Annotated in this window: 52 protein-coding genes and 1 tRNA gene (2 of these 53 cut by a window edge); 19 read left to right on the top strand and 34 right to left on the bottom strand. The window is 50.6% G+C overall.

Annotation, left to right across the window (positions count from 1 at the left end; translation table 11 throughout):
* The 3 genes in view from AC23NW_RS18750 to AC23NW_RS18760 are tightly spaced (at most 1 nt apart) and all read right to left on the bottom strand, a layout consistent with a single transcriptional unit that may run on beyond the window.
* Positions 1-639, bottom strand: partial view of a cystathionine beta-synthase gene (locus tag AC23NW_RS18750; protein WP_487451212.1) — the 5' portion only. The gene continues 753 nt to the left of window position 1, outside the view; the window shows 639 of its 1392 coding nt (coding positions 1-639); its start codon is at positions 637-639; its stop codon lies off the left edge, out of view.
* Positions 636-1262, bottom strand: coding sequence for a hypothetical protein (locus AC23NW_RS18755; RefSeq protein ID WP_487451213.1), 627 nt, complete (start codon positions 1260-1262; stop codon positions 636-638). Before AC23NW_RS18755 ends, AC23NW_RS18750 begins: the two co-directional genes overlap by 4 nt.
* A 1-nt stretch (position 1263) precedes the next feature.
* Positions 1264-2352, bottom strand: coding sequence for an AAA family ATPase (locus AC23NW_RS18760; protein WP_487451215.1), 1089 nt, complete (start codon positions 2350-2352; stop codon positions 1264-1266).
* A gap of 230 nt (positions 2353-2582) precedes the next feature.
* Here AC23NW_RS18760 and AC23NW_RS18765 point away from each other — a divergent pair, with 230 nt between their 5' ends.
* Complete coding sequence (locus AC23NW_RS18765; RefSeq protein WP_487451217.1) at positions 2583-5372, top strand: 2-oxoglutarate dehydrogenase E1 component; 2790 nt, start codon at positions 2583-2585, stop codon at positions 5370-5372.
* A 70-nt stretch (positions 5373-5442) separates the two neighbouring features.
* Positions 5443-7017: a 2-oxoglutarate dehydrogenase complex dihydrolipoyllysine-residue succinyltransferase gene (gene odhB, locus AC23NW_RS18770; RefSeq protein ID WP_487451218.1), complete on the top strand. Its 1575-nt coding sequence runs from the start codon at positions 5443-5445 to the stop codon at positions 7015-7017.
* A gap of 33 nt (positions 7018-7050) precedes the next feature.
* Here odhB and AC23NW_RS18775 read toward each other — a convergent pair whose 3' ends face one another.
* From AC23NW_RS18775 to AC23NW_RS18790, 4 genes are all read right to left on the bottom strand, one after another.
* A complete protein-coding gene (locus AC23NW_RS18775) occupies positions 7051-8295 on the bottom strand; it encodes a serine hydrolase domain-containing protein (protein WP_487451220.1) in 1245 nt (414 codons plus the stop codon).
* A gap of 109 nt (positions 8296-8404) precedes the next feature.
* On the bottom strand, positions 8405-9784 hold the full coding sequence (locus AC23NW_RS18780) for a sugar transferase (RefSeq protein WP_487451222.1): 1380 nt from the start codon (positions 9782-9784) through the stop codon (positions 8405-8407).
* Between the two features lie 227 nt (positions 9785-10011).
* On the bottom strand, positions 10012-11508 hold the full coding sequence (locus tag AC23NW_RS18785) for a capsule assembly Wzi family protein (RefSeq protein WP_487451223.1): 1497 nt from the start codon (positions 11506-11508) through the stop codon (positions 10012-10014).
* Positions 11509-11660: 152 nt separating this feature from the next.
* On the bottom strand, positions 11661-12215 hold the full coding sequence (locus tag AC23NW_RS18790; protein WP_487451228.1) for a T9SS type A sorting domain-containing protein: 555 nt from the start codon (positions 12213-12215) through the stop codon (positions 11661-11663).
* A gap of 288 nt (positions 12216-12503) precedes the next feature.
* Here AC23NW_RS18790 and accD point away from each other — a divergent pair, with 288 nt between their 5' ends.
* Positions 12504-13346: an acetyl-CoA carboxylase, carboxyltransferase subunit beta gene (gene accD / locus AC23NW_RS18795; protein ID WP_487451229.1), complete on the top strand. Its 843-nt coding sequence runs from the start codon at positions 12504-12506 to the stop codon at positions 13344-13346.
* 32 nt (positions 13347-13378) lie between these two features.
* Here accD and AC23NW_RS18800 read toward each other — a convergent pair whose 3' ends face one another.
* Positions 13379-14491 carry a T9SS type A sorting domain-containing protein gene (locus AC23NW_RS18800; RefSeq protein ID WP_487451231.1) on the bottom strand — a complete coding sequence of 371 codons (1113 nt, stop codon included), beginning with the start codon at positions 14489-14491 and terminating at the stop codon, positions 13379-13381.
* Positions 14492-14601: 110 nt separating this feature from the next.
* Between AC23NW_RS18800 and AC23NW_RS18805 the strand changes: the two genes are divergently transcribed.
* Positions 14602-15420 carry an enoyl-CoA hydratase-related protein gene (locus AC23NW_RS18805; protein ID WP_487451233.1) on the top strand — a complete coding sequence of 273 codons (819 nt, stop codon included), beginning with the start codon at positions 14602-14604 and terminating at the stop codon, positions 15418-15420.
* A gap of 3 nt (positions 15421-15423) precedes the next feature.
* Here the strand turns inward: AC23NW_RS18805 and AC23NW_RS18810 are convergent, their stop codons facing one another.
* The 3 genes from AC23NW_RS18810 to AC23NW_RS18820 all read right to left on the bottom strand — a co-directional run bounded on the left by AC23NW_RS18810 (position 15424) and on the right by AC23NW_RS18820 (position 18209).
* The gene (locus AC23NW_RS18810; protein WP_487451235.1) at positions 15424-15873 is read right to left on the bottom strand and encodes a nuclear transport factor 2 family protein; all 450 of its coding nucleotides are present in this window, start codon (positions 15871-15873) and stop codon (positions 15424-15426) included.
* A gap of 70 nt (positions 15874-15943) precedes the next feature.
* Complete coding sequence (locus tag AC23NW_RS18815; RefSeq protein ID WP_487451236.1) at positions 15944-17209, bottom strand: hypothetical protein; 1266 nt, start codon at positions 17207-17209, stop codon at positions 15944-15946.
* 43 nt (positions 17210-17252) lie between these two features.
* Positions 17253-18209 (bottom strand): DUF2157 domain-containing protein, encoded by a 957-nt coding sequence (locus tag AC23NW_RS18820; protein ID WP_487451237.1) that lies wholly within the window; start codon positions 18207-18209, stop codon positions 17253-17255.
* A 107-nt stretch (positions 18210-18316) separates the two neighbouring features.
* Between AC23NW_RS18820 and AC23NW_RS18825 the strand changes: the two genes are divergently transcribed.
* Positions 18317-20005, top strand: coding sequence for a VRR-NUC domain-containing protein (locus tag AC23NW_RS18825; RefSeq protein ID WP_487451238.1), 1689 nt, complete (start codon positions 18317-18319; stop codon positions 20003-20005).
* Here AC23NW_RS18825 and AC23NW_RS18830 read toward each other — a convergent pair.
* From AC23NW_RS18830 to AC23NW_RS18860, 7 genes are all read right to left on the bottom strand, one after another.
* Positions 20002-20931 (bottom strand): DUF4249 domain-containing protein, encoded by a 930-nt coding sequence (locus AC23NW_RS18830; RefSeq protein WP_487451239.1) that lies wholly within the window; start codon positions 20929-20931, stop codon positions 20002-20004. The genes AC23NW_RS18825 and AC23NW_RS18830 overlap by 4 nt on opposite strands.
* A complete protein-coding gene (locus AC23NW_RS18835; RefSeq protein ID WP_487451241.1) occupies positions 20921-21955 on the bottom strand; it encodes a TonB-dependent receptor plug domain-containing protein in 1035 nt (344 codons plus the stop codon). Before AC23NW_RS18835 ends, AC23NW_RS18830 begins: the two co-directional genes overlap by 11 nt.
* Positions 21956-22426: 471 nt before the next feature.
* A complete protein-coding gene (locus AC23NW_RS18840; RefSeq protein ID WP_487451242.1) occupies positions 22427-23224 on the bottom strand; it encodes a TonB-dependent receptor plug domain-containing protein in 798 nt (265 codons plus the stop codon).
* Positions 23225-23437: 213 nt separating this feature from the next.
* A complete protein-coding gene (locus tag AC23NW_RS18845; protein WP_487451244.1) occupies positions 23438-24112 on the bottom strand; it encodes a LytR/AlgR family response regulator transcription factor in 675 nt (224 codons plus the stop codon).
* Positions 24113-25921 (bottom strand): sensor histidine kinase, encoded by a 1809-nt coding sequence (locus AC23NW_RS18850; protein ID WP_487451246.1) that lies wholly within the window; start codon positions 25919-25921, stop codon positions 24113-24115.
* A 257-nt stretch (positions 25922-26178) separates the two neighbouring features.
* Positions 26179-26718, bottom strand: coding sequence for an RICIN domain-containing protein (locus tag AC23NW_RS18855; RefSeq protein ID WP_487451248.1), 540 nt, complete (start codon positions 26716-26718; stop codon positions 26179-26181).
* Positions 26719-26790: 72 nt separating this feature from the next.
* A complete protein-coding gene (locus AC23NW_RS18860) occupies positions 26791-27315 on the bottom strand; it encodes a collagen-like protein (protein ID WP_487451250.1) in 525 nt (174 codons plus the stop codon).
* Positions 27316-27591: 276 nt separating this feature from the next.
* Between AC23NW_RS18860 and AC23NW_RS18865 the strand changes: the two genes are divergently transcribed.
* Positions 27592-28434, top strand: a complete 843-nt coding sequence (locus tag AC23NW_RS18865; RefSeq protein WP_487451251.1) for a bifunctional transcriptional activator/DNA repair enzyme AdaA — start codon at positions 27592-27594, stop codon at positions 28432-28434.
* A gap of 146 nt (positions 28435-28580) precedes the next feature.
* On the opposite strand, the gene AC23NW_RS18870 is transcribed toward AC23NW_RS18865, so the two are convergent.
* Together AC23NW_RS18870 and AC23NW_RS18875 are read right to left on the bottom strand one after the other, a co-directional pair.
* Positions 28581-29327, bottom strand: coding sequence for a class I SAM-dependent methyltransferase (locus tag AC23NW_RS18870; RefSeq protein WP_487451253.1), 747 nt, complete (start codon positions 29325-29327; stop codon positions 28581-28583).
* Positions 29328-29387: 60 nt separating this feature from the next.
* On the bottom strand, positions 29388-30818 hold the full coding sequence (locus AC23NW_RS18875; protein ID WP_487451255.1) for a glucoamylase family protein: 1431 nt from the start codon (positions 30816-30818) through the stop codon (positions 29388-29390).
* 400 nt (positions 30819-31218) lie between these two features.
* Between AC23NW_RS18875 and AC23NW_RS18880 the strand changes: the two genes are divergently transcribed.
* Complete coding sequence (locus AC23NW_RS18880; protein WP_487451256.1) at positions 31219-31560, top strand: c-type cytochrome; 342 nt, start codon at positions 31219-31221, stop codon at positions 31558-31560.
* 83 nt (positions 31561-31643) lie between these two features.
* Here the strand turns inward: AC23NW_RS18880 and rlmB are convergent, their stop codons facing one another.
* Both rlmB and AC23NW_RS18890 read right to left on the bottom strand, forming a co-directional pair.
* On the bottom strand, positions 31644-32477 hold the full coding sequence (gene rlmB, locus AC23NW_RS18885) for a 23S rRNA (guanosine(2251)-2'-O)-methyltransferase RlmB (protein ID WP_293833014.1): 834 nt from the start codon (positions 32475-32477) through the stop codon (positions 31644-31646).
* On the bottom strand, positions 32450-33829 hold the full coding sequence (locus AC23NW_RS18890; RefSeq protein ID WP_487451258.1) for a GWxTD domain-containing protein: 1380 nt from the start codon (positions 33827-33829) through the stop codon (positions 32450-32452). Before AC23NW_RS18890 ends, rlmB begins: the two co-directional genes overlap by 28 nt.
* 220 nt (positions 33830-34049) lie before the next feature.
* Here AC23NW_RS18890 and AC23NW_RS18895 point away from each other — a divergent pair, with 220 nt between their 5' ends.
* Complete coding sequence (locus tag AC23NW_RS18895; protein ID WP_293833010.1) at positions 34050-34817, top strand: class I SAM-dependent methyltransferase; 768 nt, start codon at positions 34050-34052, stop codon at positions 34815-34817.
* 59 nt (positions 34818-34876) lie between these two features.
* On the opposite strand, the gene AC23NW_RS18900 is transcribed toward AC23NW_RS18895, so the two are convergent.
* Complete coding sequence (locus AC23NW_RS18900; RefSeq protein WP_293833008.1) at positions 34877-35764, bottom strand: SDR family oxidoreductase; 888 nt, start codon at positions 35762-35764, stop codon at positions 34877-34879.
* 80 nt (positions 35765-35844) lie between these two features.
* The gene (locus AC23NW_RS18905) at positions 35845-36666 is read right to left on the bottom strand and encodes a crotonase/enoyl-CoA hydratase family protein (RefSeq protein WP_487451260.1); all 822 of its coding nucleotides are present in this window, start codon (positions 36664-36666) and stop codon (positions 35845-35847) included.
* Positions 36667-36915: 249 nt separating this feature from the next.
* On the opposite strand from AC23NW_RS18905, the gene AC23NW_RS18910 reads away from it, so the two are divergent.
* Complete coding sequence (locus AC23NW_RS18910) at positions 36916-38043, top strand: trans-sulfuration enzyme family protein (RefSeq protein ID WP_487451261.1); 1128 nt, start codon at positions 36916-36918, stop codon at positions 38041-38043.
* Positions 38044-38046: 3 nt separating this feature from the next.
* On the opposite strand, the gene AC23NW_RS18915 is transcribed toward AC23NW_RS18910, so the two are convergent.
* Positions 38047-38346 carry a hypothetical protein gene (locus AC23NW_RS18915; RefSeq protein WP_487451262.1) on the bottom strand — a complete coding sequence of 100 codons (300 nt, stop codon included), beginning with the start codon at positions 38344-38346 and terminating at the stop codon, positions 38047-38049.
* A 142-nt stretch (positions 38347-38488) separates the two neighbouring features.
* On the opposite strand from AC23NW_RS18915, the gene AC23NW_RS18920 reads away from it, so the two are divergent.
* Positions 38489-39067 carry an NAD(P)H-dependent oxidoreductase gene (locus tag AC23NW_RS18920; RefSeq protein ID WP_487451264.1) on the top strand — a complete coding sequence of 193 codons (579 nt, stop codon included), beginning with the start codon at positions 38489-38491 and terminating at the stop codon, positions 39065-39067.
* 59 nt (positions 39068-39126) lie between these two features.
* Here the strand turns inward: AC23NW_RS18920 and AC23NW_RS18925 are convergent, their stop codons facing one another.
* From AC23NW_RS18925 to mnmC2, 3 genes are all read right to left on the bottom strand, one after another.
* The gene (locus tag AC23NW_RS18925) at positions 39127-40299 is read right to left on the bottom strand and encodes a cysteine desulfurase family protein (RefSeq protein ID WP_487451265.1); all 1173 of its coding nucleotides are present in this window, start codon (positions 40297-40299) and stop codon (positions 39127-39129) included.
* Between the two features lie 122 nt (positions 40300-40421).
* On the bottom strand, positions 40422-41906 hold the full coding sequence (locus AC23NW_RS18930; RefSeq protein ID WP_487451266.1) for a xylulokinase: 1485 nt from the start codon (positions 41904-41906) through the stop codon (positions 40422-40424).
* 89 nt (positions 41907-41995) lie between these two features.
* A complete protein-coding gene (gene mnmC2, locus AC23NW_RS18935; RefSeq protein WP_487451267.1) occupies positions 41996-42664 on the bottom strand; it encodes a tRNA (5-methylaminomethyl-2-thiouridine)(34)-methyltransferase MnmC2 in 669 nt (222 codons plus the stop codon).
* A gap of 119 nt (positions 42665-42783) precedes the next feature.
* On the opposite strand from mnmC2, the gene AC23NW_RS18940 reads away from it, so the two are divergent.
* Together AC23NW_RS18940 and AC23NW_RS18945 are read left to right on the top strand one after the other, a co-directional pair.
* Positions 42784-43932 carry an RNA-guided endonuclease InsQ/TnpB family protein gene (locus tag AC23NW_RS18940; protein ID WP_487451269.1) on the top strand — a complete coding sequence of 383 codons (1149 nt, stop codon included), beginning with the start codon at positions 42784-42786 and terminating at the stop codon, positions 43930-43932.
* A gap of 180 nt (positions 43933-44112) precedes the next feature.
* Positions 44113-44601: a DUF4293 domain-containing protein gene (locus tag AC23NW_RS18945; protein ID WP_293832990.1), complete on the top strand. Its 489-nt coding sequence runs from the start codon at positions 44113-44115 to the stop codon at positions 44599-44601.
* A gap of 78 nt (positions 44602-44679) precedes the next feature.
* Here AC23NW_RS18945 and AC23NW_RS18950 read toward each other — a convergent pair whose 3' ends face one another.
* From AC23NW_RS18950 to AC23NW_RS18970, 5 genes are all read right to left on the bottom strand, one after another.
* Entirely contained in the window at positions 44680-45333 is a 654-nt protein-coding gene (locus AC23NW_RS18950; protein WP_487451271.1) for a phosphatase PAP2 family protein, read from the bottom strand.
* Positions 45334-45456: 123 nt separating this feature from the next.
* Positions 45457-46281, bottom strand: coding sequence for a tetratricopeptide repeat protein (locus AC23NW_RS18955; RefSeq protein WP_487451273.1), 825 nt, complete (start codon positions 46279-46281; stop codon positions 45457-45459).
* Positions 46282-46534: 253 nt separating this feature from the next.
* Entirely contained in the window at positions 46535-47911 is a 1377-nt protein-coding gene (locus AC23NW_RS18960) for a DEAD/DEAH box helicase (protein WP_487451274.1), read from the bottom strand.
* A gap of 9 nt (positions 47912-47920) precedes the next feature.
* Positions 47921-48913 carry a class 1 fructose-bisphosphatase gene (gene fbp / locus AC23NW_RS18965; RefSeq protein WP_487451276.1) on the bottom strand — a complete coding sequence of 331 codons (993 nt, stop codon included), beginning with the start codon at positions 48911-48913 and terminating at the stop codon, positions 47921-47923.
* Positions 48914-49665: 752 nt separating this feature from the next.
* Positions 49666-49741: transfer RNA gene (locus AC23NW_RS18970), tRNA-Phe, on the bottom strand.
* Positions 49742-49886: 145 nt separating this feature from the next.
* Here AC23NW_RS18970 and AC23NW_RS18975 point away from each other — a divergent pair.
* The 6 genes from AC23NW_RS18975 to AC23NW_RS19000 all read left to right on the top strand — a co-directional run bounded on the left by AC23NW_RS18975 (position 49887) and on the right by AC23NW_RS19000 (position 56538).
* A complete protein-coding gene (locus AC23NW_RS18975) occupies positions 49887-51248 on the top strand; it encodes a 4Fe-4S dicluster domain-containing protein (RefSeq protein ID WP_487451277.1) in 1362 nt (453 codons plus the stop codon).
* A 63-nt stretch (positions 51249-51311) separates the two neighbouring features.
* On the top strand, positions 51312-52112 hold the full coding sequence (locus AC23NW_RS18980) for a (Fe-S)-binding protein (RefSeq protein WP_071506541.1): 801 nt from the start codon (positions 51312-51314) through the stop codon (positions 52110-52112).
* A gap of 49 nt (positions 52113-52161) precedes the next feature.
* Positions 52162-52680, top strand: a complete 519-nt coding sequence (locus tag AC23NW_RS18985) for a hypothetical protein (protein ID WP_487451279.1) — start codon at positions 52162-52164, stop codon at positions 52678-52680.
* A 153-nt stretch (positions 52681-52833) separates the two neighbouring features.
* Positions 52834-53727, top strand: coding sequence for a sugar phosphate isomerase/epimerase family protein (locus AC23NW_RS18990; RefSeq protein ID WP_487451281.1), 894 nt, complete (start codon positions 52834-52836; stop codon positions 53725-53727).
* A gap of 126 nt (positions 53728-53853) precedes the next feature.
* A complete protein-coding gene (locus tag AC23NW_RS18995) occupies positions 53854-54825 on the top strand; it encodes a polyprenyl synthetase family protein (protein ID WP_293832974.1) in 972 nt (323 codons plus the stop codon).
* A 72-nt stretch (positions 54826-54897) separates the two neighbouring features.
* Positions 54898-56538 (top strand): OmpA family protein, encoded by a 1641-nt coding sequence (locus AC23NW_RS19000; RefSeq protein ID WP_487451282.1) that lies wholly within the window; start codon positions 54898-54900, stop codon positions 56536-56538.
* A 62-nt stretch (positions 56539-56600) separates the two neighbouring features.
* On the opposite strand, the gene AC23NW_RS19005 is transcribed toward AC23NW_RS19000, so the two are convergent.
* A complete protein-coding gene (locus tag AC23NW_RS19005) occupies positions 56601-57380 on the bottom strand; it encodes a hypothetical protein (protein ID WP_487451283.1) in 780 nt (259 codons plus the stop codon).
* A gap of 190 nt (positions 57381-57570) precedes the next feature.
* Between AC23NW_RS19005 and AC23NW_RS19010 the strand changes: the two genes are divergently transcribed.
* A protein-coding gene (locus tag AC23NW_RS19010; RefSeq protein WP_487451284.1) for a CotH kinase family protein crosses the window boundary here: on the top strand, positions 57571-57671 show its beginning. It continues 1543 nt past the right edge of the window; 101 of the gene's 1644 nt are visible here — the first part of the coding sequence; it begins with the start codon at positions 57571-57573; the stop codon falls past the right edge of the window.

A 57671-nucleotide genomic window follows, 5' to 3' on the forward strand; every position in this document is an offset into this window, starting at 1 on the left:
TTTGAACACCGACCCGTAGGTATCTATCCCGACCGAAACGACATGCGGGTTCTTCTCTTTCAGGAGCCTTGTCGTACCGCAGAGTGTCCCGCCCGTACCGACGCCGGCGGCCAGGTGCGTAATGCGGCCATCGGTATCGCGCCAGATTTCGGGACCGGTCGTATCATAGTGCGCGGCAGCATTCGACAGGTTATCGTATTGGTTCGGGTAAAGCGAGTTGGGAATTTCGCGGTTCAGGCGTTTGGCCACGGAGTAGTACGAACGGGGATCGTCGGGGGCGACATTGGTCGGGCAGACAATGACTTCTGCGCCGACAGCCCGCAGGATGTCGATTTTTTCCTTCGACTGCTTATCGGCCATGGTAAAGATGCACTTATAGCCCTTTCCGATGGCAGCGAGGGCAAGCCCCATGCCCGTATTACCGCTTGTCCCTTCGATGATGGTACCGCCCGGCTTAATGATACCGCGTGCTTCGGCGTCCTCAATCATCCGGATGGCGATGCGGTCTTTGACCGAGTTGCCCGGATTAAAGTATTCGACCTTGGCCAGAATTGTGCCCTGAATGCCTCGGGTGACTTTATTTAGCTTAACCAGCGGCGTATTGCCGATGGTATCAATGATTGACGCATGGTAATTCATGGTTCCTGCTGGTTTTGTTGAATGAAGTGTATTAAGAAAGCCTCCACCTGTCTATGAAAATGGTTAAAGCTTCTGGATTGTTTGGCAAGGCGCTTAAAATCTGCATTAGCGGCAATAACACGCACTGTTTTTTCAATACGTTGGCGATCAGGATTTTTATCTCCGTAGACTTTCTTTTTTATCTCATCTTTACTGAATGATTCAAGACTATTGGGGGTAGCATTATATTGAACATAGCCTATCCAATAATCAATTGCCTGAATAGGGACATATAGGATAATTTTTTCTGCATAATGTGTATGAACTTTTCCCATTTTCCCTTTCAGCTCTTCCAGACGTTTGGTATGTAGAGGAAGATCATCGTCAAAATCAGGCTTATCCAAATCGATACCGGCGATGAATAAATGACATGGATTCCGCTTATCGGCAAATGTTTGTGCACACAAAGTACCGGCCTCCTGCAATACTTTAGAAACACTGGGGTTCCTGGTAATAGCAATCTGAATTTTTGTCCGGACGACCTGAAGCTGTCCGGATTGTCTGGCCATCCATTCAAGGTAAGCCGGCAGGAACTGGTATTCGGCAAACCCTTCACTTATGAGGGTATAAACAAGTTTATTCATATTACAGAATGTCAGGGACTCCTCCTAACAGCCCGTAAAGCCAATTCTCGCTAAGGTTAGTTGTTAAGTCTATCTCGTCTAATCCGTGCTCCCTGTTATGCTGATTAATTGGCTCAATAATGTCTTTTTGCAGGTTGCGCACGTAAGTAGCACCGTCTACGTCCTTATCAAACACAAAAACCGATTCAGGGCGTGTGGAAAAGTCGTCAAGCACATGTTCATTATGGGTGGTCAGAATGATCTGTATATCATTCTCGTCTGCTAAGCGGAAAATAAAATCCATAACTTCCCGTATCCGCCGCGGATGGATGCCACGTTCCGGTTCTTCAAGCAGCAGTAGTTTAGGTGGGTTAGGCTGATGGATGATGCAGAGTAGAGCGAGGAAGTAAAGAGTCCCTTCTGAAAGTTCGTCAGCCCAATAAGTAATGCCTTGCCGGCTGTTTCCTAAACCCAGACGTTTGAATGATTTATCGCCGAATAGTCTCTTTAATTCTTCGGTCGGTTGTGCGTCGTCGAGATTAATTTCGTCAAATTCAGGAATGCAGGTTTGTATGTCCGTTTCGATCTGACTGAATACAGCTTTTCGATACTTGCTTAACATCAAATCAAGAAACCCAACTAAATTAGATGCATCAGTGCTTACGACCTCTTCTTTTAAACCTACAGGGCCAGGCTGTGTTAGTTTATTGGGGTCAGGTTTATAGATAACTACGCTTTTGAGTAAACTCTCTAACTCCTTTTCGCCTTCAATAAAAGGCACCACTCCATTTCCGGCAAACTGAACTTTGCTGTTATACACAAGAGATGCTTTTTCTCCTCCGGACTTTAATATGTACTTTTTCTCTATATGAACAGGATCCTGGTTGTCGCTTACAATTAAGAAGTTTATATCCTGCCCGTTTCGGTTAAACGTCAGCGATTGATCACCTGCTTTTGGGAAGTCATTATACCTTTCCTTAACAAACTCCAGCGCCTTCAGGAAATTCGTTTTACCTGAGTTGTTAGGCCCAATCAGGAGGTTCACCTTCTGAAGATCGAGGGAGACGTTCTTAAGGCTTTTGAAGTTTTGAATGGAAACGCGCTTCAGCATATGGGTAACGGAGTCTGTATGGTGCAAGTGTACGGATTTTTGCCTTAACTCCTGACAGCCGCCGGCAGGAGCTTACTTTATGTAAAACAACTTATCCGCCAAAACTTTTGTTGTGCCTGAGAAGCAATGAATTCGTCTATAGTTTATTTGCATAAAAAGGCAAAATTTTTGCGAACTACTTCGGACGTATACCGTAACTTTGCGAGTTGAATACTGACGCGTTGTTTTTTATGGATAAATTTTCGTATATAGCTAACTCAGAAGCTGCTTACGTCGATCAGTTGTATCAGGCGTATAAGCAGAACCCGGCCTCGGTCGATGAAAGCTGGCAGAAATTTTTTGAAGGATTTGAATTTTCGCTTACCTACGGGGAAAACGCTCCGTCAGGGCTCACAAACGGGAATGGCAACGGCAAGGCTGCGGTAACCGCTAACGGCGCTGCAACTGCCTCTGGTACAGTTGATAAAGCACACGTAGAGAAAGAGCTGAAGGTTCGTAACATGATCCTGGCATACCGCTCTCGTGGTCACCTCCTTTCGAAAACAAACCCGATCCGCGAACGGAAAGATCGTCAGCCGCTGCTTGATTTAAGCGATTTTGGTTTGACAGAAGCCGATCTGGACACCACATTTGAAGCCGCAGGGCAATTGCGGACCGGTATCGGCCCGTCGACGCTGCGGGTAATCCTTGACACCTTAAAGACTGTTTATACCGGCCCCATCGGCTTCGAATACATGTATATTCGGGAACCGGCCGTATTGGAGTGGTTTAAAAATAAGATCGAGAAGGAATGGCCTACGTATAAGCCATCGATCAATGAGAAAACACGGATTCTGACGAAACTGAACGAAGCCGTTGTGTTCGAAAACTTCCTGCACACAAAATACCTCGGTCAGAAGCGCTTCTCACTGGAAGGTGGTGAAACGACCATCGCAGCCCTTGACGCGATGATTACGCAGGCAGCTGATATGGGCGTGGAGGAAATCATGATCGGTATGGCCCACCGCGGCCGTCTGAACGTGCTGGCTAACACACTTGGTAAAACCTACGACGCGATCTTCAACGAGTTTGAAGGAAACCTGCCGGAAGAAGTATACGGTGATGGTGACGTGAAGTACCACATCGGTTATTCCAGCCAGCAGACAACGCCGAACGGCAAAACCATTAACCTGAAGCTGGCCCCGAACCCGTCGCACCTCGAAGCCGTAAATCCGGTGGTTGAAGGATTCGTACGGGCCCGCGCCGACGGACACTTCGGCAGCGATTACGACAAGGTCATGCCGGTGCTGATCCACGGTGATGCGGCCTTTGCCGGTCAGGGTATCGTGTACGAAGTAACCCAGATGTCGAAGCTGAACGGTTATCACACCGGTGGTACATTCCACTTTGTGATCAACAACCAGGTTGGTTTTACAACGGACTGGGAAGATGCCCGTTCATCGATCTATTGCTCAGACGTTGCCAAGATCATTGATGCGCCGGTATTGCACGTCAACGGTGACGATCCGGAGGCGGTTGTGTTCTGTATGAAACTGGCCGTTGAGTTCCGTGAGCAGTTTAACCGCGATATTTTCGTTGATATGGTGTGCTACCGTCGCCACGGACATAACGAATCGGACGAACCTAAATTTACGCAGCCGACGCTCTATAACCTGATTGGCAAGCACCAGAATCCACGCGAACTGTACAACAAACAGTTGATCGAGCGCGGTGAGGTAGATGCCGAACTGGCCGGTAAAATGGACTCGGAGTTTAAGGCGATGCTCCAGGATCGCCTGGATCTGGTGAAGCAGAAAGCACTGCCTTACAAGTATCCGAAAATGGAGCAGGAATGGCGGAGTCTGCAACGGGCTACCCCTGCCGACTTTGATCAGTCGCCGGAAACAGGCGTTTCGCTTGAGCAGCTGGAAAAAATCGGTCAGGCGCTGGTGAAGGTGCCGGAAGGCTTCAAACCGCTGAAGCAGATTGAAAAACTGCTGAAAGACCGCCAGACCATGCTGTTTGATACTAAACAGGTTAACTGGGGTACAGCCGAGTTGCTGGCTTACGGATCGATCCTGACAGAAGGCAAGGTTGTCCGGTTAAGTGGTCAGGACGTTCAGCGGGGTACATTCTCGCACCGTCATGCCGTCCTGCACGATGTTGATACCAACGAATCCTATAACAGCCTGAACTACATCCAGCAGGATCAGGAGAGCTTCAGCGTCTACAACTCGCTCTTGTCTGAGTATGGCGTATTGGGCTTTGAATTCGGTTATGCACTGGCTAACCCGAATGCACTGGTAATCTGGGAAGCCCAGTTCGGTGATTTCTCAAACGGTGCGCAGGTGATGATCGACCAGTTTATTTCGTGCTGCGAAACGAAGTGGAACCGCATGAATGGTCTGGTCCTGTTATTGCCGCACGGTTACGAAGGTCAGGGACCTGAGCACTCAAATGCCCGTCCTGAGCGTTACCTGCAGCTATGTGCCGAAAACAACATGATCGTCGCCAACGTAACAACCCCGGCTAACCTGTTCCACATGATGCGTCGTCAGCTGACGTGGACATTCCGGAAGCCGCTGGTGGTTATGTCGCCAAAGTCACTGCTGCGTCATCCGCAGGTAATTTCACCGCTGGAAGATCTGACAAAAGGCTGTTTCCAGGAAGTTATCGGCGATACAACGGCTGATCCGAAAAAAGTAAAACGGGTGTTACTGTGTACCGGTAAGATCTATTACGAACTGAACGAAAAACGTCAGGCCGATAAGCGTGATGACATCGCTATTGTCCGGCTGGAACAGATCGCTCCGCTGCCGAAAAAGCAACTGGAAGCGGTATTAGGTCAGTACAAGAAAGCTGATCTGGTATGGGTTCAGGAAGAGCCGGAAAACATGGGCTACTGGACGTATCTGCTGCGTGTGGCCTCAGATCTGAAGCTGCGCGTGGTTTCGCGTCATGCGGCTGCGTCACCAGCGACGGGATACTCGAAAATGCACGCCAAAGAACAAGCTGAATTAGTTAACAAAGCGTTTGAATAAATGTAAGTGAGTAATGACCTGGCGCTGTCAGCCGACAGCGTCAGGTCTGGACCACGAACCACTAAACAATATGGCCGTTGAAATAAAAGTCCCCTCGGTAGGGGAGTCAATTACGGAAGTTACTGTCGGCGCCTGGCGTAAAAAAGAAGGCGATTATGTAAAAGTGGACGAGGTTGTTTGCGACCTCGAATCCGATAAGGCCACCTTTGAACTACCCGCCGAAGCAGAAGGGACTTTACACATTCTGGCTCAGGAAGGCGATGTATTGCCAATCGGTGCTGTTGTTTGTACCATCGAACCAAGTGGTTCAACACCGTCAGCGGCTCCGGCAACACCGGCTCCTGCTGCCGAACCAGCTCCCGCACCGGCAGCGGCTCCTGCCCCTGCTCCGGCAGCAGCGGCTCAGGTTATCGACATGAAGGTGCCTGCGGTTGGTGAGTCAATCACAGAAGTTACAATCGCGTCATGGAATAAAAAGGATGGCGATCAGGTAGCGCTTGACGAAGTTCTGTGCGAACTGGAGTCAGATAAAGCTACTTTTGAACTGCCTGCAGAAGCGGCCGGTACCCTGCGTATCGTTGCAGAAGCGGGTGCCACCCTGCCAATTGGTGCAGTGATTGCGCGGATTGAAGTCGGCGCTGCTGCATCACAGCCTGCCGCAGCCCCTGCTCCGGCAACATCAGCTGCTGCTCCTGCCCCAACAAATGGTCAGGCGGGTTATGCGGCCAACCACCCGTCTCCGGCAGCTGCCAAGATTTTGTCTGAAAAAGGCATTGATCCGCAGCAGGTGCAGGGTTCAGGTGTTGGCGGACGGATTACGAAAGAAGATGCGACCAACGCGCAGCCTGCAGCGGCTCCGGCACCACAGCCAGCGGCTGCCCCGGCACCAGCTAAACCGGCTGCTGCTCCGGCGCCGGCTCCTGCTGTTGCTCCGGTTGCCGGTGCGCGCGGTCAGCGTCGTGAAAAAATGACGTCGCTGCGGAAAACAATCGCCCGTCGTCTGGTAGCGGTGAAAAACGAAACGGCAATGCTGACTACCTTCAACGAGGTAGATATGAAGCCGGTTATGGATCTCCGCAACAAGTTCAAAGACAAGTTTAAGGAGAAGCATGGTGTAGGCCTGGGCTTTATGTCGTTCTTCACCAAGGCTGTCTGCATTGCATTGCGCGATTTCCCTGCGGTTAACGCTATGATCGACGGAGATCAGATTGTGTTCAACGACTACTGTGATATCTCAATTGCGGTATCTACAGAGCGTGGTCTGGTTGTGCCGGTTGTCCGGAACGCCGAGCAGATGAGCTTCGCACAGATTGAAAAAGAAATCATCCGTCTGGCAGGTCTGGCGCGTGACAATAAGCTGACTATTGATCAGATGCAGGGTGGTACGTTTACAATTACTAATGGTGGTATCTTCGGCTCAATGCTGTCGACACCAATCATTAATGCGCCTCAGTCGGCGATCTTAGGTATGCACAATATCGTAGAGCGCCCGGTTGTTGTGAACGGTGAGATCGTAGTCCGCCCGATCATGTACGTAGCCTTGTCATACGATCACCGCATTATCGACGGTAAAGAATCGGTAGGCTTCCTGGTGCGTGTAAAACAAATCCTTGAAGATCCTTCACGGTTATTATTCGATATGTAATTTATACGAAAAAGGCCCTGAAAGGGGCCTTTTTTATAACTCTACTTCGCCGTCTTCCTCATTTACACTGTGCGGGCTTCCGTGCAGCACATCAACCAGTTCCTTCACACGGTAGACGCTTTTATTGTACTTGTTGCCCAGCATGATGATAACATACTCGTCTTTGGGGCTAAACCAGAACATGGTGTTGTACCCTTTCCACCAGCCGGTATGGTAGATATATTCCGGCTGATTGAGGTCATTTAACTGCATCCGGAAACCATATCCGTAATTCTTGGCACCTTTTTTTTCAAAACTACGCGGAATAAAGGCCTCAGCGAGCGTTTTATGGTTGAGTACACAATCCCCGTTTAACGCCCGATACCAGCGGAAAAGGTCGCTAATGGTCGAATAAACCCCCTTGTCGCCTACTACGTCGTCGTAATAGTCTTTCGGAAGGCGCCGGTTCCATTGATAGCCTGCGGTCCGGTATTGGTTAATGGAGTCATTTTTTGTGGTTGCCACAAATGTGTTTCGCATGCCAAGCGGTTCAAATATATTTTTCCGGATAAACGCTTCAAAAGCCTGGCCGGTCGCTTTCTCAACAATCGACGCCAGTACCATGTAGTTGGTGTTCGAGTAACTGAAGGTACGGCCGGGAATATTATAGGGCCTTGGCGTTGGTTGTACGGTAGCAAACCAGTGCATGATGGTTGCGTTAGTCGGATAAGGCTTTTCTTTTTTATAAAAGTTCACCTTCATGCTGTCGTCAAACGCGTAGGCATAGTTAGGCAGGCCGCTCCGGTGGCTCAGCAAATCGCGGATCGTAATGCCATGATAGGGAAAATCGGGGTAGAACTTCTGAATGGTATCTTCCAGTGACAGTTTTTTTGCTTCAATCAGCTTTAAAACACCAACTGCCGTAAAGGTTTTCGATAAGGAAGCCAGCTGAAACTTTGAGTCAGGGATCAGTGAGTCGCGGCAGCTTTTTTCAAAGTGTCCGAAGCCAAAGCATTGCTGATACAGCACTACGCCCTTCTGCGCAATCAATACATTCCCGTTAAAGCCGCCCCTGACTTTTTGCCGGATGATTTCGTCTATTTTCTGAATTTTGTCATCCGCCTGAATGGATTGACGGATGGCGGCTTCCTCATCTGCACTTAACTTCTGGCCATCTGCACAATTGTTCATGGCTTTGGCCGAGCGGTTTAACTGATTTTGCCCGCTTTGGTTGCAGGCAAGGCTGGTAATAATAATACCCGTAATGATAACCCAACGGTAAATAAGCTGTCTCGACACAATCCGTCCCTTCACTATTAATTAAATAGACTAAACCTAACTATTTACAAAAATATTGATTTAGGGTACGAACGCAATAGGAAAATGGGTATGAAGGCAGAAAAAGCGCTTAGCGGCCCCGGCCCTGCATCATTACCCGGATTGTTTGAAGAATAATCCAGGCATCGAACCAGAATGAGCGGCGTTCGGGATAAAGCACATCATAGCGCAAACGTTTTACCATTTCCTGCACATTGCCGGCATAACCGAATTTGATCTGACCAATGGAAGTAATACCCGGTTTTACTTTAAGCAGGTTTTTGTACTCCGGCGCGATTTCGACAATCTGATCGATAAAATATTGCCGCTCCGGACGAGGGCCTACAACAGACATATCGCCCTTCAATACGTTAAAAAACTGGGGCAGTTCGTCCAGACGCGACCGGCGCATAAAGCGGCCCCAAGGGGTAATACGCGAGTCACCAAGCCCTTGCGAAAGCGATGGCCCGCCTGCTTCTGCATCAACATACATGCTGCGGAACTTGTAAATCCGGAAAGGAACGCCTCCCCTGCCAATGCGCTCTTGGGCATACAAAACAGGGCCCCGTGAAGTAAGTCTGGTAATCAGGCCCACAAGAAGAAAAGCCGGGAATCCTAAGAAAATAACGCTCAGCGAGAAGGTAATGTCGAAAGCGCGTTTTAGCGTATTCACGCGGAAATCGGCAAGCATCTGCGAAGACAGATTAAGGACCGGCAGAATATCATGATACTCTACAGATGCTCCCTTCGCCAGAAAGCCACGAAAGTCAACAAGCAACTTGACTTGATAATCAGCTATTTCTGCATCTTCTACAATCCCGTGCAGACGCGTATTGTCAATATGGGGCAGGCAGCAATAAACGCAGTCGATACGATTTCTGCGGATAAAATCAGGTAATTGTTCATAATTACCGGTGATGATATCGCGGTTTTCGTCGGAAAAATGATCAAAGTATCCGGCAAAACGAAAACCCATTTCGGGGTGAATGTCATAAAACCGGGTAATTGTTTTCGACAGATTACCATAACCGACAACGATAAAGCGGCGGTTGTTATAACCGCGTGCCCTGAATTCCCGTAAAAACAATAAGCCACCGACCCGATAGGCCGAGCCAAGGATAAAGAACAACGTATAAGTAATCAGTAAGTGCTCCCTCGAATAGAATGACTCCTGAAAAAACACCAGATAAAGCGAAATTACGGCAATATGTAAAGTAGTAAGAAGACCTAGTTTTGGTATTAAATGCCTGATTTTAAATAGCTGACGTGGGAAAGTGTAGGGTTTAAGGAGGATAACGAGAATAGCCCATACTAAATTAAAGACGTACCATAATGTCAGATGTGGTGGCTGCAGCGCACCGTCGATTTCCTTAAAGTGAAGCCAGTAAGCGCTTGCGTAAGACACATTGAGGCACAGGAAATCAAACAGGACATGTAATGGTAAAAACAATATTGAGTATCGGTGTCTCATCCTACATTAAAAACAGCATTCAAATGCTCTTACAACCATTGTAAGGCTTCATTAGGAGACAGTTACGGTCAAAGGCGTATAAAGTACGGCAATAAACCGGTCCCATACACGCTATATTTAGCTAACGGTGTGGTTAACTATCGAAATGCAAAGTAAGCTATTCTTGCTGAAAAAAGGCAACTGCGAAATTGTACTATTTCGTGTTTAAACACGTTCTGTCAAGGACATTATTTGCTTCGCCATACTTTCTGCAAACCGATATAGGCACCAACACTATTAGGATATAAATCACCTGCATCAATTGCTACAGAACCTCTGATAGTCAAACCGCCAAGCCAGTCTGTCGGGGCAATCAGTGATACGATACCCGAAAACTGGTTTTTGGGCCGGGCAAACGGGAAATTATAGGTTCCCAGGTTATTACTTATTGACAGTTTTGCCTGGTAAGTAATTGGTCCTTCCAGAAATGAAGCCTTAAGTGGTGACAATGCTCCTGAAATACCCAAATGCCAGACTGTAATCCGGTTATTTAACGTAAATGGATCTTTGGGATTAGCATCGTTTGGCCCCATATTCGGCGGAATAAACGGAGTACCGATGCCACGACCATAATATCCCCAGCCATCCCGGAACTGCGAATGATTAAAATAATCATCTTTCCCCCGCTTTAATGGATCTTCCAGAATAAACTCAGGTCCACCCTGGCTCTTTGTATTCAGCAACTCAAACACAACTTCCCGGAAGAAGGCATTAGTATCATTGTTTCGTAGCCGGATACCGTTCAGACCGTCAGCAATGTTTATTAAATAAAAAAGCGAGCCATCCTCATAAAGATTCTGCCGGTATAAAAAGAGCGAATATCGTACCAGATCAATCTCTGCTCCAAGGTCAATTGTACCTAGATGATTACCTACCCGATTAGTAATATCGAAATTGGTCAGTTTTGTTGTGTCTTTTTTATTAAGTAGTCCTGAAACTACATAAATATAGTCCCTGAAAGATGAGGGCAGTGTAGGCCCTACGGTTAGTCCGAGCTTCTGAAGTTCTTTGCTTTCCCCGCCCCATACAGCCTGATGATTAAATCCGGCATATAGACGAACGACATCATGAGGGCGTCCTAGCCTGAAATAGAGCGTTTTCTGATGTAAAAGGGAGTGATTAACGTAGCCTTGTGGTTGCATCCATCCATGCGCAAATGAACCCATTACCGACAGCCAGCCTTTTGTAAAGCCGATAGGCGTAAACTGAGGGATGCTGATCTGAATTTTTGGGATCGGCAAGGCATTCCCTGACCAGGCGTAGGAGCCGGAGGTTAGCAGCGTATCGGACAAGCCGAAATGCTCACGGCGGCGGCCAGCATAAATTTCAAAAATATTGAATCTAACTTTTGCGTATAGCTCAGGTAACAGAATGTTACCATCGGGTCCCATGTTGCCCACAAGATTTATGCCATACCCGTAGTCCGTTTTCCGATTGATGACTTTTGCAGAATCATAATCACTGTATAGACCCAAACGCGCAGTGGCGGCGGGAGACTTCAGCGGAACGATGCCGTATTCATTACTCCGGAGCCAGAAAGGGGTTCTGGTTGACGATGAAAAATAGCTGCCAAGCTCTCCGCTGTACTGAGTCGGCGCTTTCACCGTTTGAATTTGTGCCTTAGCGAATGGTGTGAATAAGCCCGATGCACAGAGCCATAAAGCTACCTTTGACAATTTAGACATTTAAAAATGAGCGCGCTTTATCAATGAACGGCGCAAACTTACGCCTTTTTTACCATGCTTTAGTTGTATCAATGAGGCAATAAAAAAGCCACCTTCGGGAGGTGGCTTTACTTGCTGGCATTCGCATCAGCCTTTCTCAAAAAACTGAACGCTTACTGTTTCATCAGTCGTACTGACTTGGTACCCTTGTCAGTCTGAATCTGATAAATGTAAATACCGGTTGGAAGGTTGCCTCCTCGTACGTTTACCTTATACTGACCAGCTGCCTGAACATCTTCAGTACTGGTCTGTTCGATAATATTTCCTCTTAAGTCAGTTAGTGTACGGCTTACACGGGATGATTCCGGCAGGCGGTACTCAACGATTGTCTGATCGGCAAACGGGTTGGGTGCTGCAGCTACTGTCATAACCGCATTCGCTTCCGGACTGGCCGGACGCGAAACAACATTGGCAATTGTTGCCTCGAAAACCGCACCCGGCTGAGCCGTAAACCCTGGTTGCAGTACAATTGAACGTCCGGCTTCGTAGCTGACAGAAGCACCTGATTGTACTTCATTGCGGGCTACAATATATTCAACCGCCTTCTCCTGGATAGCGGCTCCAGACTTCATTGAACGAGCAATCTCCTGACTAACAGGATATTCTTGTGCAAAGGCCGCACTAATGCCCATCAATAGGGCGGCGGAAAACAGTAAACTTTTTTTCATAGTGTTTTGTCAGAAGACGGTTGCGGACTGAATTCTTACTCAATCTTAACACTTTTTTCGAAAACCTGGGTAATTTATCTGAGGGAAAACGGACTTTTTTTATGCAACGCAATCATACAGGCATACCCGAACGCTTATCAACACTGAGACTAAATCAGTCTTTATCAGGCCGATTTGCGTAGCTGCATCATAAGCATGTGCTGTGGGATACATTTTGTCGTATCTTTACGCGCTATTTTGATTCCACCCTAGTTGATTGACGACAAACGAAAACAAGAAAACTAAGATATGTCTTGGTTCATCCGCAAAGATAAGGGTATTCAAACGCCGACCGAAATGAAACGGGAGGCCCCTGACGGGTTATGGTACCAATGCCCGAATTGCAAAAAAGTGATGCACACACGGGAGCATAAGCTCAACGCCTATACCTGTGTACATTGCAACTATCACGAAAAAATTGGCTCAGACGCGTACTTCGCCGTTTTATTTGATAACAACATTTTTACGGAACTGGATCCGGATATGATCTCCGGTGACCCGCTGACATTCAGGGACACTAAGGCCTATACTGACCGGATCAAAACAACTATTGCCAAAACCGGCTTGAAAGACGCTGTCCGGACGGGTTATGGTAAAATGAATGACCTCGATATCACCATCGCCTGTATGGACTTTGGCTTTATCGGCGGATCTATGGGGTCGGTTGTCGGTGAGAAGATTGCGCGCGCAATCGATTATTCACTGAAACACAAGCAGCCATTCCTGATGATTTCACGGTCAGGTGGGGCGCGGATGATGGAGGCTGGTTTCTCGCTGATGCAGATGGCCAAAACATCGGCTAAGCTGGCGCTGCTGGCCCAGGCTAAGATTCCGTATGTGTCGCTCCTGACAGACCCGACAACCGGTGGCGTTACGGCTTCCTTTGCCATGCTGGGCGATTTTAATATTGCCGAGCCGGGTGCGCTGATTGGCTTTGCCGGTCCGCGGGTTATCCGCGAAACCATCGGGAAGGATTTGCCGAAAGGCTTCCAGAGCGCCGAGTTTGTGCTTGATCACGGCTTCCTCGACTTCATTGTCGATCGTAAAGATTTGAAAGACAAGCTGACAAGCTTACTGAAAATGCTTCAATAAAGCAGAAGGGGCTCCGAAAGCCCCTTTTGCTTTTATTGCCGGATTAGTTTCTGCCGCACAAACCGGCCGTCGCTTTCGACCTGAATAAAATACAAACCGGCGGGCAGATGCTTAATATCAAACCGCTGATCGTGCTCGTTGCGGGGCGTCTCAATACGTACATCATCTAACAACTGTCCGTTCTGATTTATCAGCTGGAAACGGGGTTTCGATGGTTTTTGTGAGTTGAGACGAACCGTTACCTGATCCTGTGCGGGATTGGGATATACCTGAAGCGTCAGGGGCGTTTCCGGACTCAGTTCCGATATACCGAGCACAAGCGCCTGTTCAACAACCGGTTCATAGGGTGGCAATGGTTGCGGGGTCAGCTGTTTATCCGTCACCTGCATGATCATTTCAAACCGCGTCTCACTCTGAAAAACACCTCGCCGGAACTCCCGCACCAGCATAGCAAAGGTATAACTCCCTTGTGCAGTAGGGGCATCCCAGATCAGTTGTCCCGTCCGGCTGTTGAGTTTAAACGTCCCTTGACGTGAAAATTCATTCGGATATAAATAACTGGAAACCGTCTGCATAGCCTGTTCACAGTTATTTTTGCTGGCAGCCGGCCGGATTAAAACGTAGGCCAGACTATCGCCTTCCGTATCGGTAACGGGGAAGTTAAAAATGGTCCGTTGATTGACCGCTGCCTGAAAGATGTTGTCAGGTAATGCGATTTGGGGAGTCGTATTGGTTTGGTTATCAATACGTAATGTGGTGTTAAGTCCTAACGGTACCATCTCTCCGTCGCGGAAGTTCATTGTTACGGTCCTGTTTTGTTCCGAAATAGTCAGGTAATAACTACCGGTTCCCGGAAAAGTGTGTATTGTCCGGTAAACATTGACTTTTATCGCCGGGTCATTTCTAAAATCGGTGACCGAAATTCTGGGAACCGTTCCGGTTGTTCCGTCCCCAAAACATACCCTCGTTTCAGAAGACGCGCGTATGGCTTCCGCGCCTCTGATCCCGTCCATAAACAGGGTAACCGTTACTTCATACTGTAATCCATTGACGGGCTTTGCCTGGATATAACCCCCGAGCAGGTGTGTAGCTGAGGCGTGGTAAGCAAGACATAGAAAAAGAAAGGTAGTGGTAAGAAATTTCATGGCATGCGGTGTTTATTACGTGGAAGTTTCTGATTCTTTAACTGAAAAATGTTAATTATATTATCTGAAACGTTACATAAATAGTTTGGTAACTATATTGCCTAAAACCCATGCTTTATTCAGAGAATCAGATAGATACCGGCCGGCTGACACAACTGCGGTTTGTCCGGACAACGCTTGCCGGACATGTGTTTACCATTACGCTGAACCGGCCGGAAAAAAAGAATGCATTGCACCCGCCCATGCTGCATGAACTGGCCTATGCCGTGGCCTGCGCGCATTACCTGACTGACGTATGGCTGGTTGTTGTGGCGGCTGAGGGCGATACGTTTTGTGCGGGGATGGATTTGAAAAGTCTGGTGAGCGGTAATATGGAGGAGTCAAGTGTGCCGGAGCCGTCGGGGCCGGTCAGGCTTGGGGAGTTGATGGCCGGGTTGCATAAACCCTGTATTGCGCGGGTGCAGGGGCCGGTTTATGCCGGTGGTTTTTTGCTGGTGGCGGGGAGTACCTATGTTGTGGCCGCAGAAAACGCTGCGTTTAGCCTGCCGGAGGTAAAGCGGGGCCTTTTCCCGTTTCAGGTGATGGCTAGTCTGATGGAGATCATGCCCGCCCGTGCGGTGCTGGACCTTTGCCTGCGTGCCCGGACACTATCGGCACAGGATGCTGCCGGGTTAGGTTTAGTAACGCAGGTTGTTCGTTTTCCGGAACTGGATGTTGCCGTTGCGGATTTGGTAACGGAATTAAAGCAGTATTCGCCTGCTGCCATACAGTTTGGTTTACGCGCCTATCAGCAACTGAAAAGCCTGCCACCGGATCAGCAGCAGGCTTTTTTACACCAGCAGTTTCAGTTAATTCAGCAGACGGCCGATGCGAAAGAAGGGATGAATGCGTTTCTGGAAAAGCGCCCGCCGGCCTGGACTGGTCAGTAAATGCTAGCACCCGTCGCGGCGGCGGGTGTCGATAATCGACTGAATTTTCCAGCTACCGTTGATTTTTACCAGCGTAAAGACGTTTACGCCGCAGTGACTTTTCTGACCTTTGTAGTAAAATGTATACGGCGTCCAGGCAATGGCCAGTTCGGCGTCAACTTTGATCTCATAGCCCGTCAGCCGTTCGTCAAGGTCACCGGCGGTTTGTTTGCCGATAGAGGTGATAAAGCCGGGGATGGATTCCTGCCGTACACTGACCGCTCCTTCTTTATTTTTGGCTACCGACTGTAAGGAGGCAGCCGGCGCGAACACAGATTTAACCAGCGTGGTATCGGATTTACGCATGCCGGTAAACATCTGATCGATGGCGGCGCGAACGGCCGTTTCGTCCGTTGACTGGGCAAAAACCGGCGCCGTAAGCAGTAACGAAAAGAGTAAAAGAAGTTTGTTCATCGGATTCGTCGTTGGTTAATGATGAGGCTGCAAGGTACATGAACATCAGTCTATTTGCCAACTTTGCCGGTCAGTATTTGCCACCGCTCCCGCCGCCGCCGAAATCACCGCCGCCATAGCGCAGCGGGTCCGGATGGTGGACCGACGCCGAGGCCTGAATCGTGGCCAGTACTTCGGCATTCAGGAAGAATTCACGGGGTGAATCCTCGTCGGGAACGTCGGTGAACCCGTGTGGTTTGGTCTCATGGCCAGGCCGTCGCAGAAACCAGATCAGGAAACCGGCAAACCCGATGGTGAACACACCGCATAACGTCAGGTGAACCGACAGCGGCAGGAACCCGTGATAATGCCGGAACGTGGCTAGGGCACCGGCAATGCCGATTGCCGCCAGAATCAGAAAAACGCGGTTGCGGTAGTGAAGTCCGATATAGGCGTAACCAAGGGGAATCAGAAAGGTAAAGAGCCAGAACAACCAGGGAAGGCTGATATCCGGCGAAACGGCGGGTACCGGCCGCAGCAACTGCGCATTGAGCTCCCGCACCATGAAATAATTGCTGCTGATCAGCAGCATCGACAGCGCAATCCATTGCGTGATCGTGATCGCGTCGTCGTAATAGACCAGATTCTGCATGATGGCTTCCGTTGCGGGTTTTCCGGCGCTCCGGCCTGCTGTCCGGCTGAACACACCTGCCCGTCTGCCGGGACCTCTCGTCGGAACGATAAACGCAAAATGGCACAGAAAATAAATGCACAGGGACAGCGCCATGAACAAAAAGGGTAAAACCGCTTTGCCCCAATCCTGCTTCAGCAACCCGTCGAAAACGGCCCAGTATACCGTTAGCCAGGCCACAAACGTGATGATGGTATCGCCGTAGTACCAGATGGCCAGTATCATGGCCGGCAGGCACCACAGGCATCGGGCCCACAGGCTGGTCTGGTCGGGCAGGGCGATATTGATGCCGAGGCATATAAGCGCCACGGATGACACTACCAGCGCATTATCGATACCACTGCGGTACAGGCTTTGCCGGTTGATGAGAAACTGATTCAGAAAAACGAGTCCTATGCCAAACAGGCAGCTGAAGATGGCATTACCGGTGGCATTAGCCGGGCTCATGACGAGCGCCAGTAAGGCGTAACCACCTGCCACGGCAATGTTAGTAAACAAAAACGCCCCGATTTCGACGAAGGCATTTGATTGCCGGAACCCAATCGGGTACGCCTTGTAAATAGTCTGGCATTGCTCCGGTGTCAGCAGTCCTTGCGCCTGCCAGCGTTCGGTCTGAAACCGGATTACCTTGTTATATATCCATTGTATGTTGTAAGCCTTTTGCATAGAAAGTGAAAGAGAGAAAGAGCGATCCGGGTTTAGCCGGCGATCAGCTAACGGCCTTGCGGTTGTAGAGCAGGTAGATAACCAGCCCGATGCCGCTGACCAGGAAATAGAACGTGGCCAGGTAATTGCCTGGTTTCCCAAAATGAAAAACGAGGTAGGTGAGGCCGATATAGCCGTAAACCGCACTCATCAGTAAAAACAAAAATGACCGCTGGTTGCGGGCGTACCGGTCAAAGGCCACGCAGGTACCAAACAGGGCGATGATGTAAACAAACCGCCAGGTATCAAAATTGAACATGCCGGCTACCAGGGCTACCAGCAACAGGTTACCGGCCATGAGCAGATAGGTGAATGTAAAATGGGCTTTGATCCGACGGCGTTCAAGCAGAAAGGCAGCCGCAATCAGGAGCAGACTCAGGCCAATGCCTGACAGCGTAATGCGCTCGTCAAAGAAATTGGTCTTAAAGAAAAAATCCAGCGGGCGAACCGTCAGGCCAACCCACGAAATCAGGGCGGTCAATGCCATACTCAGTACGCCCCGATGATCGAACAGATAGGCGAGTGCCAGAAACAGCATCGCCGGAATGAAGGTGACCAACCCGTAGCGGGTGCCGAACACATTGTATTCATACTGCGCATAGCCTTCGAGCGACAGAAAGAGCAGGCAGCCCAGCAACAAGGCGTAATCGCCGAAGGGCGACCGGCTGCGGGTCTGCTCGGGCGACCACGGCGCGCGGTAATACGCTGCAAAACCAAAACACGCCAGACACAGTATAGCCATGGCGCCGAGCAGGAAGCCATGGCCGATCCGGTCGTAGTTTTCGTAAATCAGCAGGCCAAGGCCGGAGCTCAGTAAAACGACACCGGCATACAGTACCGCCCGTAATTCCCAATGCACCGAAAAGGGTTTTTTATCCTCAATATCGCGGATAATATCCGCCTGATTGCCGGCAATCAGACCCTGCTGAGAAAGGGCCTGTAGAATGTCGTGTGGGGACATATATGCGTATTTTTTTGTTATTTACCTGTACAACGGAACGGTATTCGTTCCATGACGACTATACCCGAACGTAACCGGAAACAGGTCCGGTTTACAGGCTGTCCGCGATGAAAATAATCTTGCCACCCCGATATTACCTCAACAACTTTCAGTACGTCGTTGATTTTGTCAAACGACTGTACGGCGGGTTGTTAAACGAGGCCGAAAAAGACTTTATCCTCCGGTTGGGTGCCTTATCCGAAGACGCTCAGTGCCTTTTCGTGCGGTTCAGCAATCGCAAAGGACTGTTTTTCCGGATAAATAAACTACACTATGCCGAAATCCCTGATTTAACGGCAGCCGGTGCAGAGTTATTGGCGAACGGCTTTGCAGAGTACGTATCGGTCGCACACGAGTCCATGGCAGGAGACATCCTGACCATTTTCACAAAAGCTGAGCTACTGGAACGACTGCCGCTTTCGGCCGAAGAAGTAAAACTGCTGGCAAAGCTCAAAAAGGAAGATATTGTCCGGTATGTGCTGCATGAACTGTCGTTTGCGGAGGTGGTCCGGAGTCTGACGGCGGCAGAGCCGGTCGTAAAGGTTAATTTTGAGGTGGAGGTCATGATGATCAAATACCTGTTTTTTGGTCATCGCGGAGCCGATATGACGGAGTTTGTGATCCGTGATCTGGGCATGGTCAATTTTGAACGCTATGACGAAAGTAAGCTGACGGCCCGTTTCCAGACCCGTAAGGAGGTAGAAGATAAACTCATGGTATCGCTGACGAATGAGGCGTTTTATGAGCTGCGGGACAGCGAGACGCCGCCTGAGGATATTTACAACTGGTTCCTGAACTGGAATGAGAACAAGCCCGATCTGGCCGACATCGCGCTGCAGAGTTATCAGAAGCTGGTTTGCCGGGTCGGCGCGTATCTGGAACGGCAGAAACTACCCGATCAGGCGCTGACGGTCTACGAGCTGTCGGACCTTGTGCCGGCTCGTGAGCGGCGGGTGCGGTTGCTGTTCAAAAATGGCCTGGTCGACGAAGCGCTGGCTCTGTGCGATGAAATCGCCGAGACGCCGCAGAATGCCGAAGAACGCTACTTTGCCAGTGATTTTAAAGAAAAGATACTGAATACCGGTCTGAAGAAACGCAGCCGGAAAGCAACAACCCGGTTTTTGTCGGATGCGGAATCGGTGCAGATTCCGGCGGGTTTCCGGCACCATGTCGAGGCCGGCGTTATTGCCCACTACATGGCTGCGGGTTATCAGGCGGCGTTTACGGAAAACTATCCCTGGCGCGGGCTGTTCGGGCTTGTCTTCTGGGACATTATCTACGATGCCAGCGTGCAGGCGATTCATAACCCGTTGCAACGAGCCCCGTCGGACATGTACCTGCCCGATTTTTACCTGAAGCGGGAAGAACTGATCAAAAAGCGGCTGGCCGAACTGGCAACAAAAGAAGACTGGCGGGTGCATGTCGGCCGGATGTTCAACGCTAAATTCGGGATGGCCAACGTGCTGGTCGACTGGAGTGATAGCCTGCTGGCGCTGGTCAATCAGCTGATTGCGGTGCTGGATGTGGCGCAGCTGCGGTTGATTCTGCTGGAAATGGCCCGCAACGTACGCGAGCATACACGCGGTTTCCCCGACCTGCTGGTTTGGCGCGACTCCGGGGAATACGCGTTTGTCGAGGTCAAATCCCCGACCGATCACCTCGGCGCGCAGCAGCTGCACTGGCTGGAGTTTTTCCAGACCATCGGCGTAACAGGCATGGTCATGCGGGTGATCTGGAGCGGGGGGGCGTTAAACTAATTCACTTCCTTCAACACCACTACCTGTGTGGCATAGGCCGCAAAGACGCCCTGGCCTCCCGAGACATTGCCGGCCACCGGCGACGGCTGAGCAAATGGGTTATCGCCGATGCCACCCCCATCGCTGATGCGGTTTTGGTAGGCCGTAATCACCGAGCGCAGATACCGGTCAAATGCCGGGCTTCCTGTCCAGATCGTTAGCTGGTAGCGGTCGCCGGGCTTTTTGAGGTTTGCCACCTGATTGCCGGTATTGAACGTAATGGCCGGATGGGTCAGGCCGTCTGCCACGATGGACTTAATCCGGGCGTAGGGCCAGTAAGAGCGTTTGTAATTGAAGCCCGACAGGTTACTGTTAAACTCGTCCAGCAACAGGCTGTTGCTCTGAATGCCTTCGATGGTTGTGGTCAGCTGTCGGGTACTGAACGCCTCCGTCCGCAAATAGACCGAAAGCCATTGCACCGCCTCGTTGGCGGGCAGCGGCTGTGTTTGCAGAATAATGTCAGGGTTGTTGTTCACATTGCCGGCATTCGGGCCGGTTAGCGTGACCGATAACACCGGAGCAACCGGCATCCGGTCCTGCGCCGTGAGTGTTTTGCCTTCCGGTGTAATGGCCGTTAAGGCATAGACATGCCCCGGCTGGGGGTGGTAATTCAGCCGGTAGACACCCGGCCGCTGCTCCGCCAATGGTGCAAGGCGTTGCCCGTTGTCGGCGATGAATACCCGCGCGTTTTGAATGGGCGTTGGCGTAACGTCAGTCGCTGTGGTTGGGTAACTGTAGGTGAGCGTTACCTGAAGCGTACTGTCGGGCGACAATAAGGCGGCTACTACCGGCTCCCGGACGAAGGCAGGGGGCGTCAGCGTAATTGTTTTGGTACAGCCCCACAAACCAAGGCTGACTAAACCAACAAAGAATAGCTTAAAACGCATAACTGTACGTAGCTGAGGGAAGAATGGTGAAGAGACTAAACTGTTTCAGCTGACCGTCCTGTGGGTAGACAATAAACGGATTGTTCCGGTTATACACGTTGTAACAGGCCAGAATCCAGCTGCGGGTGCCCCGCTTCTTTACCTTATCGAACCGGTAACTGACATCTAACCGATGGTAGGCGGGTAGACGGAAATTATTGCGGTTGTTCAGTACGTCTATCTGCGAAAAGTACTGCTGAAAGCTGCCCTGATAGATGGGACTGATGCCCGCATCGGGCTGCGGCAGGCTGACACGGCTGGTTGGCAGCGTGGCGGTTGCGCCGGTATTGAACTGAAAATTGGCTGTCAGCTGCTGCTTGGGTCGGGTCGTTTTCGTGACCACAGCGCTGACCACGTGTCGCCGGTCATAGGTGTACGGAAACCATTGTCCCCCGTTAAGGCCGGCGAATAACCGCTGATGCCATGACAGGGTATAGCTAACCCAGCCGGTCCAGGCACCGGTTGTTTTTTTTAGGTAGGTTTCGAGGCCATATGACCGGCCCGCACCGACCAGTACCCGGTCCGTCCACTCACTGGCCCAGGTCAGAAACAGGTTACTGCCCGTTTTGTATTCCAGCACGTTGTCAAGCCATTTGTAGTAGCCTTCAACCGAACCCGAAAACCCTTTTCGGGCGCCCTGATAAATGCCTAAAGAAAACTGCTGACTCGTTTGTGGCTTAATGGCGGCATTGGTAGGCACCCACAGATCGGTGGGCAGGCCCAGCGAAGAGTTGGTCAGCAGATGCAGGTACTGTACCTGGGTGTTGTAGGCCGCTTTGAGCGAAAGATGATCCGACAGACCATACTGTATACTCAGCCGGGGTTGCAGGTTGGCGTAGGTTCGGTCAGGAACCAGATTGACCGATTGCACCAGACCCACGTTGGCCGACATGTGTTCGGAGAAGGTCAGCGTAGCGTCGACATAGGCCGACGCTTCATGGCTGTAGGCGGGTTGCGCGGGTGCGGTGCTTTCGTCAACCGGCACATTACCCTGCTCGGTACGGATTTCGGGCGTAAACCGCCGTAACGAAAGCTGCGTACCAAACTGAAGCTGTACCGACGAAGCCGCCGACAGGTCAAAATCAGTTTTCAGTAGTACGTCCCGGATGGCCGAGCGGGTATCGAAACGAATCGTACCTTCGGCGGTTTCTGAACGGGTATTGAGGGTATAGTGATACTTGACGAGCCCGAGCTGAAACCGGCCAAAGAGTTTCTCAGAAAACAGCTGCGTATACCGTGCCGAGAGGGTGCTGTTGGCCCAGTCATAGCCATAGACCGACTTATAGCGCGAATCGGTAAAAACGTTCCGGAACCGGTCCTTGCTCCGGTACCAGCTTACGTACAGATGCCGTTTGGGCGATAGTTCCGCATTGATTTTTGCATTAATGTCGTCGAAATGATAGCCAAGCCGGTTGCGGTTATTGATCAGGCTAAGCAGATTGGTAAACGCATCGAGCTAGGTTCGCCGCCCCGAGATCATGTAGGATAGTTTGTTTTTGGCCAAAGGACCTTCGAGCAGCAGGTTACCGGCAACGGGGCTCAGGGCAAAGCGCCCGTGCGTTTTTTGCCGGTTGCCTTCTTTCATGCTCAGATCGAGTACCGACGACAGACGGCCGCTGTATCGGGCGGGAATGGCTCCTTTGTAAAAATCAGCCGTAGCAATAGCCTCCGGATTAAAGACCGAAAAGAACCCGAACAGATGCGAGGCATTGTAGACGGGCATGCCGTCGAGCAGGATGAGATTCTGGTCGGGGCTGCCTCCGCGTACGTACATACCGGCAGTACCTTCGGTGCCTCCCTGAACGCCGGGGAGCGTCTGTACAAATTTGGGCAGGTCGGCTTCGCCCAGCAAGGCCGGAGCTTGCCGGAGCAGGGTCAGCGGAAGCCGGTAGGTGCCGGGTGCGACATCGCGTTGTAGTAAATCACTCTGCACCGTAACTACCTCCAGCTGTTTGGCCTGCGCTGTCAGCCAGATGGTTAGGGTGGTGTCGTTGGCAGATGCCAGCGTCTGACGATAGGGCTGGTATCCCAAAAAGCGGACAGACAGTGCCCGGGTTGCGGTGCTTTTGGTGACGCGTAGGCTAAAGAACCCATAGCCGTTTGTTTGCCGGGTACTATTGCCGATCTGCACAACCGCCCCCGACAGGTTTTCGCCGGAAAGGCTGTCGCGCACAAACCCGCTGATGGTAATGGTTTGGGCAAGGGTAAAACAGGGAATAAACGTACCGGATAGTAGTAGTAGCCAAAGGCGCATAAGGATAAAAAATGGTGTGGCAGAATTGTTCCCTGATGTATAATCAGGCAGTTCCCGAAAAAGTAACGCGTCGGGCGGGGAAAAATTTTGGAGCAACTACAGGAAAGGCCGCACAGATGTACTTAAAACCGCAATTTCCGGATTGATGACCGGCAGCAGGAACTGTATTTTTACCAAAAAAACAACAGGCTATGACGATTACATCTTAATCGGCTACTCAAATATATTTTTCTTTGAAAGAGGGATTTTTGTATTACCTACAATCACACTTTTAGAACAATATTTCTGAATTTTATCCTTATTGACGATATAGGCCCGATGCGTTTGAATAAATTTTGTAGCAGGTAATGATTCGATGATACAGGAGATCGTCGAACGGGATTTGTAAACTTTTATATCGGTGTGAAATAGCAGATAATTTCCCTCCGATTCGATATAATTAATTGCTTCCAACGGCAAGTCAACCTGGTAAACGCCATCCTTTACTAAAATGGCTGGTTTGATTCGGTCTTCTTTGGCCGATTTTATAATTGCCAATTTAACGGAAGCGATTAAGTCGCTGTTTTTAAATGGTTTGGTCAGATACGAATAGGGTGAAGTAGCAACCGCCTCGCTGATCACCCTGGCGTTTTCGTAAGCCGTAAGATATATAAACGGGACTTGTTGTTTGGCATGAATCAGTTTTCCCAAGTGAATGCCATCCATTTCGCCGTCGCCAAGGTTAATGTCGAGAATGGCAAGATCAACCAATTCTTTCTGGAGAATCTTCATCGCTTCATCGGCATTTTTAGCTTCTAAAACCTGGTAGCCATGTTCCAGTAAAATTTTTTTCGTTAATCTTCGGTTCAGAAAATCATCTTCAACCACCAAAATCACTTCTGAATTCATTTAAAAATATAGGTTTAGTTCAAATCCCTTTTTGCACCTGGTCTCAATCTTACCGTTGAGCTGGTCAATCAATCCTTTTATTATTTCTATACCCAACCCTTTAGTTTGCTTCTGATTAAAGTCAAAGCCTGTACCGTTATCAATGTAACCCAGGTAGTTCATTTTTGCATTGTTTTGGTGCCGGATTTCAATATTGATGATGCCGTTTGATTGGTTTTTAAAGGCGTGTTTCATGCTGTTGCTGATCAGTTCAACAATGATCAGTCCCAATGGCAGTGCTTTTGAGATGGCCAGCGTGTCGATTTCGCAAGTGGTGAACAGGGTTACATGGGTCTCCCTGGTATCATACGAATCTTTAACAAGCTCAGAAAGCTCAGTGACATACCGTTTCAAATCAACATCCTTAACGCCTTCGTCAACATTCAACTTCTTATGAAGCAACGCAATCGAATGAATCCGATTCTGGTTGTTACGAATCAGATCATCGATTGTGCTGAAACTGATGGACTCTTTCTGAATCTCTAACAGACTAATGACATATTGTAAATTATTTTTTACCCGATGTTGTAACTCCGAAAGAAGAATCTGTTTTTGTTCAACAGTTTTTGCAATCTCATCTTTCTGACGGTTTATTTCCCGGTTTTTAGCTAACAAAACAGCATTCCCCTTTTTCTTTTGACGGTTGTTTTTATACAGGATTACTGAAATCAATCCTAAAAAGACAAGCAGGATAGTGAGTGTTTTCTGCCTGATTGAATGATCATACTCTTTTTTAGCGTCAGCTAAATCCCGTTCGCGTTCTTGTTCGGATTTGACAATATTTTGTGTTTGAATAATTCGCGCGGCTGTGTAAAGGCTATCATTCGTAGCATGCAATAGTTTCAGGTATCTGATTGCTTCTGCTGGATTTACAGGTTCATAAAGTTGGGATAAAAGTTTGGCGGCGCTTGCTGTCAGTACCAGGTTTTTAAATTTCCTGCCGCCAGCCAATGCTTTTCCCGCGTAAAACAGAGCCGAATCCGGTTGGCCCATTCTCTGAAAAACGCCGGCTAAATCCACCGACTGTTCAGACTCCAAAAAAAGATTACCGGATTGACTTGAAAAACGAATCGCCACTCTTAAGTACTTCAACGCTAATGCATAGTTTTCCCGCTTTTTTTCAACTCTGCCCATAATTGCATTGGCATAGGACACTTCGATGGGGATGTTCAGGCGCCGGCAATGCACATCGGTTAATTTAGCAAAATACATAGCCGAGTCCAGCACATTCAGGTTTTCATAAACCTCGCCAATATTGTGATAAATAAGCCATTTCCCGTTATTGGGCAGTGAGTCCAGCTGAGGGTGACGATAGGCCTTTAACAGCCATTCCAGGCGGTGCCGGCTATCTTGCTGTTTTTCGTAGACTAACGCAATCAAATTATAAAAGACCACTACCAGATCCGGGTATTTAGCCTGGCTAAGTCGCAATCCATCGTAAGCCGTCTGAGTACCCGTTTGCCAGTCACCGGTTATGGTTGCGACAAAACTTAATGCCTGTAGCGAAACCAATTCGCCATACGTGTAAGCAAGTTTTCGGGCCAGGGTGATTGCCTCTGTTGCGTAGACCACAGCCTCGTCAGGCTCAGTCATGGTATGATACCTGGCCAGACGCCATAAGCTGAGCACTTTGCTGGTATCTTCCATAGATGTTGCCAATTCCTGCTTCAATTTCCCGACCTCTTGAGTAGTTAAACTGAGCGGTTGGCTACATCCAGGCGTAGCTATCCCGATTAGAATTGACCCTATGAATGCAACTAGCAATTTCATGATTAGCTGTTTTTGTAATCGCCGCACTTTACTGGCCATTGTTACTATTGCCCCGTGGCTTTTCCGGTTACCCTCAAATATCAACAATAGCGTTGGTTTTCGAAATTCTTAGACTATGTACCAACGACAACAAACTCCCCGGGTTACCACTTTTAGTCCACAACCAGCAACATTAAGCCCGGTCTGGTTCGATAGTCAGACCGGGCCGGGATAGGTGCTCAGGCGTTTTTGCTAACGATGTGCTTTGGGAAAGTTCACTAAGGCACACGCTCAAATTTCCAAAGCTGGCCCGTTACATTTTTGCAATCATCCATAAAGGCAACACCATCCTTAGCTCCGGTTGATGCTGCATTTCCTTCCAGACATTTGTCGTTACCCGTATACAGTGTTTTTAAACGATACATATTATTTCCGGCCGGTTCAATTAGCCAGTACTGACCAGTCCGTTTTTCCGCTTTCCGCATTTGAGCGGCCAGTAATCCAGGTCTGGAAGCATCGTTGGCATTTGTAATGTCTAAGCATTCACCTGCGCCCCGAAACTGGTTCTTTAATATGTAATAGCCACTTTTATCCGAAGCTTCTACTTTCCAGAGCTGGCCGGCAGCGTTTTGTTGTTTGTCCATGAACGCTAAGCCTTTTTTGGTTGGTGAAGCTGCCTGATTACCTTCTAAGCATACTTCTCCTCCCTGGTAGACAGTCTTCAGACGATAGTGTCCCTTATAGTTCGGATCAAACTGAGCCATAGCCACGTTACTCAGCAAAGCAAGCAGCATCAATAAGAATGTGTTTTTTTTCATGTGTAAACGTAATTGGATTGCTTAAAGATGAAAGCAACAAGCACCCTGCCTGTTGACTGGATCTGGTAATCTTCAATCGGGCAGATTATAGAACGCTTTTACTTCATTATAGCTCGTGAAGTCAAGAGCGGCTTTGCGGCCATTGCGGAGGTCATTAGCCGGAATCATCACTACACGCGGGGTGAAAAGTATTGAACCGGTGGCAGCAGCAAGCGTTTCCCGTTGGATTGCCACTTGTGGGGTGGTTGCATTATATAGCCATGTTCTGAAGGAGCCACCATCAGGAATACTACCGGGAATAGCATGCCAGTTGACTGGGTTTGCGCCGTTGATGAATCCTAAATAAACAAAGAAAGCACTGGAGGCAGCAACCTGTGTAGTGGTATTAGGCAGCGACAAGGTGGTGATAAGTCCTGCCGTGTTAGAGAATGATCGGGGGGTATACGTGAATTGAATCACATTGGCATTTCCGGTAACTCCTGACACACCGGCAGGGCCAGTTGCACCGGCAGGGCCAGCTGCTCCTGCCGGTCCTACCTCCCCTTGTGGACCTTTACACGATAATTGCACGATGCAAAGCGCTCCTAAGAGCAGCATTGCCAAAGAAAAGATGAGACCTTGTTTCAACGTAATAAAAACAGATTATTTATGGTGCCTACTCTGGATCAGCATTTTCGGCTGCCTGCTTTTGGATGAGCCCAAAGCTATATTTCTATTTAGCGCTCTTAAAATTTTTGGGATAGAAACCCGATTTTAGGGATAGAATGTGTGTTTCTCAGAAAATGCCCGTCTTCACAGATGTACTTAAAACCGCAATTTCCGGATTGCTGCCCGGCCGCCACGGCTGTATTTTTACAGAAAAAACAACAGGCTATGAACACCTATCAGCGCATCGAGAAAGCCATTAACTATATGCAAGCGCATTTCCGCGAACAGCCGGACCTGGACCAGATTGCGGAGCAGGCCCACCTGAGCGCGTTTCATTTTCAGCGGTTGTTTACAGAGTGGGCAGGCGTCAGCCCGAAGAAGTTTGTGCAGTTTCTGAGTGTGAATTATGCCAAAGAGTTATTGCTGAACCAGCGTCTGTCGGTGAGCGAAACAGCGTACGAAACCGGCCTGTCGGGCACGAGCCGGCTGCATGATCTGTTTGTCAGCATCGAGGCCATGACGCCGGCAGAGTACCGCGATGGCGGGCAAGCGCTCCGCATCCGGTATCAGTTTGCCGATACGCTGTTCGGGCGGGTGGTGGTCGCCTCGACGGACAAAGGGGTCTGTACGCTGCAATTTATCGACGATGATGCGGCCGGCATGGTGCTGCTCCGGCAGCTTTGGCCAAACGCTACCCTGATGGCCGAAACCGATGCGATGCAGAAACAGGCGCTGCTGCGGCTGACTGAGAACCTGCAACAACCGGCCCCGCTCGCGCTGCATCTGAAAGGAACACCATTTCAATTGAAAGTATGGGAGGCGTTGCTACAGATTCCGGAGGGCAAAGTGGCCGTCTACGGGGATATCGCCCACCTGGCAACGGCTCCGGCCGCGGTTCGGGCGGTTGGTACGGCCATCGGCGATAATCCGGTGGCGTACCTGATTCCGTGCCATCGGGTGCTCCGCAAATCCGGCGAACTCGGTGGTTATCACTGGGGTACCACCCGCAAACTGTCGATGCTGTTTAGAGAAAGTTTAAGTGTCGATTCTCAATGCAGTAATAGGTAGATTCTGGTTGAAATGGGATGTTGGATTGAATAAACTGATGCTGGATTTAAAAGATGAGACGCAGGGGTAAAATGAAACAATGAGACGCAGTGATAAAATGAAACGCAGTGATAAAATGAAACAATGAGACGCAAGATGTTGCGTCTCTACAGTATACCCAATCGTAAAAAAACGGGGAAACGGATATCGCGTTCGCCGGTGCCCCATATGGCTTGCAGCCGTTCGCCGAGAGCCTCGACGGGGTCGTGGCGGTCTTCGTCTTCTTCGTGAAGACGGATGTAGGTCTGAACGCTCGACCATGTACGAAGGTAATTCAGGTATCGCTCCAGTGTCCAGCGGCGGTAGACCGAAAACTCCCTGGTCTGTATGTTGTCGAACGCAAACGGCAACCGCGCATACCGGTCGTCGATGTGTTTGCGCTGAGGGTCCCAGTACGGCCCGATGCGGTTCCGGTAAAAATCCAGAATAACAGGGTCTAACTGCTCGTCAATCCGGTGCAGGCCGTAGCCCCATTCGGCGATGACGGCACCCGGTTTCCCGACCCGCCGGACTTCTCGGTGAAAGGCCCCGACATCGAACCAGTGCACGGCCTGAGCAACCGTAATCAGGTCAAACGACTGATCGGGGAACGGCGTTTGTTCGGCCGGACTAACCTGATACCTGATGTTCGGCTTTTGCGCCGCCTTATCCAGCTGCGGCTGGCTGATGTCGGTTGCGTCGACCTGTCCGAAATGCTCTGCCAGTACCACGGCAACCTGTCCGTTGCCCGTCGCACAGTCCCACGCCCGTTCGCGGCCCTGAACAAACGACAGTAGATAGTCATACAATTCGGCCGGGTAATCAATCCGGTACTGGGTATATAGACCGGCATGGCCGGAAAAAAGATCTGGCATATAACTGGTTTAAATTTTTTGTCCTTCCGACGAAGGAGGAATAACAGAAGTAATCCTGAACTATTTCACGGGTGTAAAGCCTGCCCGGCTCAACCCACGCTGAATATACGGATTCTTTTTCATCAGATTCCAGACAAAGTTGGTCCGCAGGTTTTCGGCCATGATGATAATCGGTCCCTGATCAATGCCCAGGTAATCGCGGTCGAACCAGCCGTTGTCTGTCGAACCATAGGCAAACGGTGAGCGGTAGCGGTACGTTGGATTAAAGGAATCCCGGAACCCCTGCGGGCCATAGAGCTGCGAACCATATCTGGCTTTCATCGTTTTCAGGGCCGGTAAGCAGATTTCGGGCGCAAACGCCAGGGAGCCACCGGCAGCTGTCGGGGCAATGGTGCCGTCATCGACAATGCGTTGGGCGGAGGCGCCGCGTGCGCGGTACGAAAAAAACTGACGACCGTTGGCCAGCGTGTCTCTCGGGCCGTCGCAGGCGGTTAGGCCCCAGACTGTTTCGCTGTAATCCTGCCACTTATTTGGGTTAGCTGCACAATAGGCGCGGTTGGCGTAGGTCGCCCGCCGCGAATTTTCGAAATAATCAATGCCTTTCTGCCGCATGTACGCATCCTGAATGCCCCGGAAATCAATCCAGCAATGCGAATACTGATGGCCGAACAACGGCTCAAAGTTTATGTGCTCCTGATTGTAGAAGTTCATCCATTCGTATGAACTTGTCCAGGCCGGCCACACTTCCGGTCCGACAGGGTGTGTCGGCGAACCCAGTGCCAGCACATACAGAATCATGGCTTCATCGTAGCCCTGCCAGTCACTTTTGATAAAGCCGGATTCGGGGTGCCAGCCCATTGATACAAACGGCTTCCGTGCCTGAAACCAAGTCCAGTCAGCGGCTTTATACAGGTCATCGGCCAGTTTGCGAATCTCGGTTTCGGCCGCGTTTTTTTGGTCAAAATAAGTCTGGCAACTCAGCACACCGGCCAGGAGCAGGGCGGTGTCGATGGTCGACAGCTCAACGGTTTTAAACCGCAGACCGCTCTGCATATCCAGAAAATGGTAATAAAATCCCTTGTAACCTGCCACATTGATGGGGGCCGGGCCTTGCGGTGCGTTCCGGAAAAAACGCAGCGTGGCCAGAACGCGCTCAACAGCCTGTTGCCGGGTGATATACCCCCGTTCGACGCCGATGAGGTAGCTCGTCAGGCCGAAGCCAATAGCAGCCACGCTTGAAAATGAGGGCGTTGGCGCCCGGTCAGGAACCAGTCCGTTTTTAGGGTTAGTTGTCTCCCAGAAAAACCGGAAGGTGTCGCGTTGCAGGCTGTCGAGAAACGTATTATCTGACTTAGTGAGCACATACCGGGCAGCGGTTTCCGGCCGGCCTTTGGGTTGTGCCCACCCGGTTGTGGCACTTGTCAACGTCAGAAGCAGGATACCGGTTAGCAGCGCCGGTAGTTTGTGGATAAAGCTGGTTTGCTGTTTCATAAGCCCAAAAAAATGTATGCTTAAGTTAGTAGACATTAAACCATAGCCGGTTGTTTTTGTCAAATGACCGTAGAGACGCAATATTTTGCGTCTTAGTGCTGCCAAAGAGATGTACTATGTACAATGTTGCGTCTTAATGCTGCAAAAAGCGATGTATTATGTTGCGTCTTAATGCTGCAAAAATGAGACGCAAGGTGTTGCGTCTCTACAGATTAACCGATGTTGGCAAAACAATACATTTTCCTGTTTTTGGGGTAAGAGACAGAAGAATATGTCTTTATACCATGAACGGGGAATATAAAGGTATGAGCCGCAAAATTTTGTGTCTCTGTATTTAGAATGTATTTTTGCTAACTTACTTTTCCTGTTTCTTTTCAGTTATTCCTATTACAAGCTTACCATGAAAAAAGCATTTGGCGTATTAGTGGCTGCGGCTGCACTTGCCGGGTTTTCATTCAATGCCCAGGCTCAGGACAACATTCCTGAAGATATGAAAGCCCTGATGACAAAGTATACGTGTATTGCCTGCCACCGTCCCGATGTGAAGTTGGTTGGTCCGGCTTACAAAGACGTAGCGAAGAAAAAGTATACCAACGACCAGATCATCGCGTTGATTTATGAGCCAAAGCCATCAAACTGGCCGGGTTACCCGCCAATGGCTCCGATGAAGCAAGTGCCTAAGGAAGATGCGCTGAAACTGGCTAAGTGGATCAATTCACTGGGCGGCGGAAAGAAAAAGTAATCTGACATAATGAAAAATGGATAATGAGTAATGTATAATGAAAGCAAAAGCCCCATTGTACATTATTCATTATCCATTTTTCATTACTGAACAGCCGGCAGACTACGCTGGCGCACTACCTCGTATAAAACAACTCCCGTCGCTACTGACACATTCAGTGAGCCGACATTTCCCAGCAGCGGGATCTTCACGTGGCCGTCGACAAGGGCCAGCAGCTCCGGCGTAATCCCGTTTTCTTCAGACCCCATAATGACCGCAAGCGGGCCCGTCAGGTCGGTGGTGAATACATCGCGGTATGATTTCTCCGTACAGGCTACAACTTTAATCCCCGATTTCTGCAAATACCGGATGGTATCGGCCAGATCGTATTCGCGGCAAACCGCAATGTGATTCAAGGCGCCCGACGACGTTTTCATGGCCTCGGAGTTAATGGCTGCATTGCCGCGTCCCGGGATCACAATTACCTGTACACCGGCACATTCCGCTGTTCGGGCGATGGCGCCGAAGTTGCGAACGTCCGTAATGCGGTCAAGCAGCAGAATAAACGGCGTTTCGCCGTCTTCGTTTACTTCAGCAATTACGTTCGACAGTTTCACGTATTGCACCACGGCCGTAAAACAGATAACCCCCTGATGGTTTTTACGCGTCAGGCGGTTTAGTTTTTCGGTCGGTACGCGCTGGATCGTCACCCGGTTCTGAAACGCCAGTTGCTGAATTTCAGGGTGACTCAGCTCTTTTTCCATAAACAGCTTATCGATCTGCTGACCAGACCGGAGCGTTTCCAGTACCGACTGGATACCAAACACCATTTCCTCCGAAGGCGGACGCTCTTCTTCGTAGCGGCGTTGGCCGGACTGGGGGCGACCGCCACCTTGCGGCCCTGATTTATTTATTCGCGGATTGCGCCGGTTCTCCATGCTTCGACAATCGGGTACCAGATCGGTTGATACTCCATATAGCGTACCAGTTCGTAATGGTCCTCGACAAATTGATTCGGTTTGCGATTGAATGTAAAATTGATTTCGGAAACGTTTGCCCGGCGGTTATACACCCACACCTCACGGTCGCGGCTGCGTTGTACGCGGTCGGGCGGGCCAAGCACAACATAGATCATGCCCTTATCGGTTTTCCATCCCTCTTTATACGTTGTAAATAAACGGTTTGCCTCTTCGACCCGGTTAAAATAAGCCCGGATTGCCCGGCGGGCCACTTCCTCATTGCCCGACATCAGGTTCAGCCAGTAGCGGTCAAACGCCTTCTTAATCTCTTTTGTATTATTCAGCTCGTTAATTTCGGTACTGGTACTCATGTACAACACCGGCTTAACCAGCTTCTCCGGACGGGTTAGCTTCGGAAAGCGGTTGTCGGCAACGACCATCCCGATGCCATAGGTTTCGGTTGAATCTTCCAGAAAGAAATAAAGTCCTTCCGACGGCATCCGGAACGGCTGGCTGGTGGTTACGACCAGCGATGAATCAACCGTGAGTGTTTTAGGGGCCGGCCGCGTGGTCGTGTTCATCGGCGACGAAGCAGCCTCAAAATCATGGCGATACCGGAACGTATACAACGGCTTAACGGTGCCGTTTACATCACGGAGTACTACGGTATCTTTCAGGTTAACGTAATTGCGCAGCAGCGGCAGTTTGCCATCTTTATCGAACAGGGCATAGCGGTCGCTGAGTTTGGTGCTCCGGAACCGGACCGGCAGATCATTCAGCGCCTTTTTACCGTTATTGGTTTCGGTGATTTCGGTCAGCAGAATGCCGTTAATGGCACCCGAAGGCCGCTTGACGTCGAACATCAGCGTCAGGTAGTCACCATTCGGTACCACCGCCTGGTTCGTAATCTGGACATTGCCATAGCCAAGGCGGTCGCGGCTATTGTAGTCGGGATAAATAACGTAGTTGACCAGAAAATGCGACGCCAGATCATCGGCGGTTTTAATCGGCGATCCGTCGGGTTGCTGGCCGGTCAGGTTCAGATAAACGCGGATACTGGTGGAGTCGATAATCAGAAATTTACCTTTAATCGACGTTACGGCCCAGTCTGCCGGTGCAGGGGCGGGGGCCGAGGTGCTGTTCGGTAGTACAGAGGAAGGCCGTGCCAGCGGGCGGCTGTCGGAGGCACTACCGCCTGACGGACGGCTATTGATACGGGTATTCGACCCTACTGTCTGGCCAGGGGTATTTGCCTGCGTTTGTTGAGCTGTTTTGCCCGATTTGCAGGCAGCGCCGAGCAAGATGAGCGATAAGAAAATATAAAAACGCATAAATTATAGAAAAGTGTCAGACCATTTCTGCCGGACCCTGTTACCGATCCGAACCAACTGTTTATCAATAACGAAAAAACAATGTCAAATAGACTTGTTGGCCCGTAGATTTTTCTTTAGCTCTACAAAAGAGTAATTTTACAGACTCATTTGCAAATCACCACGAACGGACATTAACCGGTTACACCTTGTGATTTGCGCTGTTTCCTGGCTCGAAACTATGTATAAAACCACAGAAATAACCTCTGCCGAAATTACGTCGGATAACCCGGTTCACCAGCGGCTCCTTTTTCCATACGTCGAAGCGGCTAAAATCGTTTCGGGAAATGTGCTGGAAATCGGTTGTGGCTGGGGGCGCGGCCTTCAGTTGCTGACGCAGGCGGCAGATCATTACACCGGCATCGACAAAAACGCGGAACTGATTGCATCGCTGCAGAACGCGTATCCGCAATCGACTTTTATTCAGGCAAATATACCGCCTTTAGCTGGTTTAGCCGACAATACGTTTGATTATATCGTTACGTTTCAGGTAATTGAGCACATCGAAAACGATGACCTGTTTATCAAGGAAGCGTTCCGCGTGCTGAAGCCGGGGGGTAAACTGTTGCTGACGACAGTTAACAAAACCTTCTCGCTGACGCGCAATCCGTGGCACGTGCGCGAGTATCTGGCCGATGAGCTGAAAAACCTGATGCTGCGTTACTTCCCGACGGTAAAAACCGAAGGCGTGCACGGCAACAACAAGGTGATGACCTACTACGAACAGAATAAGCAGTCGGTACAGAAATTTACCCGCTGGGATATTCTGAACCTGCAATACCGGCTTCCGCGCTGGATGCTACAGATTCCGTATGACATCGCGAACCGGATGAACCGCAACCGCCTGCTCCAGCAGGATGGACTCGCTGCTGAAATTCAGTATACCGACTATATGGTCAGCCAGAATCCGGCCGGCAGCCTCGATTTCTTCTATATCGCTCAGAAATAATGTAAAACGGAATGATATTCCGTTTTGTAAAAAAGGGCGACCACGTGGGGTCGCCCTTACTATTGTCCTTCTTTTTTGCTGTCGCGGTTGGATTGTTTGATGCTCTGACCGATCATGTCCCACATTTCAGCCGGTACCTTTTCGAGGTGATTGAACTCGCCGTTGGCCAGTACCTCGCCCCCGTCAATCGTAATGGTTTCGCCGGTGATGTAGCCCGAAAAATCCGACATCAGAAACGCCGCCAGGTTGGCTAGCTCCTGATGCTCGCCGACGCGTTTGAGCGGAATCCGGCTGGTTGGGTCCATCAGTTTGACCAGTGGCTCGGGGAATAAACGCTCCCATGCCCCTTTGGTCGGAAACGGACCTGGCGCAATGCAGTTGAGCCGGATGCCGTATTTTCCCCACTCCGCCGCCAGCGACTTAGTCATGATCAGTGCCCCGCCCTTGGCAATTGCCGATGGCACAACGTAGCCCGAACCGGTTGTGGCGTAAGTTGTTGAAATGTTCAGCACTGTGCCCGGGATTTTGTTCTCAATCCAGTACTTGCCTATGGCCAGCGTGAAGTAGTACGTTCCGCGCAGCACAATGTCGACAATCGTATCAAAGGCTTTGTACGACAGCTTTTCGGTCGGACTAATAAAGTTGCCGGCTGAGTTGTTCAGCAGTCCGTCGACGCGGCCGAAGCGGGCAATGGTTTGTGCAATCACGTTTTCGATCTCCTGCGGATTGCGGACATCGCAGGGTACAGCCAGCACCTCGCCGCCTGTTTCGGTGGCCAGTTCTTCGGCCGTGGCATCAATCACTGCCTGCCGGCGGCTGCAAATCGTGACGTTGGCACCCAGCTGGAGAAAATACCGGCTCATGGATTTGCCAAGGCCCGTTCCGCCTCCCGTCACAATAATGGTTTTTCCTTTCAGCGCATCCTCGCGCAACATTCCTGTGGTCATGGTTTAGTGATTTGTGATTGAGTGATTTGTGATTGAGTGTAGGCACAACCCTTTTCACTCAATCACAAATCACTCAATCGCTAATTGTTTTTATTAAAGCTTGCTTGTCTGCGTTCGGCAGTTGCCTGCATGGCCTCCTGAAAGTCGTGGGACTGGAGCTGGGAAGCGTTCCAGGTGGCAACGTATTGTAAGCCATCGTCGATGGATTTGTCCTGGCTATAGTTCAGAACCGCCTTAGCGCCCTGTACGGCAGTGGCCGAGTTGTCCGCAATCTGGCGGGCCATGGCCATCGCTTCGTGGAAAAGCTCGTCGGGAGTGTCGTAGACGTGGTTCACCAGCCGCATTTTTTCAGCGGTCGCGGCATCAATGTCTTTGGCCGTAAACGCCAGTTCGCGGGTATACCCCTGACCGATAATGCCGGGCAGCCATTGCAGGCCACCAATGTCGGGTGTAATGGCAAGCCGGGCTTCGCGCAGGCTGAATTTCGCCTCGCGGGAACAAAGCCGGATGTCGGCGGCAGAAATCATATTAACGCCCCCACCGATGCACCAGCCGTGTATGGCCGCAATAACGGGAAAAGGAGCGGTATGCATCTTCAGGAAGCCCGACTGCATGTGCCGGATCTGACGCATGAGTTTCATGCGTTTATCGGCCAGTACGATGCCGGTGGTCATGTCGGCGAGGACCGGAAACATGCGGAGTACATCGAGTCCGTAGCTGAAATGATCACCGCTGCCCCGGACAATCAGGCACCGGATATCGGGCATAGCCGTGATGTTATCCATGGCTTTCGGGAGTTCATCCCAGAACTCGGGGCCCATTGCATTGCCTTTGCCGGGACCGAGCAATGTCAGGGTCATTACCCCGTCGGTCAGGTTCAGAGAAAGGGATTGATAGGTCATGGGGTTCAGTATAGTATGCATGCATACGAATTTGGTGTAAATGTAATCAATCGCCGGTTTCCTGCAACGGCGTTCGCTCATTAAATCAGGAGGGGCTGATTAAAGGCAGATCAGAAAAAGTGCAGGCATTGATACGGACAGGCCGTAAGCTTGCTGTGCCTCTAATCAGGAGATTTAGCTAAATTTGGCTGTTTGCCGTTTAGAAAGCTTTTTCTGCCGGATAAGTAGTTAACCGCAGCTCTATATATCATGCATTTCGATACCCTTGCCCTACAGGCGACCCATCAGCCCGATCCGGCGACCGGTGCGGTGATTCCGCCTATTTACCTGTCGACAACCTTTGCGCGGAACGAGGCCTATGCGCTGTCGGGCCCGTATCTCTACAGCCGGGCAAATAACCCCAATCGCGAAGCGCTCGAAAAAGCACTGGCTGCGCTTGACGGCGGGGCCGTGGCGATGGCATTCGGGTCGGGACAGGCCGCCGCCATGACCTTGTTTCAGGCACTGCGCCCCGGCGACCATGTGGTTATTGCTGCCGATGCTTATTACGGTACCCCCGCTTTGCTTGAGCAGGTGTTTCATCCGTGGGGCCTGACCTATACAAAAGTCGACATGACGGATCTGGCCGATGTGCGGCGTGCCATTCACGAAAATACGCGGGTGGTCTGGACCGAAACGCCGTCGAATCCGATGCTGCGGATTACGGATTTGCAGGCCGTGGCTGATCTGGCGCACAGCGTCGGGGCGATCTGTGTCTGCGACAATACCTGGGCAACGCCGGTGCTGCAACAGCCGCTGGCACTCGGGTGCGATGTGGTGATGCATTCGACGACCAAGTATCTCAGCGGGCACAGCGATGTCCTGGGCGGAGCCTTGATTTTCAGACAGGACGATGAACTGGCGCAGCGGGTACGGTTACTGCAAAGCTTGTCGGGTGCGGTTCCGGCGCCGTTCGATTGCTGGCTGGTAATGCGGGGAATTAAAACACTTGCGGTCCGGATACGGGCCCAGACCGAAACGGCAGGGCAGGTAGCACGCTTTCTGCAAACGCATCCGCAGGTTGAAGCGGTTCATTATCCGGGGCTGGAAAATCATCCGTCGTTTGCCCTTGCCAACCGGCAGATGCAGTCACCGGGGGCGATGCTGTCGGTGCAGATCAAAGGCGGTGCGCCGGAGGCGTTACGGTTCGCCGGTAAATTGACCCTGTTTGCGCGGGCAACCAGTCTGGGCGGTGTCGAAAGCCTGATCGAACACCGTGCATCGGTGGAAGGGCCGAACACGGCAACCCCCGTCAACCTGCTGCGGGTCTCCATTGGTCTCGAACATGCAGACGACCTGATCGCTGATCTGGCGCAGGCGCTGGACAGCCTGGCCTAAGGTTTATCGTTTTGGTATTGCCGGTATGACAGGTGAGCTTTTGGGTAAAGGCAGTTTACGGGATTTCGGTAGGGTTGGTGTCGACAAAATGGAGTAGGTCTGGCTGGAATCCGGCGTCTTCACCGGCATATTGTCGACCGTTGACCGCATGACGTTTTTCGGGTCTTTCGGGTCACGGTAGAAACCGGCCAGCGGGCGGGCAGTAGGCATAGATGCCGGAGCCGGTATACTTTCTTCCTGAACTTTTTCCTGCGCCAGTGCCGGTCCGGTCGCCGCAAATAATAAGATGTAAATCAGCCGCATTGTACAGAGTTTTTAAACTGGATGAACTAAAGAGTCATTTTCCATACAATCCGTTGCATGGCATGTTACTGACTTTGCGGTCAGACTGTAAAACCAAACTCAGGGTTAGGTGTTAATCTGATATCACGACTATACAGAATTTATGAAAATCGCAGTTATTTCTACTTCCCCCCGTAAAAACAGTAATTCCCTGCGTTTTGCCCGTCATATCCGGAACGTACTCGAAACGTATGGACAGCAGGACATTGGTCTGGCAAATTTTGAAGCCTATGATATTCCCCTGGTTGGTCAGGGCGAGGTGGATCCGGAAAATCTGACAGACTTTCAGCAGGAGCTGATCGGTACATGGGCTGCGGCAGATTTAGTCTTTTTTGTCGTGCCCGAATACAACTGGATCACGAGTCCGCAGTTTATCAACATGCTGCACCAGCTGGGCGATACGCCGTTTAAGCACTTGTTTGATAATAAGGTCTTTGCCTTTGCCGGCGTATCAAACGGGCGTGGTGGTCGTCAGCCAGCCATCCAGATGACAACCATTCTGAACAAGCTGATTAACTTCCTGGACGGTTATTCGGTTGTATCGGCGCGGATTTATGAATCGCACGAGACACACAAAAATCTTGATGAGAGCGGCCACTCCCTTGGCAATGAAACCTACGACCGTACTGCCAAAGCTTTCATCGACTACTCGTTGAAAATCGGGCAGCGGTGGATTAGATAAATAGCAAAGAGCGTGGGGCATAGGGCTAAGTACTTGCCCTTTGCCCCACGCCCCTAACACTAAGCGTCTTTATGATACAGTCCGGCGAGGGTATCGACGGCGTAGTCGATTTCGTCGGGCGTGTTGTATTTGCCGAATGAGAAACGGACATATCCCCGGTCAGGGTCGATACCCGGCAGGGCCGCCAGTACATGGGAGCCTACGTTTGACCCGCTCGAACACGCTGACCCGCCCGAAGCCGAAATACCGGCAATGTCGAGGTTAAAGAGCAGCATGTCGCTCATATCTGATGACGGTAAGCTCACGTTCAGGACGGTGTACAGACTACCTTCCAGGTTATCAGAGTCGCCGTTGAAGCGGACATCGGCCAGTTTTTCGCGCAATTGCTCAATCATCCGCTTTTTCAGACCCAGAATATGCTGGTGATGAGCGTCCATGTCGCGGTAGGCAATTTCCAGCGCTTTGGCCAGTCCGATGATGCCATATACGTTTTCGGTGCCGCCCCGCATGTTGCGTTCCTGGGATCCGCCGTGTACAAATGGCTGTATTTTACCGCGACCGGATTTGGGATCAGCATTCATGTACAGAAAACCGACACCCTTAGGCCCATGGAATTTATGCGCCGCTCCGACGATAAAATCGACCGGTAGTTTTTGCAGATCGTGCCGGAAATGACCCATAGTCTGCACCGTGTCCGTATGAAAAATCGCTTTGTACTCAGCACACAGGTTGCCGGTGGCTTCCAGATCCAGCAGATTCCCGATTTCGTTATTGCCGTGCATAAGCGATACCAGTGAGCCCGGATTGGCTTGTAGCAGCGCTTTAAGATGGTCCTGATCAATAAGGCCCTTCGCATCCACATCCACCAGGCTCAGTTTTACCTTACCGGTTTTGTGCAGATGTTCCAGCGTATGCAGCACCGCATGGTGTTCCAGCGGGGACGTAATTGCGTGGGTAAGTCCGAATGTCTCGATGCTGCTGCGAATGGCTGTATTATCGGCCTCTGTGCCTCCCGACGTAAAGAAAATCTCGGCAGGAGATGTATTAAGCAGTGTCGCGACCGTTTTCCGCGCCTTTTCGATAGCCGACCGCACCTTACGTCCGTGTGCATGGATGGAAGATGGGTTGCCGAAAAACTCCGTCATCATCGGGAGCATGGCTTCCAGAACTTCAGGATCAAGCCGCGTCGTTGCGGCATTGTCCAGATAAACTGATTCAGAACGATTCGCCATTAGTTTGTCAATTAAACCGCAAAGGTACGGCTATCCGCGTAAACTGACCAATCTGACAGCCGATAAACAATACAGGCAGCCCGTATACGGACTGCCTGTATTGCTGTTGTAATGATGTCGGGCTAGACCTGAGGCGTCAGTGCATTATTCCAGTTGGCATAGGCCTCCTGATAAGCCTGTTGGGTACGCATATCCGGTTCAATGGTACGAACGACTTTGAGGCCGGAGAATGCCTCGGCTGCATTTTTATAAATGCCGGCACCGATACCGGCGCCACGGGCAGCACCCTGTGCCCCGTCTGTATTATACAATTCGATTTCACAACCACTCAGATTGGCCAGCGTGCTGCCGAAAATCGGGCTCAGGAACATGTTCGCTTCCCCTGCCCGGATCGTCCGCAGACCTACGCCCACCTGCTGCATGATTTCCATGCCATAATAGAACGCAAAGACGATGCCTTCCTGAGCAGCCCGCAGCATGTGCGGCAGGCCGTGGCGGGTGAGCTGCAAGCCTTTGAAGGTGGCGCCAAGATCTTTGTTTTCGAGCATGCGTTCCGCGCCGTTACCGAATGGCAGGCAAACCAGCCCGTCGGCACCGATCGGGGAGTGAGCCGCCAGCTCATTCATTTGCGGATAGTCGATGTAGCCCTGGAACATTTTGTTGCGCAGCCAGCTGTTCAGAATGCCGGTTCCGTTTACGCACAGCAGTACACCATAGCGGGGCGCTTCGGGGGTATGGCTGACGTGCAGAAAGGTATTCACCCGCGATTTCGGATCATATTTGGCCTGGTCACTCACCCCGTATACAACACCGGATGTGCCGGCGGTTGCCGCAATCTGACCCGGTTCCAGGACATTGAGTGACATGGCATTGTTTGGCTGATCACCGGCACGGTAGGTTACCGGTGTCCCTTCGGCCAGTCCCAGCTCAGCGGCGGCTGAGGCCGAAATATGCCCCTGCAACCCGAACGTTGGTTTAATGGCCGGCATCAGTGATTTATCGAAGCCGTAGTAGTTAAACAGAAAATCGGCCGGTTGGTCGTTCAGGAAATCCCAGAGTGTACCTTCTGACAAACCGGATGCTGTCGTAACAATATCGCCGGTCATGCGGGCGGCCAGGTAATCGCCGGGCAGCATAAACTTGTCTACTTCGGCATATACGTCCGGTTCGTTGGCCTTTACCCAGGCCAGTTTGGCCGCTGTAAAATTGCCCGGTGAATTAAGCAGGTGAGACAGGCACAGGTCGGCACCGAGGTCATGGAACGCAGCCTGACCGTAGGGAACAGCCCGGCTGTCGCACCAGATAATCGACGGACGCAGCACGTTGAACGCTTTATCGACGACCACCAGCCCGTGCATCTGATAGGAAATTCCCACCGCCTTTACATCGGCCGGTGCCGCCCCGGCTTTCTGTAGTACAGCATTTGACGCCAGGCAGGCGTTTTTCCACCAGTTTTCAGGTTGTTGTTCGGCAAAGCCTGCCTGTGGCGCTTCGATAGCCATTTCGGTTTCCGGATAAAAGGCAGCGGCCACTGCCTGACCCGTTTCAGCATTCAGCAAACAGGCTTTCACCGATGAACTACCGACGTCAAATCCAAGAAGATACATAGTCAAAAGGTTCTTTATATCGTTAGCAGACACGTAATAGTGTCGTTTTTACACTTAATGCATCAAACTTATGAAACTTACAGAATTTCTCAAATTTTTACAGCACGAAGTATTTCCCGCTTACGGGCCGGACCCGGGTGTTTTTCGACCCGGAACCCGGCAGCTTTGAGATTTCGCTGTACATAGCCTTTCGAGCAATAGGTGGTCAGAATACCATCCGGAACCATCATGCCGGCAACATGCTGGAAAATGTCTGCGGTCCAGAGTTCGGGCTGAGCTTCGGGCGCAAAGGCATCGTAATAAACCAGATGGAAGGCAGGACCGGCACTGAACGCCTGCAACTGACCCTCCTGTTTGGTCAGGGTGAAGTAGGGGCTTATGATTGTTGGTGTATGCCAGGGGGCTTCATGCAGCGCATAGGTGCAGGAAGTGCCCAGCTGTTCATCAAAATTAAGCTGACGGGCTTCTGCAAGCGGCACCGGAAAGGCTTCGACTGCCGTATACGCAATGGAGCGCTGCCGGTTTCCGGCTTCGCGGGTGGTCATAACGGCATTCAGGCCCGTTCCGAATCCCATCTCGAAGACACGGAGCGGGCTATCCGTAAACCGCTCCAAGGCTTCCTGCAAACCAAGTTCAATAAAAACCCGCTCAGATTCCTGCCGGGCACCGAAAATAGAGTGGTAGTGTTGTCCGGCCTGTTCATTAAAAAGCGAGTGCGATCCGTCGGCGGTAACGACGATCCGGCTGTCTGTTTTCATAATAATCCCGCGAGGTAACCCCGTCCGTTCACGGCGGGGAGGAATCGCGGCAGGCGGGTCGCCAAGGCCAGTGCGCGGGTAGGCTCGATTCCTGTATTCACAAGATTTCTATTGTTTTTATGTTTTACAAATTGTATCTTTTTTTTGTGAAAGTCAGATACACATACCGGTTTTACCCTACCCAAGAGCAAGCTCAGGAATTGAGTCAGGTATTCGGGCATACCCGGTTTGTGTATAACTGGTGTCTCAGACTCAGGACCGATGCGTGGGCTATCGGCGAAAAGATTAATTACAATCAATCCAGTGCCGCTCTTACTGCGCTCAAGAAAACCCCTGAACACTCGTGGCTTAATGAAGTTAGTTGTGTCCCCCTACAACAAAGTCTTAGAAACCTGCAAACCGCGTTTGTGAATTTCTTTACTGGCCGGGCTAAATATCCCCGCTTCAAAAGCAAGCGGGATAAACAAAATGCTGAGTACACCACGTCCGCTTTCAAATATGCCGATGGTGTTTTGAGTTTGGCTAAAATTGGCAAACTCAACGTGCGTTGGTCGCGTCCATTCAGCAGTAAACCCACTACGGTTACCGTTAGCAAAACCCGGACAGGTCGTTATTACGTTTCGCTGGTACTGGACGAAATGCCACAACCAGTTACTAAAACAGGGCAGTCTATCGGGATTGATCTGGGAATTAACAGGCTGGCTACTCTCAGCAATGGTGAACGTATCCCGAATCTGAGACTTACGCGCACCTACGAAAAGAAACTGGCAAAAGCCCAGCGACTCCTGAGCCGGAAAACCAAAGGCTCCGGACGTTGGCACCGTCAGCGTATTAAGGTTGCCCGTATTCACGAAAAACTGAGTGACGCCCGTATTGATCATCTGAACAAAGTCACGACCGACCTGGTGCGGCGGTTCGATGTGATTGCCGTGGAGGACTTGAACGTGCGGGGCATGCTCAGAAATCGTAAACTGTCCAGGCATATCAGCGACGCTGGTTTTGGCCGTTTCGTGTCCATGCTTGACTACAAAGCGGCCTGGAGAGGGAAAGAGCTGGTCAGGATTGACCGCTTCTTTCCCAGTAGCAAACGGTGTTCGTGCTGCGGCTTTTTGGCTCAAAAGATGCCCCTTAACGTGCGTGATTGGCAATGCCCCGATTGCAAAAGTGAGCATGACCGCGACGAAAATGGGGCTAAAAACATACTGAATTTTGCGCGGGGGCACCGCGTTGAAGCGCGTGGAGCGACCGTAAGACCTTCTCAGGCTTAGTGCTTGTGGGGCAAGTTGTGATGAATCGTGAACCATCTCTGAGTTTTTAAGACTTGGAGAATCACTGAACCTTTGGGTCGCGGAGGATGTCAAAATCCTGCGATTTGGCTAACTTTGCGCCGTCCAGACGGGCAGCGTCCTATGTACGGCTACCCGCTATTTATTTTCTCTCGAAATTTTATGATTCAACGCGTTCAGACCATATTTCTGTTCCTGATTTCGCTCTCGATGGGCTTTGCCCTGCTTACTCCGCTGTGGGAAAAAAAAGGCAGCCTGCCAACTGAGTCTGCCCGTTTAACGGCACTTCAGTATGAAAAGATAGCAACACTGCCATCGGGCGGATCATCTACTCAGGTTGATCCGCTGTGGTATCTGGCTGTGCTGATGGTTGCCGTAGCGGTATTGGCGCTTTATGCCATGTTTCAATACCGGAACCGCCTGCGTCAGACGATGATGTGTGCGATCAATGCCATGCTGCTGACAGCCATTATGGGTATTTCGCTGTACCAGACGCTGTACAAGGGTAAGGCATTTGGCAATCCGGATGATCAGGGAACATTTCTGCCCGGCTTTTACGCACTGATTGTTGCCCTCGTTGGTAACGCTCTGGCAAACCGGTTTATCCGCCGTGATGAGCGTAAGGTGCGTGAATCGGATCGTTTCCGGTAGGTCTCAAAAACACAGATTACTGACAGGATTATAGGATTAACAACAATGTACATGTTAATCCTGTAATCCTGTTTTGTTTTACCGGCGGATGATGCCTTTCTGATGCCAGTCACGCGGGTTTTTATCCCAATACTGCATAAAAAAATAATAGACAACCAGCGTTGAGCCGACGCCAATGACGGAACCGGCGTAGGCATCCTCTACAAAATGCTGGAACAGATACACGCGGGAATAGCCAGTCAGAAAGGCCAGCAGCAGCCAGAACCAGCTTCGGGCTTTGCGGCCGTCCAGCAGTGCCATCAGGGAGAAAATGGCAAAGGCGGTGATTGTATGGCCCGACGGAAAACTGTTATAGCTGTGAATATCGAGCCCTTTTATCACCCTGTATTCCCACTGCGAATGCTCAAAATATTTCAGCGGGCGTAACGAGTCGGTAAATACGTAGTGTTTCAGTACCGATGAGATACCGCCGCTTAAGGCAAAGCTGGCGGCCCCTAAAATTCCGTAGCGCCAGGAAGCCAGCGCCAGAATCACCGCCATAATCACCGAAAAGGCACCGTCACCCAGATAGGTTATGTTCTGAAAAAGAAAGTCGGCTTCCGGACTGTTGCGGGCATTTATCCACTGCATCAGCTCGTCTTTGGTATAGAGTAGCTGCAAGACGCCGACCACAATCAGCAAAAGACCATAGAGGCTGAAAAAAAGAATATTCTGACGAAGTAGTTTGATCATGCCGGGAGACGTTACGCAGGCTGGCGGTTATGATCACCAGCCGTTCCGTCCGCAAAAATAAACCAATTCCCGGTCTTTATGTGTAGCCGGATAATGACGGTTAGCCCGGTAATGCTGTCCGGATTATCGTTTGAAAAAACCTTTCGGATCGGGCATTTTGGCCAGCAGGTCGCCGAGAAAGGCCAGATCAACGACTGACAGGTCGATAGCCCGTGCTTTATGAAGCGCTTCCCAGGCTTTTTCGTACTCGCCCTTGGTATAACAGAGCAGAGACATTTCGATATGAGCCGTAGCGTTGGCCGGATCGATTGTAATGGCTTGAGTCAGAATGTTTTCGGCGTCAGTCAGTAACTGTTGATTTTTAGTCTGCTGAAAGAACTTAATTTCAACGGTAGCCAGATCAGTCATCAGGACGGTATTGGTGTCCGCATAAGCCAGCCCTTTTTTCAGCATACGGATAGCATCCGGCAGTTTTTCCTGCTGATAACACACTACGCCCAGCCCCCAGTATGCATCCGCATTTTTCTCATTCAGGAGATAGGCCAGATTGAACCGGTAGGCTGCCGTATCCAGCTGGCCGTCGTTAATATAATCCCAGCCACGGGCGGCAAAGAACTGACTGGCTTCCTGACGGCTCGCAAAATTCTGGTCGCAGTCACTCAGAAAACGGATATCGTGTTCGATTTGCTCGGTCGATTTAGACCGTTCGCCGAAAAGGGGAAGCAGGTGTGCGGCTGTTTTAGATTCGGCAGCCACAGCTACAGCCGTCGTAGCGGCCTCAGTTGTAAGCCCTTTATCCGCAACAAAAGCCTGTTTGGCTGTTGGTTTCCGGTTATTTGCCGAATCGACCGTCCGCGCTGACGTAATCAGCTGCGTTGATTGAGCCACCAGACGGAACGGCAGCATCAACAGCAAACCCATCAAAAAAGGATGAACCCGAAAGATCATGTGTTTTAGGAAATCTGTACGTCTGTTTCGGTGGTTTCGATCAACAATGTCACACAATAGCATACATCACTTACCTGAGTGTTGAACAAAACCTGATCCAAACAACGTGGCGATGCTTGACCGCGTACGTGTTTTACTAAAACGAATCGCAATCCGGCTTAGTACATGCCGGAAAAAAATGTTGATAGAAATGAGGTATTCAGCAAACGGATTATCAGTCAAAAAGTTTGGAAAATACCTCATTGTCTTCGTGTTATCTTCGTTTTTTGCTGCGGTTTACCGGCTTGTTTCCGGTCGTGGCCGGTCGTTTAGCCGGTTTAACACCAGGAATTACGCGTGCCTTGGGGGCTGCCTTCATACCCGGTTTGATTTTCTTTTCATGGAAGGCACCTTTAAAGGTCGGGTCTTCCTTCCGTTTCTGCTCGTCGATCTCCCTTAGCATGGCCTGTTGCTCATCGAACGGTGTTTCGATTTGTTCAACGTTGTCAGGCATTGGCAGCCGCGGTACTTTCATCCGGATAATTTTTTCAATTTTTCCGACATGGTATTCTTCGGCCATCGTCACGAATGTAATGGCTTTCCCGCTGCGGTTGGCGCGTCCTGTCCGCCCGATCCGGTGCACATAATCTTCGTAGATAATCGGTACGTCGAAATTGATTACGTGCGTCACGTTGGCGACGTCAATACCGCGGGCGGCAACGTCGGTGGCAACCAGTACCCGGATCTGACCCTCCTTAAAGGCATCCATCGAGTTAATCCGCGTATTCTGCCCTTTATTGGCGTGAATCACCCGGATGTAGTCTTCGTTTACCACTTTTCGTGCCAGAAATTTATAAATATTTTCGGCACTTTGTTTCGTCCTGGTAAAAACAATCACGCGTTCAGTGCCCTCCTGAAGTACGAGGTATTCGAGCAGGTTAATTTTGGTCCGGAAGTTTGGCACTTCGTACATGACCTGCTGTACCATTTCGGCGGTTGAAGCCTGTGGTGTCACTTCAACCCGGACCGGTGCTTCCAGAAATTCAGCCGATAAGCGTTCTACCTTGTCCGGAAACGTTGCCGAGAAGAGCAGGTTCTGGCGTTTACGGGGAATGATCTCCAGAATGGACCGTATCTGGTGCATAAAACCCATATCCATCATTTTATCGGCTTCGTCCAGAATCATGGTTTTGATTTCTTTGGTAACGATTTCACCGGCCAGATACAGGTCCATGAACCGGCCGGGGGTAGCTACCAGAATGTCGATACCGTTTTTCAGGCGCTCAATCTGGGTTTTGGGGCCGAGTCCGCCGTAAATGGCTGTATGACGAAGATCGGTATATTTAGCAAGTTCGCTGATGGCGTCGTTAATCTGGATCGCCAGCTCACGGGTTGGCGCCAGAATGATAGCACGGGGTGCGTTGCCCTGTGCATACTTCACTTTCATGAGGAGCGGCAAAACATACGCAGCTGTTTTGCCGGTTCCCGTTTGTGCAATGCCCAGTACGTCGTGATTCTGCAAAATCAACGGTATTGACTTTAGCTGGATAGGCGTCGGCTGTGTGTAGCCGGCATCAGCTATGGCGTTGAGTAACTGGCGGTTCAGCGCAAAATCCTCGAACGACGGTTCAATGGGTTGTTCAATTGTCATACGACAAATTTACAACCGATTTGTCATTTCATCTACCATGTCTTTTGCGCCGATGTAGATTGGTGACCGCTGGTGCAGGCTTTCCGGCTCAATATCCAGAATGTCCTGATACCCATCGGATGCGCGGCAGCCGGCCTGCTCGGCAATCATCGCCAGCGGGTAGCATTCATACAGCAGCCGGAGTTTGCCTTTAGGGGCTTTTTGGGTCGGCGGATAAAAGTAAATGCCTCCTTTGAGCAGATTGCGGTGGAAATCGGCAACGAGTGAGCCAATATACCGGGCCGAATACCGCTGTTCCTTGCAGCGGTCGATGTATGCCTGTACGCCTGCCGGATAATCCGAAAAATTGCCTTCGTTGCAGGAGTAAATTGTTCCTTTAACAGGGCTGCGCATGTCAATATGGGAGAGAAAAAACTCGCCAAGCGAATGATCGTATGTAAAACCGCTGACACCGTGGCCGGTGGTGTACACCAGCATCGTCGATGAACCGTAAAGAATATAGCCGGCTGCTACCTGTTTACGGCCTCCCTGCATAAAGTCATCGAGTGTGGCCCGCGAACCGACAGGCGTTACCCTGCGGTAAATGGCGAAAATGGTACCGATAGACACATTCACGTCGATGTTGGACGAACCGTCGAGGGGGTCCATTGCCACAACATATTTGGCGTGGTCATTACCGGTGTAAATGATCTCTTCGTCTTCTTCCGAGATAATGGCGCAGCATTCGCCGCCGTTTTTCAGGGCGCGGATAAACCGGATGTTGGCAATGACATCCAGCTTCTGCTGGCTTTCGCCCTGTACATTGCTGCTGCCATAATCGCCGGTAACATCGATCAGGCCAGCTCGGTTAATTTCTTTATTAATAATTTTTCCGGCCAGCGCAATGTCCCGCAGCAGCTGGGATAATTCGCCGGAAGCAAACGGGAAGTCGCTTTGGCGACGCATGATGTATCTGTCGAGAGTGACACCGACGGGGAGGGCGTACGTATTTGACGTTTCCATGATAGAGGTTGGTATTGAGGTTAGGAAATTTAATAAAGAAATTAATTACCTGTTTCCCGTTTGAGCGAATATCCGCCATATTATCTGAAAGTTTATTCTTTATCCTGAAAGAGCACAAATTCAGCTGGACAGAATATGGTTTAGGGATCGTTTGTCTTTAAAAAATTTTAGAAACAGTGGGTTTTAAGGGATATTATCTTTAAAATGTAATAAAAAGTAAAAGAAGATGTATCTGTTTGCTCAATACAATATGTCTACTTCTTCACGCGACTTTTCTTCGCAGAAACGTGTACCTACAGGATGTCTGTTGTCATAAATTTACTAAGGAAAACAGATGGAGATGATAGCAGGAAGTGTACCGTGAAAATTGTCTTTTACCAAGATGTCAGACTGGGCTTTGTAACGCTGGATGACCGGTCCGGGCGGGAATTTGATTGCATTACGGAATAAATAAAGGTGCATTTATCGTTTTGCCGGTCCAATGCTTTACTTTCAGATCGTATCTTTTTTATTTACTCCCGGTTTAAACATAATTTTCAAATTAATTGTACTACGAATATTGCAATAGTATGCTTGCATACTATCTTTGCGCACGGCAAAACCAACAAACCGGCTGGAAAGTTTACAGACTATGGAAGCGAAAATTGATGGCAGCACCGGCGGTCACCGGTATATAGACAACCGGATGCTGGCTGACTGGCCGTTTACGATAGAGGACATAAAAAAAGCGACCGCAATTGCTTGCAGTCGCCTGGTGGTGATGGACGGAATCGAACCGCCGACACAAGGATTTTCAGTCCTTTGCTCTACCAACTGAGCTACATCACCGTAGTTGATAGTCCGTTTGGTGTCAAACGTGGGTGCAAAAGTAGGCGCTTACTGGTAACTGCGCAAGTTTTTGGGCTAAAAAAAACGCAAAAAAATAAAAATAATTTAAACGTCACTGATAGTCAGTGTCTTGTAAAGGAGAGTTATGGCGTATATTCAGCAATTCCTTTTTGTAATAGCCGTCGGTGTTACGGGCTTCCTGATCAGTAAGCGGGTAGGGCTTATCCGGCGCGCCATTCAGCTGGGCCGTGCCGAAAACCGGAGCGATCATCCTGATGAACGCCTGAAGACGATGCTTCTGGTAGCGTTCGGACAGAAAAAAATGTTTGCCAATCCGTTGGTGGCAGTCATGCACTTCGTCATTTATGCCGGGTTTATTATCATTAACCTCGAAGTACTGGAAATTATTCTGGACGGTATTCTGGGTACGCACCGGCTGTTTGCACCGGTTATTACCCCGGTTTATCCGTTCCTGATCAACTTTTTTGAGGTATTGGCGCTGGGTGTACTGATCGTCTGTGTTGTTTTCCTGCTGCGTCGCTTCGTGACGAAAGTACCGCGTTTTCAGCCTGAGCGACACGAGGAAATGCGCCCTTCCTGGCCACGGCTGGACGCTGCGCTGATTCTGACCTTCGAAATTCTGCTGATGACGGCGTTCCTGACCTGGAATGCGGCCGACAGCATCCTGCGCGACCGTGGTATCGGGCATTACGGCGAACTACAGGGCGTTGTGCCTGATTTTGTGATCAGCCAGTTTCTGAAGCCCTGGTTCTCGGGTCTGAGCGACGGGGCACTGATGGCTTACGAACGGTTTTCGTGGTGGTTCCACATTCTGGGCATCCTGACGTTTGCCGTTTATGTGACCTACTCAAAGCACCTCCACATTTTCCTTGGCTTCCCGAATGTGTATTTCTCGGACCTGAAGCCTAAAGGAGAAATGAAAAATATGCCTGAGGTGACGAAAGAAGTACAGTTGATGCTGGGACTTTCGCCTGCCGATGCGGTCGAAGCACCTGCGGAAGGGGACCCGGTCATCGGCCGGTTCGGGGCAAAGGATGTTGACGACCTGAAATGGATCAACCTGATGAATGCCTATAGCTGCACTGAATGCGGCCGATGTACGGCGGCGTGTCCGGCAAACATCACCGGTAAAAAGCTGTCACCGCGGAAAATTATGATGGATACCCGCGACCGGCTGGAGGACATTCAGAAGGGCTGGAAAGAGCACGGTGCGGACTACAAAGATGAAAAATCACTGCTGGGCGACTACATCACGGCCGAGGAGCTGAATGCCTGTACGACCTGTCAGGCGTGTGTACAGGCCTGCCCGATCAATATCAATCCGCTGGATATTATCCTGCAGCTGCGCCGGTACCGTGTCATGGAAGAATCACAGGCCCCGGCATCGTGGAACGCCATGTTCAGTAATATCGAAAACAACATGGCTCCGTGGAAATTTTCGCCGGGCGACCGGTTCAACTGGGCCGATCAGATCAATGAAAAATAAACGATTCAGCCGGTAGCACTCAACTACTGCCCGGCTGATGAACACTATAAAGAACATTGACGAATGACTTCTGAAAAAACATACACTGTACCGACCATGGCCGATATGATGGCCGCTGGTGAAACCCCCGAAATCCTGTTCTGGGTGGGCTGTGCCGGCTCGTTCGATGACCGGTACAAACGCGTAACCATTGCATTTGCCCGCATCCTGAACCATGTCGGAATCAAATTTGCCGTATTGGGTCCCGAAGAAACCTGTACCGGTGATCCGGCACGCAGGGCGGGAAACGAATTCCTGTTTCAGATGCAGGCCGTAGCTAATATTCAGGTTCTGGACGGCTACAGCGTCAAAAAAATTGTAACGGCCTGTCCGCACTGTTTTAATACGCTTAAGAACGAGTATCCGGCACTGGGCGGGAATTATGAGGTCATTCACCACTCAACCTATCTCCAGCAGCTGATAAACGAGGGACGGGTGAAGGTAGAAGGCGGGGAGTCGTTCAAAGGTCGCCGGATTACTTATCACGACTCCTGCTATCTGGGGCGCGCCAACAAGGTATACGAGGCCCCTCGTCAGGTATTGGCCGCCCTGGATGCTGATCTGGTAGAGATGAAGCGGTCGCGGGCAAACGGCCTTTGCTGCGGTGCCGGTGGGGCGCAGTATTTCAAGGAGCCGGAAGCCGGCAAAAAAGACGTTAACGTAGAGCGTATTGAAGAAGCGCTGGGTACCGGAGCGGATACGGTAGCAGTTGCCTGTCCGTTCTGTATGACCATGATGTCGGACGGGGTGAAAAATAAAAATCAGGAAGATCGCGTCAAGGTCTACGATCTGGCGGAACTGATCGCAAAAGGGCAGGGTTTGTAACCACATAGGCGGGCTGCTTGTAGTCTGCCTGAATGTTCCGGAAAAGGCCATGTATATCGATTTTGACGAAATTACGGATACTGCCCGTTTGTGGGTATATCAGGCAAACCGCAGCCTGACGGATGCGGAAGTGCAACAGATAGACGCAGCCCTGCGTCCGGCTCTGAGTGGCTGGGCCGCACATGGTGAACCGCTTTTAGCAGCGGCGAAAGTCGTTGCCAACCGGTTTGTGGTGATTGCCGTTGATGAAGGCCATCACTTGCCGAGTGGTTGCTCGATTGATTCGTCGGTGGGTTTTCTGCGGCAGATCAGTGCAACGCTTTCGCAGCAAGGTGAATCCATCGACTTTTTTGACCGTTCGGCTGCCTATCAGGATAACAATAAGCAGGTACAGACGGTTACGCTGCCGGCAATTAAGGCGGCAGTTGCCGATGGTAAACTGACGCCGGAAACACCTGTTTTCAATACACTGGTTAACACCAAAGCTACCTTTTTGTCGGACTGGATTGTGCCGGCGCAGACGACGTGGCTGAAGCGGTATTTCGCGCAAAAAGCAGTAAATGCATAGCACAACACGGTGCTGCCAATAAAGAATCCGCGGTATCTGGCTTTTTCGAAGGCAGGATGCTGCGGATTTTATATTTATTCTAATCTGTGGCAGTTGAGTATTTGCCGGAAGGTCAGTAGATTTAGGCGTGCAACAAACCTAAACCCTAAGGTAATGTCAAGCCTGCAATCACGACGGAATTTCATACGACAAAGCTCCGTAGCGGCGCTCTCGCTGGGGACGGTGCCCTCATTACTGGCCAATCCGCAAAAAATGTTTGATCATATCAGCCTGCAACTGTACTCGGTTCGGGAGGATATGAAAATTGATCCGGTGGCCACGCTGAAGCAGGTGGCTGCCATTGGCTATAAAGAAGTTGAACCGGCAAACTACGTCGACGGGAAATGCTACGGCAAGACACCGGCCGAATTCCGGAAACTCTGTCAGGGTCTGGGCATGACGATCAGCAGCTCGCATGTGCTGTTCAGTAAAAACGACTGGAATGCATCCACGAAGGATATTTCAGACCGCTACAAAAAAGCGATTGCCGATGCCGTGACGATGGGACAAACGTTCCTGATTAATCCCGGAATTGATTCGGATAAAAAGAACCTTGACGAGGTGAAACGCATGCTGGACTCGTGGAATGTCTGCGGAGAACGCTGTAAAGCCGCCGGTCTGCAATTCGGTTTTCATAACCACTACGACGAATTTACCATTCAGCACGAAGGTAAGCTGCTGTACGAAATCTTCCTGGAACGCCTTGATCCGAAGCTGGTCATTCAGCAGCTGGATACCTGCAACATGAAAATTGCCAGGGCTAATGCCATTGAGTGGATCAAAAAATATCCGAAGCATATCCGGATGCTGCACATAAAAGACAAAGCCAAAGACCGCGACGAAAGTACGTATCTCGGCAATGGCGAAATTGACTGGCCACCGCTACTGGCGGCCGCCAAAAAAGCAGGTATCAAATATTACGTGGTCGAACAGGAATCGTACGACGGAAATCAGCCGCTGGATTCGGTGGAAATGGATTACGTCCGTATGAAACTTTGGAACGGCTAAAGACAAACAGCCCCCTGCCTTCGTTATACCAATACCAGCTATGCCGGACGAAAAGCGTGCTTTGGCGCTCCAACGTTTATGTGCGTGGCCGGGTTTTGTTTATTTTTGGGCGTAAAACCCGTTCGGATGAATCCAATCGTTTTTGTTGAGGCACTTCAAAAGGAAATTCAGTCTACAGAATATGGCCGGCACCCGGCCGAATTGTACGATCCTATTCAGTACATCATGAGTCTTGGCGGCAAGCGGATGCGTCCGTTGCTGACCCTGATGGGAGCCTACCTCTTCACCGATGAGTGGGAAAAAGCCATTAAACCAGCCATCAGCGTCGAAGTCTTTCACAACTTTACGCTGATGCACGACGATATCATGGATCAGGCTCCGCTGCGGCGAGGTCAGCCAACGGTGCATGAAAAATGGAACCATAACATTGCCATTCTGTCGGGCGATGTCATGTTGGTAAACGCCTATGAACTGCTGCTGGATGTGGCACCCGATAAGCTGCGCCATGTACTGGCCCGGTTTAACCGGACGGCTGCCGAAGTCTGCGAAGGGCAACAGCTGGACATGAATTTTGAAACCCGCTGGGATGTGACAGAGGCCGAGTACGTGGAGATGATCAAACTCAAAACGTCGGTGTTGCTGGGATATGCCCTCGAACTGGGTGGTATTATTGCCGGTGCGGATACGGATTCCACAAATCATCTGCGCGAAGGCGGTATCAACATTGGTATTGGGTTTCAGCTTAAAGACGATCTCCTGGATGTCTACGGCGATCCGGCCAAGTTCGGGAAGCAGGTCGGCGGCGACATCATTGCCAACAAAAAAACGTTCCTGCTCATTGAAGCGCTCGAAAAAGCCGGAGGACCGCTGCTCGACGAGCTGAACGGCTGGCTCAGCTGCAAGGAGTTTGATAAGGCAGAAAAAGTGAAAGCCGTTACAGAAATCTACGACAAGCTCAATATCCGGCAGGTGACCGAACAGCGCATCAGCGATTATTTCGCGAAAGGACTGTCGAATTTTGAGCAGGTCCAGGCAACACCTGAGCGCAAGGAAATGCTGCTGTCGTTTACGCGGCAACTGATTGAGCGGGAGAACTAGTACTAAGCCCTATCGCTTCAACGTTAATCGTAGAAACAGGATTACGGTCTGAATCACAGCCACAACAAGATCATGATAAAAGGATTACCGGCCGCGTTACTTGTACTCGCCAGCCTGTGCACCGTTAATGCACAGAAGGTAGAGAACCTTGGTAATCAGGTAAATTCAGAATTTAATGAAATCAACCCCATGATTTCGCCGGATGGGAAAACGATCTATTTTGCCCGCGTCAGCCATCCGCAGAATACCTACGGCGATAAGGGTAGTCAGGATATCTGGTATTCTGAACTGGATGTTGCCAGCAATAAATGGGGACCTGCGCGCCGGTTAGGCAATCCGCTGAATACCGACGAATACAACTGCGCCTACAGCATTACGCCCGACGGCAATACCATGCTGATCAAAGGTGCTTACAACAACGGCCGTTACGAAACCCGCGGTTATTCGTTCAGCAAGAAAACGACGAATGGCTGGTCGGTTCCCCAGAAGCTTGAAATTGCCGGGTATGAGCGCATGAGCCAGGGACAATACGACTGCGGTTTCCTGTCGGCCGACGGTAAGGTGCTGATCATGTCATTCAGCGAAAAGAAAAACAGCAAGGAAGATGATTTGTACGTCAGTTTCCGTCAGAAAGATGGTAGCTGGAGCAAACCCGTTAGTCTGGGCCCGGACGTAAACACAAAATTTACGGAAACAACGCCGTTTCTGGCGGCCGACGGGGCAACGCTCTATTTCTCCAGCAACCGCGAAGGCGGGCAGGGGAGCAACGACATTTATATCTGCAAACGTGTTGACAAAACCTGGAAACACTGGTCGAAGCCGCAGAATTTAGGCCCGAAGATCAACACGGAAGGCTACGATGCCTATTACTCCATTCCGGCGGCGGGCGATTATGCCTACATGACCAGCTTTAAAGGCACGTTGGGTAAGGGTGATGTCGTTCGGATCAAGATGTTTGACGATATACCGACAACGCCGACACTGGCCAATAATGACCCGTCTAAAGCCGGTTCGGGTAATCCCAATGGCAACGGGCAGAACGGCAACGGTACCAACAACGATCCGAATGCCTTACTGCGTCCTGATCCGGTGGCTATCATCAGCGGCCGTGTGATTGATCAGAAAACCGGCCGGCCGGTACAAGCCCGCGTTGTTTATCAGACACTGCCCGATGGCAACGAAGCCGGCGAGGCCACGTCTGACCCGATTACCGGGGAGTATAAAATAGTATTGCCCTACGGGCAGAAGTACAGCATGCGGGCCATTGCCCCGAATTTCATTGCGGAGGGCGAAAACGTCGATCTGACGCAGGTGAAAGGTTTTCAGGAGATCAAGGGTAAAGAGCTGACGATGGTGCCGATAGAAGAGGGGAAAGCCATTCGTCTGAACAACATTTTCTTTGACACCGGTAAGTCCGAACTGCGTCCTGAATCAGCACCGGAACTTGACCGGATGGTTGCCGTGCTGAACGAAAATCCGAAGATGACGATTTCTCTGAACGGTCATACCGATAACACGGGCGGGGTTGCCGTTAACCAGAAACTGTCACAGGACCGGGCTGATGCCGTACGTGAATACTTCATTGGTAAAGGCATTGAACCGGACCGGATTGCCAGCAAAGGCTTCGGCGAAAGTAAACCGGTAGCTGCCAATGATACCGAAGACGGGCGGCAGAAGAACCGCCGTGTAGAATTCCTGATTGTGAAGAAATAGTAAAATCAGATACCGGAAAAGCCCTGTACCAAACGTGCAGGGCTTTTCCGGTTTTACAGGTGTCAGCGTACGCGCCGGTAAAGCGTTTTGGCCCCCGTTTTCAGATCGGTCAGGAGCGCATTGTTATTTTCAACGTAGTATTTTGAGGAGGGAATATCCTGTACGGTGCCGTTTTGCCGGATGCGGACATAGAAGATATTACCTTTTGTAAACCATTTTGCGCCCATAGCATTAAGCTGCGCAATCACCTGATTGTCTTTGCCCTGCGAAATGCCCGACGAGTTGCTGCCGCTGATATACGATGTGGAGCCGCCGTCGCCGAAGCTGCCATCGGCGTTCAGGATCATGGTCGATGTACTGCCACCGTAGAAGCCTCCGCTGTTTGCACCACCCCCGTATTGCTCCGAAGTCTGCCAGGCACCGATCAGTGCCGGATCGCGGTACAACTTATCAGAGGCCGCTGCCGTAGTGGTTCCCGTACCGGTTGACCTGGTAAATGCTCCCACCATCCCGACTCCAAACGCGGTGATGTTGACCTGTAGGGTGGTACCGGTAAGCTGCATGGTAAACGGAAACGTTGACCCGTCGGTCGGATAGGTCATGGTGCCGGAGGCCTTATTTCCGGTGATCGTACCGGCAAGGGTATAGGTATCGCCGGCGATGTCGAGCCGGCCGCCCAGCTGCTGGCCTTTCGGAATAAGCCGGAGCGTGGCCGCGACGGTCTGGGCGGGGCTTTTCAGCTGACCTTGCCAGTCGCCGGAAAAAGGCTGCGCAGCGCTGATCAGCAGGGTGCTTAGCAACAGCGTACTTGTTAACAGGAAAAATCTGGAAAAGGAAAGCATACGGGCAAAAGGGTTGTTGGTTGAAACAGAGTGGCTGCTGAATATACGCCGCCCGCTGCCGCAACGTATAGTTAATTGAGCAAATGGTCAGTATCTGGCGGCAGTTCTGGCCTACCGCTATACAGGAGCCCTATCATTAGAAATGCTTCGTCGATGTGTTTATTCTCCAAAGCCCTTTCCTGACCTGATCATGCGCGTATCTATCCACAAACTTTTATTCCTGTTGTTGCTGGCCGGCCAGGCCTACGGACAAATCCTGAGCTCGTCTGATTTGCCGGTTTTACTGATTAA

The sequence above is a fragment of the Arsenicibacter sp. R0_47 genome (assembly GCF_057652235.1).

Bases quoted from the DNA above. Each gene is read 5' to 3' on its own strand.
- AC23NW_RS18755 (WP_487451213.1), bottom strand. From the start codon at position 1,262: ATGAATAAACTTGTTTATACCCTCATAAGTGAAGGGTTTGCCGAATAC.
- AC23NW_RS18760 (WP_487451215.1), bottom strand. From the start codon at position 2,352: ATGCTGAAGCGCGTTTCCATTCAAAACTTCAAAAGCCTTAAGAACGTC.
- AC23NW_RS18765 (WP_487451217.1), top strand. From the start codon at position 2,583: ATGGATAAATTTTCGTATATAGCTAACTCAGAAGCTGCTTACGTCGAT.
- odhB (WP_487451218.1), top strand. From the start codon at position 5,443: ATGGCCGTTGAAATAAAAGTCCCCTCGGTAGGGGAGTCAATTACGGAA.
- AC23NW_RS18780 (WP_487451222.1), bottom strand. From the start codon at position 9,784: ATGAGACACCGATACTCAATATTGTTTTTACCATTACATGTCCTGTTT.
- AC23NW_RS18785 (WP_487451223.1), bottom strand. From the start codon at position 11,508: ATGTCTAAATTGTCAAAGGTAGCTTTATGGCTCTGTGCATCGGGCTTA.
- AC23NW_RS18790 (WP_487451228.1), bottom strand. From the start codon at position 12,215: ATGAAAAAAAGTTTACTGTTTTCCGCCGCCCTATTGATGGGCATTAGT.
- accD (WP_487451229.1), top strand. From the start codon at position 12,504: ATGTCTTGGTTCATCCGCAAAGATAAGGGTATTCAAACGCCGACCGAA.
- AC23NW_RS18800 (WP_487451231.1), bottom strand. From the start codon at position 14,491: ATGAAATTTCTTACCACTACCTTTCTTTTTCTATGTCTTGCTTACCAC.
- AC23NW_RS18805 (WP_487451233.1), top strand. From the start codon at position 14,602: ATGCTTTATTCAGAGAATCAGATAGATACCGGCCGGCTGACACAACTG.
- AC23NW_RS18810 (WP_487451235.1), bottom strand. From the start codon at position 15,873: ATGAACAAACTTCTTTTACTCTTTTCGTTACTGCTTACGGCGCCGGTT.
- AC23NW_RS18815 (WP_487451236.1), bottom strand. From the start codon at position 17,209: ATGCAAAAGGCTTACAACATACAATGGATATATAACAAGGTAATCCGG.
- AC23NW_RS18820 (WP_487451237.1), bottom strand. From the start codon at position 18,209: ATGTCCCCACACGACATTCTACAGGCCCTTTCTCAGCAGGGTCTGATT.
- AC23NW_RS18825 (WP_487451238.1), top strand. From the start codon at position 18,317: ATGAAAATAATCTTGCCACCCCGATATTACCTCAACAACTTTCAGTAC.
- AC23NW_RS18830 (WP_487451239.1), bottom strand. From the start codon at position 20,931: ATGCGTTTTAAGCTATTCTTTGTTGGTTTAGTCAGCCTTGGTTTGTGG.
- AC23NW_RS18840 (WP_487451242.1), bottom strand. From the start codon at position 23,224: ATGCGCCTTTGGCTACTACTACTATCCGGTACGTTTATTCCCTGTTTT.
- AC23NW_RS18845 (WP_487451244.1), bottom strand. From the start codon at position 24,112: ATGAATTCAGAAGTGATTTTGGTGGTTGAAGATGATTTTCTGAACCGA.
- AC23NW_RS18850 (WP_487451246.1), bottom strand. From the start codon at position 25,921: ATGAAATTGCTAGTTGCATTCATAGGGTCAATTCTAATCGGGATAGCT.
- AC23NW_RS18855 (WP_487451248.1), bottom strand. From the start codon at position 26,718: ATGAAAAAAAACACATTCTTATTGATGCTGCTTGCTTTGCTGAGTAAC.
- AC23NW_RS18860 (WP_487451250.1), bottom strand. From the start codon at position 27,315: ATGCTGCTCTTAGGAGCGCTTTGCATCGTGCAATTATCGTGTAAAGGT.
- AC23NW_RS18865 (WP_487451251.1), top strand. From the start codon at position 27,592: ATGAACACCTATCAGCGCATCGAGAAAGCCATTAACTATATGCAAGCG.
- AC23NW_RS18870 (WP_487451253.1), bottom strand. From the start codon at position 29,327: ATGCCAGATCTTTTTTCCGGCCATGCCGGTCTATATACCCAGTACCGG.
- AC23NW_RS18875 (WP_487451255.1), bottom strand. From the start codon at position 30,818: ATGAAACAGCAAACCAGCTTTATCCACAAACTACCGGCGCTGCTAACC.
- AC23NW_RS18880 (WP_487451256.1), top strand. From the start codon at position 31,219: ATGAAAAAAGCATTTGGCGTATTAGTGGCTGCGGCTGCACTTGCCGGG.
- rlmB (WP_293833014.1), bottom strand. From the start codon at position 32,477: ATGGAGAACCGGCGCAATCCGCGAATAAATAAATCAGGGCCGCAAGGT.
- AC23NW_RS18890 (WP_487451258.1), bottom strand. From the start codon at position 33,829: ATGCGTTTTTATATTTTCTTATCGCTCATCTTGCTCGGCGCTGCCTGC.
- AC23NW_RS18895 (WP_293833010.1), top strand. From the start codon at position 34,050: ATGTATAAAACCACAGAAATAACCTCTGCCGAAATTACGTCGGATAAC.
- AC23NW_RS18900 (WP_293833008.1), bottom strand. From the start codon at position 35,764: ATGACCACAGGAATGTTGCGCGAGGATGCGCTGAAAGGAAAAACCATT.
- AC23NW_RS18905 (WP_487451260.1), bottom strand. From the start codon at position 36,666: ATGACCTATCAATCCCTTTCTCTGAACCTGACCGACGGGGTAATGACC.
- AC23NW_RS18910 (WP_487451261.1), top strand. From the start codon at position 36,916: ATGCATTTCGATACCCTTGCCCTACAGGCGACCCATCAGCCCGATCCG.
- AC23NW_RS18915 (WP_487451262.1), bottom strand. From the start codon at position 38,346: ATGCGGCTGATTTACATCTTATTATTTGCGGCGACCGGACCGGCACTG.
- AC23NW_RS18920 (WP_487451264.1), top strand. From the start codon at position 38,489: ATGAAAATCGCAGTTATTTCTACTTCCCCCCGTAAAAACAGTAATTCC.
- AC23NW_RS18925 (WP_487451265.1), bottom strand. From the start codon at position 40,299: ATGGCGAATCGTTCTGAATCAGTTTATCTGGACAATGCCGCAACGACG.
- AC23NW_RS18930 (WP_487451266.1), bottom strand. From the start codon at position 41,906: ATGTATCTTCTTGGATTTGACGTCGGTAGTTCATCGGTGAAAGCCTGT.
- mnmC2 (WP_487451267.1), bottom strand. From the start codon at position 42,664: ATGAAAACAGACAGCCGGATCGTCGTTACCGCCGACGGATCGCACTCG.
- AC23NW_RS18940 (WP_487451269.1), top strand. From the start codon at position 42,784: ATGTTTTACAAATTGTATCTTTTTTTTGTGAAAGTCAGATACACATAC.
- AC23NW_RS18945 (WP_293832990.1), top strand. From the start codon at position 44,113: ATGATTCAACGCGTTCAGACCATATTTCTGTTCCTGATTTCGCTCTCG.
- AC23NW_RS18950 (WP_487451271.1), bottom strand. From the start codon at position 45,333: ATGATCAAACTACTTCGTCAGAATATTCTTTTTTTCAGCCTCTATGGT.
- AC23NW_RS18955 (WP_487451273.1), bottom strand. From the start codon at position 46,281: ATGATCTTTCGGGTTCATCCTTTTTTGATGGGTTTGCTGTTGATGCTG.
- AC23NW_RS18960 (WP_487451274.1), bottom strand. From the start codon at position 47,911: ATGACAATTGAACAACCCATTGAACCGTCGTTCGAGGATTTTGCGCTG.
- fbp (WP_487451276.1), bottom strand. From the start codon at position 48,913: ATGGAAACGTCAAATACGTACGCCCTCCCCGTCGGTGTCACTCTCGAC.
- AC23NW_RS18975 (WP_487451277.1), top strand. From the start codon at position 49,887: ATGGCGTATATTCAGCAATTCCTTTTTGTAATAGCCGTCGGTGTTACG.
- AC23NW_RS18980 (WP_071506541.1), top strand. From the start codon at position 51,312: ATGACTTCTGAAAAAACATACACTGTACCGACCATGGCCGATATGATG.
- AC23NW_RS18985 (WP_487451279.1), top strand. From the start codon at position 52,162: ATGTATATCGATTTTGACGAAATTACGGATACTGCCCGTTTGTGGGTA.
- AC23NW_RS18990 (WP_487451281.1), top strand. From the start codon at position 52,834: ATGTCAAGCCTGCAATCACGACGGAATTTCATACGACAAAGCTCCGTA.
- AC23NW_RS18995 (WP_293832974.1), top strand. From the start codon at position 53,854: ATGAATCCAATCGTTTTTGTTGAGGCACTTCAAAAGGAAATTCAGTCT.
- AC23NW_RS19000 (WP_487451282.1), top strand. From the start codon at position 54,898: ATGATAAAAGGATTACCGGCCGCGTTACTTGTACTCGCCAGCCTGTGC.
- AC23NW_RS19005 (WP_487451283.1), bottom strand. From the start codon at position 57,380: ATGCTTTCCTTTTCCAGATTTTTCCTGTTAACAAGTACGCTGTTGCTA.